We start from the raw sequence: 57,671 nt of genomic DNA, 5'->3' as shown, positions 1-57,671 counted from the left end.
AGATTGCCTTTAAAACTTACAGGAAACCTCAAGATGCTTTCTGCATTCATCCAGACGATTGTCCCATCAGGCAACGATACGCTTAGTTTCTGCCCTTTAAGTGTCTTTACTTCTTTATAAGCCAGCGTACGATTAGGATTCTCGCTTTTAAGTTTTGTATTTAGGTAAAAAAGAGTTACCAGTACCAGCATAAGGCAAGCTGCAAGCTGCAAGATTATCCGGTAATTGAATTTAAAGCCCCTTCTTTGTTCCTGTACTTCAGGAATGTGGTAACGACTTGAAATTTTCTTCCAGCCTTTATCTTCTATAGCGTTTAAATCTATATTTTCTGGAAAGCTCATTTCCACCTCATCCGACTCCAGCCATTGTTGAACAATATCTTGTTCATCCGGACTGCATTGCCCCTGGTGGTAACGTTCAATAAGTTCCTTTGTAATCTGCATACATCCCAGGCACCACTGATGTGCCCATATACCTTAAGCCGGATAAATCGGCATTTCTCCTAGGCGGATTTGTAAAAAAAAATATTTGCGCTTTACATTATTTGACAACTACCTGAATTCCTTCAGATTATTTCTTAAAAAACTCATTGCCTTATAAAGGTGATATTCCACTGTTTTCTCTGAGATCAACAAGGCAGTAGCAATTGATTTATTGTTCATCCCCTGCTCCTGGCTTAAGCGATACACTTCCCGGCAACGGCATGGCAGCTCATCCACCAATACGTCCAGACTTCCTTTCAGTGCGTTGAAAAACACCTGTTCTTCTGTACAATTTCTGCTGCCACATAGATTTTGTAGCGCACAATTGATGTGCAGCCTGTGACTGTTACTGGTACGCAGATATTCAAAAGCTTCTAGTTTGGCTGCCCGATTTAAATACTGCTCAATGCTTGTTTTAATGATGAGCTTCTCCCGGCGCTCCCAGAGTGAGGCAAATAGATCCTGACTGATTTCTTCAGCAATTTCTTCATCATGTGTATAATGAAAAATTATGCCAAATACACTTTTCCAACAATTCCGGTAGATATGCGCAAAGCCTTGCTCGTCCATTTGGTGAACAGCAAACCGAGGGTGTCGGTCTTGATTTGAAGGAGATCCAGGCACAATGATTAAATTTGCCCAAAGCTAAGTATTTAATTGGAATGAATCTAAATAATGGAGTGGTTTTATTTACTCCGAGTATTCATCTCCGTTAGGAGTTATTTTTTAACTTCGGGGCATAAACAAAATTGCAAATTAAGCTCCATTAAATGAACGCCAATCAATTACATATCAGAAGAGCTGAGCTGGAAGATGCCAACAAAATTTTTGACCTCTACAAAACCGTAAGTAAGATACTTGGAGGCCTTGCCCGGACTGAGACAGAGATCACAAAGGGCTATCAACTAGAACCTGCGGTTTTTAGACATGTTTTAAGCGAACTTACAATTGCAGTAGACCCCGACTATCAAGGTAAAGGTCTGGGGAAAAAGCTTTTTCAGACGTTGCTAGCTGATGTTCAATCCAATAGGAGTGAAATTTTAAGGGTTGAACTGATTGCCAGAGAAACAAATTCAAGAGCTATTCAATTATATGAAAAACTTGGTTTTAAAATTGAAGGGAGATTTGAAAAAAGGATTAGCAATAACAGTATATCATTTGAGGCAGATATTCCAATGGCTTGGTTCCCAAATGCAATTTAGCATTAAATAGAACTAGGCGCAGAGATGTTCATCCATATCTCTTTCGTCATTTCAAATTTAATCTCTTTCTGCCCGTTGTTTCCATTTTCTACCCAACCAGATTTCCGGTAAAATTCCGCAGCCCTTGTTTTAGGACTGGTTCCTAACCAAACATTGTCTTTCTCATTAGAAAAATACCAGTTCAGCATTAAATCCTGCAATTGTCTTCCAATACCCTTTCCTTCAAACTCCGGCAATAGAAACAACGCCCAGATATTTTCTTCCTTTAAATCAGCGATAGAGAATCCAACGATTTGTCCATCAATTTCGCACACCCAGCCCTTCCCTCTTACAGTTAAAAATTCTACATAATCATTGTACATAATCAAATCAGGATTTGACAATGCATTTTCAGTTACAGCATTTCTAACCAAATGAATTGGCGCTATATCTTCAACTGTAGCTTCTCTAAAGTTCATAGTTTAATAAAATTGGGACAAAATAAATATCCATTTTCTCGATTGCAGCAAACTAGCAAAATAAAAATTAATTGAAAAAGGCTCCCGAAGGGAGCCTTTAGCTTTATATGCAATCAAAAAACTTATTTGTTATGATTAATGCTTTCCTTTTCCATTACCCTTTCCGCCTCCATGCCCTTTCGCCTTGCCTCCATCATTCTTTCTTGAATCTATTTTTTTCGCTTGTCCGGGAGGAATCCCATGAGGATGACCTTTAACTACATAATAGCGTGGGTCGTCACTATATTTGATCACCTTTTGCCCTTTTACTTTTTTATATTTTGCATAGCGAACCCTATCATTATCAAAATTATGATAAGCGTCTCTCGAATTGATCACGACCTTATAACCATTATATAAATCATATCCGCTATATCTGGTAGGCAGTGAAGCTGAAAAGTTCCATCTACCATTATCCAAATAGATAAACTGTTTTTTAGGTACATAATAATAACTCTCAACATCTGGGAGATAGTAGTAATCTGCATGATCGTAACCGACAGGTCCCCATAAGGGCTGTGATCCGATATTTACGTTTATACTCACTTGCGCAGAAGCCCGGAACGAAACAAAGCCAATTGCAATAAGAAGAGTTAGAAATATTTTTTTCATAGTTGACTATTTTAGTAAGCAGTTGATGAAGTTACGCAATTTATTGCTTAAGTGTAATCGTGCCTAAGCTGGTGTTTTGACCAAGAGCCACATTAACATTTGTAATGGTACTGTCTCTATAGCCAACAACGGGAACAAATTTTACGGAATAACTACCTGCCCCAAGTCCACCAACGGTGAATTTACCAGTCAAAGGATCAGCAATTGTACCTACGGTATCAGTTCCTGCAATTACTAACACTTCTGGGTGGCTCAACAATGGCAATACAGTTCCTGATATTAAACCAGATGTCGCTGCTGTGATCCCTCTAACTACAGGTTTAAGCAAGTACTTACCATTTCCGGTACTAACGATCGATTTCGCTGCATCAAAATCAAGCAATAATGAATACGTTACCCCAGGAACCAATGATGGGTTTGCTTTAAGTTTAACTTTCCAGCCAGATGATTGTCCGCTTGGAGTAGTGAGTGCCTGTGAAACACCACCAACCACAATAGTATTTCCTGAATCGTTCAATACCAATCTTACTTCAGTGATTTCGCCACTTGGCATTTCTCCTGAAGCAACCAGAATATCAGGATTACTGCTCCCGATTCTAAAATCCAGGATATTAAAAATACTCGCTGTGGAAGCGAATTTATAAGGCTTGCCCTCTGAAAACAGTACGATTTCCTTAACACTCAAGTTGATCTTATCAAAGTTTCCAGGTGCATCAGTCATTCGGATCTCGACTTTGGTTGTTCCATCCGCAGAACTGTTATTGTCTTTTTTACATCCAATAAAGATAGTAAGTCCGGCAAGAAAACAGGTTAATCCGGTATACATGATTCTCTTTTTCATAGTTTTAGATTTTAGTGAATATTAACATTTTCGTTACTCAAAATTGCGGTACGAACATGAATTCAACATGAAATTCTGAGTTTATTTGACCCCAAAATTTCATCTTAAATTCATGTTCAGTGATGACATTTGTTAGGGAAATAAAATCTTTATATTTACATAATGGACAGACCATTCATTTTCAAGGCATTATTAGCTTGTGTTTTTATTTTGGCCACTCCTTTTTTACTTTGGGCGACCGTACCAATGAAAGAAGGAAAAAAGGACCAACTACAGGATGAAAGCAAGCAAAAACCAGAGAATAAAGAAAAACCTACTAACAACCCGAGCCCCGATAAAGCCGACATCAGAGAAGTGCCTAAAGCCCGTAAGCAAGCAAGACCGCCCGTGGTTAAGCCAAATATTAAAGTAAAGCCTATTAAGGTTATCCGTCCAAAAATCAAAAGACCATAGTGCATACCCTATGAGATTTATATTTCTACTCGTCTTGATTTCTATGGCTTCCTTTAAGGTACAGGCGCAGGAAGACAGTGTTGAAAAAACGACAGTCACTTTAGCCTCGTTATACAGCAGTAACGTGAGTTATTATGGACAAGCCACCAATGAAAAACTTCCTTATATACTAATTAATGCAACAGTTAGGTTTCCTGTTGGCCTGTATCTTTCTGCAGGTTCTTATAAGCTTTTAAATTACGGAAGAGGTTTATCAGAAACAGATCTGGGCGCTGGTTTTGATTATGACTTTAATGAGAAGTTTAGCACAGGGATAGCTTATACACGCTCTTTTTTCCCTTCAAACTCACCATTATTGCAGGCCGCGAATGAAAACAATGTGAATTTCACGGCTAATTATAGTTGGTCTTGGCTCAAAAGTTCATTTAGTACCGACTATGCTTTTGGGAAACAGAATGATATTTTTCTAAGCCTAACCCATTCCAAAGAAATCAATATTGGTAGCTTATTTAATGAGAAAAATGCACTTTCATTAGCGCCTGCCATAGAATTGGTAGCGGGTACCCGGCATTTTTATGAAACCTATACCACAAAAAAGAACAATCGCGACAACGCTAATGGAAAGGGCAAAAGCCCTGTTTCACCTGGAAATTCCAGTTCAACGATCACGACTACTGTGCCTGCTGATAGCTTTAATTTATTATCTTACAATTTTAAATTACCGCTTAGTTTAAGTCGGGCAAATTATTTAGCAGAGATTAGTTATCAGTTATCTATTCTTGGCCCTAAAGCCGAGGCTGAGCTAAAATCCCAGCAATCGTTTTTTGGTCTGGCTTTTTACTATCAGTTTTAATCCAAAATTCCTATGAAAGTATTAATCGTTGAGGATGAAAAAACACTCGCTCATGAAATAGATTCTTTTCTAAAAAAAAGTTTTTATCTATGTGATATTGCGCATACCTTCAAAACCGGGCTGGAGCAACTGGAACAGAATAAATACGACTTCATATTAATAGATTTAAGTTTACCGGATGGCGATGGACTGGAGATTTTAAAAAGAGCTAAAAAGAACAATCCTGACGCGGCTTATATCATTATTACCGCAAGAACTCAGCTAAAAGACAGAATTAGTGGACTGGATCTTGGTGCAGATGATTATTTGGCCAAACCATTTTACCTTTTAGAGCTGCAATCCAGACTGCAGGCCATTGCACGACGGAAATTCAGCATCACCGAAGAATTGTTATCTATTGGCGAATTCCATATAGATCTTCCCAAAAGAGTGGTCATGTTTGGGCAGGAAAAGGTCGAACTTTCTCGCAAAGAATTTGACCTACTGAGTTATCTTTTACTCCATAAAAATCGGGTATTGACACGTGCTCAGCTAAGCGAACACATTTGGGGCACTTTTGTCAATGATGATTATGACTCAAATTATATCGATGCTCATATTAAGAACATTCGTAAGAAATTAAATGTATGGGCTGACACCGAATGGCTGGAAACTGTACGTGGTGTAGGCTACCGAATTAAGAAGTAACATGAAATTATCTACTAAACTTACCCTCTTCATTACCGGATCAAAACTGGTGATTGTATTGTTGTTTGTGCTCGCACTACCCTTCCTTGTGAAACAGATTGCTTCTGAATACACCAATTATACTTTAAAGCAGCAGCGAAAGAAAGTACTCGATATCGTAAAAAAGAATGGCACGGATTATTACTTTCAGGGTGAAGATAATTATGGTAGTTATACCATGCTTAAGGAAGAATTCATTGCATTACTACCGGTAGAATCCAGTCTAAGCATGGATACCATTAAAAATTCTCAACGCCTTATAGAAAGGGATACGCTCAACTACAGAGTTCTGAGTTATACCTTTAAAGACAAGAACAAAAATTATCTGCTGGAGATCGGTAAGACAACCGCAAGTATCAACCAGTATAACAAACCCTTACAACGATTTGCCTTATATGTATTGATCATCCTGATTGGCCTGACCATACTAATTGACCTTACTTTTATCCGTGTATTGATCCGTCCGCTGGCAAAAATTATAAAGACAAAATTAATAAACAGAAAATTCCCCTTTAAAGATGGGCAGAAACGGGTTCAAACCAGTACAACTGATTTTAAATACCTGGATGAATCGCTAATCCTTTTAATGAGCCAGATCAATGAAGCTTTTTATAAAGAAAGGGAATTTACTTCCAATGCTTCCCATGAACTGATGACCCCTATTAGCATTCTTCAGAATAAAATGGAAAATCTGCTTACGGACGAAACCCTTGATGAGCCATCTTCTATGGCTATTATAGAAATGATGAAAACAGTAGATAGATTAAAAAACATCACCAAATCTCTGTTGTTGATTTCCCGAATTGAAAATGAGCAATACATTAGAAAGGAGCAGGTTAAACCGCTGCTACTGTTTAACGAGATTGTAGAGGAGATCAGTCATCGGCTCGAAGAAAAACATATCCAGATCTTTATAAATGTCTCAGCAGAGGCGATATTGGAAGGCGTTAACAAGGACTTGCTGTTTCAGTTATTTTTTAATCTGATTCATAATGCCATTAAGTTTAATCGGAACAATGGAGAGATTTTCATAACGGACAATTATTTAAACAACGGCACTTACGAGATTATGATTACTGATACCGGCATCGGAATTCCTAAAGCGGATTTACCATTTGTTTTTGACCGCTTCATGAAAACGAATCTGGAAGGGGATGTTGGATATGGATTAGGACTAGCAATTGTAAAAAGCATTGCGATGTACCATCAAATACAAATCAGTGTTCAATCTGAAATTGGAGAAGGGACCACTTTTAAAATCGTGTTCCCAACCATGTAAGCATGAAAGGCAAAATCGTAGTGTCTTTCATGCTGGTATATTCAATTACTTACTCGTCTTAACTTCAGGATACAAGACAAAAGTGATGTAATTTTCTAGGTTAAGGTAGCGCTTTGCTACATTCTGAATGTCTATAGGTTTCAAATCTATAAGCAATTTATCATAATTAAAAAGCGTTGCGGGATCCTTATGTTCCCGATAAACATCTACCAGGTAGCTATTCCAAAAAGCATTAGTTTTTAGTTGCGTTTCCATAGCTAATTTTTGTTCTGCTTTAAATTTCGCCAGTTCGTCCATAGTAATACCTTCTTTTACTAGTATTTTGATCTCCTCTTCAACCGCTGCAATTAATGAATTAACCTTTTCAGGTGCACAGCCAAATGAGATGCCAACCCTAAATTCTGGAATAGGATACTTAGCATAGCTTACGGAAATATCAGGTGTGTAAACACCACTTTCTTTTTTCCTCAACCGCTCTAACAACCTGAAATCTAATACTTCCTGTAAAGCGTCCATTGCAATATTCTGCTGTACTCCATAATTATAATCACCGCTTAAGACCAATTGAACAGTAGCTTTATCTTCCGTGCCTTTATAAACATCCTTTCTGATGATTCCTTTTGGCGTTCTGACACCAACATCTTTCCAGCTTTCTTTTCGTTTTATGGAAGGTAAAGAAGCAATGTAGCGCTTCAGTAAAGGACGTATGGTACTATCCGTAAAATTACCCGTAAAAATGAAGGTAAAATCAGATGCATCAGCAAACCTTTCCTTATAGATCTCGTAAGCCTTTTTAAAAGAAATTTGATTGGCTTTTGCTAAACTTGGTCCGGTTCTACGTGGATGGTAACTCCCCAACACCGCATTTGCAGTATCCGAAAATACCAGTCCCGGAATATTTTCACGATTGAGTAAACTACTTTTATAATTAGCTACTAAACCATTAAATATAGCTTCATCGGCCTTAGGCGCAGTAAAATAAAGGTAGAGTAATTGCATAGTAGTTTCAAAGTCTTTTGGAGCAGTGCTCCCTTTAAAACCTTCATAACGCTCGGAAAGGTATGGGGAGATATTCAGCAATTTACCCGACAGCATTTTTGGCAATTGTTTAGCATCAAATGGCCCCAGTCCGCTGCTTGCAACCAATGTAGTTGCATTAACTGCAGACTGATAATCATGATCTGGATAAAGGGAATTACCCCCAGGACTAAAAGCATAAAAAAGTACCTGGTCATTTTTAAAATTGGTAGGCTTTAAAACCACTTTGATTCCGTTGCCCAATACCAATTCAGTTATATCAAGCCCCTTAATTTTAGTTTCTTTAACAATCTTTCCTTCTTTTGGCACTTCTTGTAGAAGTGGTAAATCGACCAAATTATCAGAATAAGCTGAAACTTCAGTATTTTTAACTTCCGCTATCCATTTCAAAATGGTAGATTCTTCTGGGAGGGAGGCTTTTTCACTTTCAGGACCTAATACCATAATATCCCGATTGGCATCAACATAGTACTTAGCAACCAATGCATTGATATCCTCAAGAGAAATCTTCATTATTTCATCTCTATAAAAATGATATAAATATTCTTTCCCCGGACTAATTTCTCCGTTTAAAAAATGCTGCAAGTACTCCTTAACATACTGAACAGATGGCGTTTTATCTCTTTCTTTATAGACTGATTCCTGATAATTCAGCGTTTCATTTTTCACCCGATCGAGCTCAGATTGTATAAAACCATGACGTTTAACCCGTTCCAATTCTGTATAAACCGCCTTAAATCCACGTTCTAATTCATTTGGTTTTGCTGCAACGACTGTCGAGGCAACGTCTACTCCTTTGAAAAAATTGCCAATGCTGGTTCCCCCTTGCAAATAAGGAGGATTTGCTTGTTTACGCAGCTCACTAAATCGTGAGGAGATCAGTTCATTGTAGATCCCAGCAATCAGATTATCTCTCAGATCATTCCTTGTTCTCGTCACATCAGATCGGTGTTTGCTCATGATTTGGATTACTCTTGAGGTATATTCCGGGTCTGTTACTTTTATAAACTGGTTTTTCCCATCAAGGTTAACACCATATTGAATTCTCTTTTCAACTTGGTCTGGCGCTTTAAAGTCAGAAAACTTCTCGATGATCATTTTTTCCATTACCGCAGGATCAAAATCTCCGACAACAATCAATGCTTCCAGATCCGGACGATACCAGCGCTGGTAAAAGTTTTTAATTGTGCTAAGACTTGCATTTTTAATCACTTGTTCTGTGCCAATTGGCAGGCGATCTACATATCTGGAATGGTTTAGTAAGACTGGCCAATAGATTTCACGCATACGCTCCTCCGCACTCTTACGGAGTCTTTTCTCTTCCAGGATAACTCCCCTTTCCGGCTCCATTTCCTGGGCTTCTATCAACGCCGCACCTGCCCAGTCACGCATAATTTGAATCCCTTGTTTGACCACCTCTGGGTTGTCTGTTGGAATCGGCAACTGATAAACGGTCTCATCAAAACTGGTATAGGCATTTAAGTCTGCCCCAAAACGAACACCTACACTTTGCAGGTAATCGATCATTTTATTTTTAGGAAAATGTGTCGTTCCTTTAAAACTCAAATGTTCTGTAAAATGAGCCAACCCACGTTCTTCCTCTGTTTCCACAATAGAACCAATCTTATTGGCCAGGTAAAATATGGCCCTATTTTTCGGCTCAATGTTCTTTCTGATGTAATAGGTAAATCCGTTAGGCAGTTTACCCACTTTTACACCAACATCCAGCATCAGTTGATCCTTAGCTCCTGCAGGGACCGTCTGTGCGCCTGCGCTATAAATGCAAAAAGCAGAAAGTAATACAATAGGTAATATTCTTAATAATCTCATTTTCGTTTTCTTCTAAATAAAATGGCTCCACCCAAAGCACCAATCAATAGTGGTATCAGCCCTAAAAACAATGCTTTTTGAATATTTATCTTGCTTCTGTTCACCAAAATAGTCGTATCTATGGCTTTTGGTCTTGGATTAGAAATAGGATACTTACCATCACTAAACCATTTCATTGTTTTAATTACAAAACTTGCGTTAACGCCGTGGGTAAGACTTCTTGAGACTTCAATATTAGCCATGAAGTCGGCATCTCCCATCACCATAATCCGCTGCTCCTTCCCGGCAACTTTTCTGGTTACGGCCAGTGCAACGGGATAACTCTCCTTTTGCTCGCTTGAAGCGTCAAAAACGATCTTATCTTTAAGATCGAAAGCACCTGACTTTCTCCAGCTTATCTGTCCGTTGCTAACGAGTATCGGTTGTTTTTTATAAGAACCCTCATTATGATAAACCAATCCTGCAACACCAGGCACACTGACTATCGCATCTTCATAAAATGACATCTTATAGGCTTCAGCTGCTGGCGTAAAAAATGACTGAACAAAATCAAGTTCATTATTCTCACTTTCCTCCAGCAGTGTACCATCCAATATATTAACCCCGAGTGTTGCCAGCAAAGGATTTAAAATCTGTTGACGGCCGGGCTCACCAGCAATCATCATATTACCACCAGCATCTAAAAACTGATTGATTTTTTGCAACTGCGCAGCAGTAAATGGAATAGTTGGGTCGGCAACAATCAATACAGCCAAACTATCAGGGATCTGATCGGTCTGATTCACATCAATGTCAACTACATTAAATCCCTGATTAATCAATGACGCTCTAACATTTAGCCCCTTTGTAATGGCCTGATATCCCCTGTCGCTGCTGTTATTCGCACTACGTTCATCATTTCCAATCAACATTCCAGCTGTTGCAGGTCCATCCAGCAATCTCTTAAGTGCTGCATTGATCTCCGACTCCCCTGGGTAAACAAACATGTCATGAAACATCCTCAATGGAGTCTGTTTGCCGTCATATTCTATAAAACGGACAAAGCTATTCTCTTCCGGAATTAAATTAATCCGTTTTTTAATCTGCGCTGGCGTTAGCAACTCTGAAAAATTAAACCCTAATGCAGTAGCAGCCTGCTTCGTCTTTGCTATTAATGTTTTAGTGGTATCATTATAACGAACCAAAGAATCATAATAGGCTACATACTCCATCTTCATGTCAGGCTTAAAACGTTCGTACATTTCAAACCTCCCCATGTCTCCAATCCTATTATCTGGAGCACCAAACTGAGTGTTGGATTCGATAACATTACTATAAGAGACTATTTTCAGTGGTTTTGGAAAACGTTTAACGAGTTCCTGACTTTTTTCAGTAAGCGTGCGGTCTTTAAACCTTGTTGTATCAAAATAAGCCGTTAATGATGGCAGGGAACTGATGTACCCTAAACCAATAAAGACCAGCAATACCACTGCATAGCGCATAATTTTAAATCCGGCACTTCTAATCTGTCGACCCGAATTTAGCTTGATGATGGTTAGTAAAAGGAACAATGCGATGACTAGTATAAAATAAATCGTGTCCTTAGTCGTGATCATTCCGTTGATCATGTTTTCCGTCCTGCCGGCTATAGAAAGCCAATGCGTAAGGTCCCTAAGAAAATCGGTCCCCTTTCCTATTTCACCGATGAAATTTAAACATGCCAGTACAGCCAGTGTACTGATTGCTGCAACTACCTGATAAGCTGTTAAACCAGACATAAAGAGTCCGATGGCAGTATAGGCACAAATGAGCAGATAAATACCAAAAATACCTCCTATTACAAATGATACATCCAGTGCCTCAATAGAAGCATATCCGGCTAATGCAAAGCCCAGTAAAATAAATATCAGGATAAGGCCATAAGCCATCATGGCTAGAAATTTCCCTAAAACAATTTCAGTAACTGTAACTGGTGATGATAACAAGAGTTTAATGGAGCCACTACTGGTTTCTCTACTCAGCAATCCCATGGTCAACAATGGAATGTATAAATACAGATTTTCCAGTACGATCGTCAGCATTCCTTTTTCTCCGGCGAACAATACTTTCGACATTGGACCAAGGGCACGTTCCAGTTGCTGGTAAGTTTCCTGGCTATACAAGATGTCTGTAAAAGTGATGCCACTTTGTATAGTAAAAATGATGAGTACCAACCAGGCTATAGGAGAATAAAACAATATACTTAGCTCAAGTCGGGCTATCCTTATAATTTTTTGCATTTCCTGTTTTAATTAAATTTTAGCCGTTTTCTTAGATAACTGGGCAAAAATGCCATCCAATGAACTTTTTTCAAGATATATTTCTGCCAAAGCCCAATTTTTATCCTGACAAGTACGAATGATGGTCTTGGTTATTGTGGGACCGGTATTAAAATGCAACCTAAATTGATTGCTGTGCAGCAACTCGGCCTTAGTTATACCTGGTATTGCTTCCAATTCTGCTATTTCAGGTATAAAGTCTAATATCAGTATTAATGAATTCGGCTCTATATAGTTGTTAAAGGCATGCATAGAATCTGCAAATACAATATTTCCATGTTCTATCATGATGATGTTATCACATGTTGCCTGAACTTCTGATAAAATGTGAGTTGACAGGATCACTGATCGGTCTTGAGCAATCTCTTTGATCAATTTTCTTACTTCAAGAATCTGGTTAGGATCTAGTCCATTGGTAGGCTCATCCAGTACCACCAACTTCGGATTGTGGATAATGGCTTGTGCAATACCAACCCGTTGCTGATAGCCTCCAGATAGGTTGCTCAATACCCTTTTGCTAAAATGAGAAATACCACATTTAGCCTTAGCAACATCAAGGCTGTTTTTTATTTCATGAGCAGGAATAGAGCGCATGTATGCGCAATGTGTAAGGTATTCATCAACAGTTAACTCCATATGCAAGGGTGCTTTTTGTGGCAGGAATCCGATCAGCTTTTTAGCCTCAACAGGATTATTACGTACATTAATACCATCAATAAAGACGTCGCCCTCAGTTTGGTTAATTACCCCGCATAGGATGTTCATTGTAGTTGATTTACCTGCACCATTGGATCCAAGTAAACCTAAAATTCCCTTTTCAGTAACTTCGAAACTGATGTCTTTAATGGCCCAATCTCTACTGTAACGATGTGAAAGGTTTGCTATTTTAGCGATGCTTTGCTTCATATTCTATATTTTATATGTAGGTTGTATCAGTGATATATAATTGGTGCGAGATGCTGATACCGGCCTGCACCGGCATGACGAATCACCAATGCCCGAATTAATGATACAGCCTGATTTGTTATTTTCTTTTACGGTTAATTAAAATGTAGGCTGCTGATAATGCAAGTAATGCTGGTAAAATTCCCAAGAGGCCAATTTTAAGCCAGGAGATTTGCTCACGTGAAATCAGGATATGGTTGTCTGTTGATTTTGGACGGACAGTCGCAATTGGAAACTCGCCATTGCTAAACCATTTAAACAGATTTGTGGTAAATCCGGCGTTTACAATCACTTCATCCGATTTTGAAATGGTTGCATTGCTCATGAAGTCCGCATCGCCAGAAACGATAATTTTTTGTTCTTTTCCAGGCAATTTCCTCATCAGCGCCAATACCGTAGGCACGCTAGCTTTATGATCGACTGCAGGGTTAAAAGCTATTTTAACGCCAGTTGCATCAAAATCACCTAATTTATTCCATACCAACTGCGCATCAGTGGCAAGTAATGGCAGGTAAGTATATCCTTGAACGGGTTGATATTGAATCCCGACTACACCAGGCATGTTAACCACACTTTTTTTAGCATAATTAAACTTTAATGCATCCGATTCAGGCGTTAATTTAGCCTGCACCATGTTGACATCCAATTCTTTGCTTTCCTGCAATAAGGCACCTTGCATCAGCTCCACACCTAAGGGTCTCAATAATCCATTTAAGGCTGTTTGTCTGCCTGGCTCAGCGGCAATTAATACATTGCCACCATTCTGAATATAGGCCGCTATCTTTTCAAGATTTGCTGCCGTATAAGGGGTTTTAGGATCTGCAATAATCAGTACCGCAAGATCAGCAGGAATAGGCTCGGCTGCAGACAGATCTATACGTTTCATATCAAAGCCCTGGTTGATCAGCGACATCCTGCTTGACATGGTGTTCAATATGTTCTTGTAGGCCTTATCTCCTGTTTTGTCGATACTACGTTCATCATTCTGATTCAGCACTCCCACCACTGGCGGTTTTACCAGGAACCTCTTCAGGGCAGCAGAGATTTCTGCTTCTTCTGGATAAGCGATCATATCAAAATACATCCGTAGAAAAGTCCGTTTGCCATCATAATTTACAGTGCGGACAAAGGAGTTGTCTTCCGGTGTAAGGTCGATTACCTTTTTAATTTCTACAGGGCTCAACAACTTGTCAAAGTCGTAACCCTGTGCCGTAGCAGCACGAAGGGCTTGCTCTTCAAGGGGCTTTGTTTTATTGCGTATATAAAGTGTAGTGTCATAATAAGGCACATAATTAAACTTTAAACCAGGTAAAAAACGCCTGTATTTTTCAAATGCTCTTAATTCGAAATTTCTCATTTTTGGTGCCCCGATGTTTACAAAAGCGCCAAGTACGTTTGGATAAGTAGTAATACTTAAGGGTTTATCCAGCTGTTTGATAATCGCCAAACTTTCATCAGTTAAGGTATTGGTTTTTAATCGTGTGGTGTCATAATACCCAATAAATACAGGTAAGGATGTTACATAACCAATCATCAGTATAGCTGCGATCACCAGGGTATATCTGGTAGCGGTAGCAGCCTGACTTCTAATTTCCCTGCCAGCATTTAACCGCATAATACTCAAGGTAAGAAAGGCTATAATCACCAAAAGGAAGTAAACGATATCATTACTGCCTATCATTCCATTAATGAAGTTGTCGGCTCTTCCAGATATAGAGATCCAATAAGTAATGTCTCTAACAAAATCATAAGCCTGACCAACGCTTCCTACAAAATTCAGTGCAGCCAGAATAGCCAGTGTGCTGATCGCGGCAACAACTTGATAAGCGGTTAGAGATGACATAAAGATACCAATTGCAGCGTATGCGCAAATGAGTAGGTATAAACCTAAAATTCCGCCCAGCACATGCATGATATCGAGGTGCTCAATCGCAAAAATGCTTGACACTGTTATTCCCAACAGTACCAGCATTAGCAAAGCACCATAACCCATCATGGCGACAAATTTCCCTAAGATAATCTGCATATTGGTTAATGGCGATGAGAGCAATAGTTTAATAGAGCCGCTACTGATTTCACGGCTCATGAGACCCATTGTTAATAATGGAATATATAAATACAATTTCTTCTGCACGGCGGCAAAGAAACCGTTTAGACCGCCAAAAATATCCGCAGTTAAAAATTCGAGATTATTTCCAAGCTGTTGTTTTGTTTCAACCTCATTGAGCATGGAAGTAAATGTGACGCCGCTTTGAATGATGAAGATAATCAGAATCAGCCATGCAATCGGGGAGTAAAACAGTATACTAAGCTCTAAACGGGCTATCTTTAGTACTTTCTTCATTTGTGTGTGTTCGTTGTTTGTATCAGGTTAAAAGGGATGGGCTTTCGTTAAAATGAAAGCCCATCCATGGATACTCATTTATTTTTGAGTAGTGATGGCCGTTATTTTACCAAAGCCGGTAAAAGTTTTAACGTTTGGAAGGTCAAGCGTTCCGGAACCAACGCTTTTTATAGGCATAATATGGACTTTACCTTCGGTTCCAGTATAAGTAGACACAATCAATTGTTTGTTATTCGTTGCAATGTAATCCCCACTAAAGAAAGGGTAATCGCATTGCTGAAACATTTGCAGCGTAGTGATCTGCTCTCCTACAGGTGCAGTATATCGTTCTTCAAAAATTGGCGTGCCCCCACCAAACAACATCACATAAATTTTTGATGTGGTTGCATAGTACATCACTCGCTGTTCATCATATAGCACAAATTTAATGGCCTCATTGATCCCAGGAGCAGCACTTAAATCATAAACAGCCTTAGGTGACGGGATAACTAAAATATCAGAATTATCGTAAAATGATTTGTTCAATACATAAAGTGCAAGCTTACCACTCGTCTTGTCCTTTAAGAGATGGAGCAGTTCTCTATCCTGGCCAAGTCCGGCAGCTACATTTGCTTTATTGGGCAGATTTCCAGGATCAAAAGCTTTTCCAGAAACAGAAGGATAAGCATGCATGGCCCTGTCACCAAAACTTTGTACAGATGACAGATAAACAAACTGGCCCTTAATCTCATCATAAAAATTCATTACAGTTACCAGGTCATTAACATTACCATCCAAAGCTACCTGAGCCGGCACATTAAATTTACTGTCAAATGCGACACCCCATTTTTTTGCTACCTCAAGATAATTAGAATAAAATTTACCGTTTTCTATGTAGACAAAACTCTGATTAACAGCAGCTATTGACTGGGGAGCAAAAGCACCAACATGGTTAAAAAACAATTCCTCATTTTTGCCTGCTAGTTTATAGTCCACTGTATTTACCTTAAATACTTCAGCATTGGTTATCCCAAATAAGCCAGTTATGAGTGGATTAAAATGCATCTGCTTAACAATACCGCTAATTTTACCTCCATTTATTGACGAATAAATATTATGTCTTACACGCTCTCCTGTAAAATCTCTGGTCACAAGCGGGTGCATAATATGACTCAAATCAGCATTTATACCATCACTAGTTTCTGCAATTACCAATCCTTCACCTATACCGTTCCTAATCGTCAGCTGCCAGCTCATGATATACTTTAGGCCATTACGTTTATCCGTAATTCTATAGGCTAGCTGATGATAAGAACCAGATTTGGTGGGCGGAAGACTAACTTCGGCATCAAGATTCTTGGCTGTACTGAGCACTGTGGTCGTCGTATCATTTGGAAGTAGATTAATCCGCCATTCATAAGTCAAATCTTCGTCACTAAGATTAGTTGTCAATTTAGGGGTTAAAACCAGGTTTTCAAATTGAAAAACGCTTAAGATGCCATTTCCTGTGGTATCTATTTTTGCGCCATCAATAGGATTCAAATCAAGGGTACTCAAATCCTTTTTGCAGGCAATTATTGAAGTTATCCCTACAATAAATAAGAATAATCGTGTTAAATTTCTATAGTTCATGATTAGTCATATTTAGATTTAGTGTAATACAACGGAACAATATCTTGTCCTATTAGGGTTCCCGTGTCATGTTTTAAATGGTCATTTGGATGATCCAAATTCCATTGTTTCACATAATCACCGAATTTAGTGGCCTCTGCTTCTACAGCTATTTGTCCCATTGCTCTGAATTGGGCTGCTGTTAAAGTTTTTAATCCTGATAGCTGTACAATAATTTGGTATACTTTATTGCTGGATGCTACAGAGAAGAAAATTCTATAGTAAGTCCAGGATGGCAATACAATCTGATTAGTCCAACCTACAACGAACTCACTGGACTCTATATTTCCTGCTTTAAAATCTTCTGAGTCCGCTAGTTTCAATTTAAGGTTAACGATGGAAGTATTCAGTTCCGCAGAGTTAATCAATGCTACTGATAACTTTCCGGTGAATTCTCCGGCTTTCACTACCCCGCCTATAATGCGGTATTGCGTTGGTTTTGCTGTAGTAGCAGCATCATTAACCACAATGGCATTGAATGTTCTGTCATGATCCGCGGTATTGCCAATAATCCTGACTTCTATTTCCTGGATATATTCTGCTGAGGGGTTTCCTAAAAATGAATAGTCCAATGCCTTTGTTGTAAAGTTAACAGCAGGACTAGCTGTAAAAGATGAGATTTCATCTTTTTTGCATGAGGCTTGCAGCATCAATATTCCTGCAATGGCCATAAAAAGTATATACTTTGCCTTTTTCATCGTGTATAATTTAATTATTGTACCCTGTTACCAAACTCTATTTCTGTTGCCGGATATGGCAACAAATAAACCTTATCATTAGCCACTATTGTTGATGCCAAGCCGGGATAAGTAGTTTTTCCCAATCTCTTATAATAGAAAAACAATTGACCATCCATTATAAATTCCTTTTGATACTCCTTATCCAGTTCAGTTTTGATCTGTTCGACATTTGTGTTCGTCGGGATAGGCTGAACAATACCTCTATTTTCCCTGATTTTATCCAGGTATTCAATTGCTTTACCTGGGTTTGTAGCAATGTAATATTCAGCTGCTATGTAATACATCTCAGGAAGCTTCATTAGTGGCATAATGTTTCTGCCAACATCTGAGGACGCTAAGCTTTGAAAATATTTAATGGGTACCATACCAAGAGTTTGCGCAGATAATAAGGTATTGTATCTAAAATCAGACAAACCAATATTAGCGTTAGCTGTTTCAAAAGTCGATTGGGCCTGGGTGTTAGTTAGGTACAAAGTATTCGTAAGACTGGCATCATTCGCTTTTAGGTAAGTGTTAATGATGTTTAGAAAGCCTGTTACATTCAGATTAAATAAGTGCTCAGTATAAAGCGAAGGATTAGTAGCAACAGAAGCCGAATTGGTCAATTTAGCCGGGCTGTCTTTGATCACTTCTTCTGCGGCCAAGGCGGCATTTGCTACATTGGTGCTTCCTCCCTGCCATAGCAATATCCTCGCCTGTAAGGCCTTTACTGCATAGTAATTTAAACGTTGCTCTCTTTTGTTGTAAAAACCATCACGATTTACATTCACATAATAAGATGTCGGTTTTTTAGGATTGTTATAAATAGGATCTTCTTTTAATAAAGCCACTGCCTCATTAATATCTTTATAGAGCAAATCAAATGTTTGTGAATAAGATAACTGGGGCGTAATTTCCTTCTTAAAATCAGTAACATATGGAATGGCTAATTTACCAGCCAATTCTGGACGGTTAGCAATGTTACCATATCCATACACACGCATCAAATCAAAATGCAAAAATGCGCGTAAGCCCAATAACTCCCCTTTTATGATTGCATAATTTATGGGGTCAAGCTTTGCTTTATTTTTGTCAATGTTTAGTAAGGCATTATTGATGTTGGCGATTGTATTGTAGGATTTATTCCATACTGCATCTATTCGGGCAGTTGCCTTAAGGGTTTTATAACTATAGTTATAGATATCTACATATTGTTCATTACCAGTCAATGGTCTGTATTGATGCGACAGTATATCTACCAAGCCCCAGGTCATGTCTTTCGAATAAAGGGCCGGGTCGGTCATGCCAATATAAACGCCCATTAAGGCATCTTTAAAACCACTTTCTGATGAAAACTGAGTATCAGAATTAATCTCAGTTCCTGAGTTTACATCAAGCCATCCTTTTTTACAGGAACTGATACTCAACAACATAAACAATGCGAAAGTTATATTTTTCAATTTTGAAGTCATGATAATTGAATTAAAATGTTGCAGATAAATTGAATGACATGGTTCTTGCGAACGGATACGATGTCCCTCGCTCAATCACTATAGAGGAAAAAGTAGTCAGCTCATTCATATTAAAGCCAACTTTTAGACGTCGTATACCCAGTTTGTCCGTTATCTTTTTGTTAAACAAGTAGTAAATGTTTAGCGCTGATAAAGTGACTTCATTTCTATTCTGAATAAAACGAGTGGTTGCTCTTGTCTTTTCATCGAGAGATTCACCAGATGCGCCGCCCTCCTCGTTCTGAACAGAATAAGTACCCAAACGTTTAAACAATGCATTTTGTCCGGGGGTTGTCCATCGTCCGGTGATCACCCTTTCATCAACGTTATAGGCCATATCAACATTTTCCACACGATCTACTAAGGTCTGGTTATACATTTGTCCACCTCCCAGAAATCTTGCTGTCAGGCTGGCACCTATTCCTTTATATTCCCCGGAGAATCCTAATGTTCCCTGATAGTCGGGTGTAGAATTTCCTCTGGCAACCATATCATTTGCATTCCATATAAAAGTTGTATGTCCATTTCGGTCTACATAGATCTCATTTCCCGTTGACGGATCTATACCTAAAGAAGGAACCGCCCAAATGGCGTTCATAGACATTCCATCTTCATATTTTTTAACTGGTTTACTATTTCCCTGATCAGCGGCAAGTTTATCCATATTGGCATTAAAAGCTTTCATGGCGTTAGACAACTCTATGATCTTATTTTTGTTCGTTTCGATACTCGCATTTAAGGTGAAAAAGTTCCCTTTGTCCGCGTACAGTATATATGATCCATAAATCTCAAATCCAGTATTTTGAACTTTCCCCAGGTTATCTTTAACCGTGTTGAAACCTGTAGAGTTTGGCAAACTCACATTGGTAATCAGGTTCTCTGTAAAGCTTTTGTAATAATCAAACTTTAACGACAGGCCTCCGATGTTTGCATCCAACCCTGCATTGTAATCAAATTTAGACTCCCATTGTAGATTTGAATTTGCTAAATTCACCAGGTATGACCCGGGAAAGCCCTGATATAGTGCATCCTGATAGTAGGAATATGTAGCAATTGCCTGGTTATTCAGGAAGTTAGAGTTGCCAGTAGAACCAAGAGATCCTCTTAATTTTAATTGTTTCAGTGCAGTAAAGTTTTTCAGGAAACGCTCATTATGTACGTTCCATCCCAAACCGAAACTCCAGAAAGGAGCCCAACGCTTGTCGGCACCAAATTGAGAAGAAGCACTTGTTCTAACTGTCAGATCTGAAAGAAAACGATTGTCATACATATAAGAGAAAGCACCCAAAAACCCAAGTTCCCGGTTAATAGCAGAGCTACCAGAAGGTTTAGAATCTAATGTATACCCTCTTGCGAATAGGATATTGTCTACCCTGTCACTCGGAAATCCTTCTGCTTTATGAACAACTTCATTGTAGTTAAATTCACTGACATTAAAACCAACATTCGCAAACAGGACGTGTTTATTGATCGTTTTCCCATAATTTAGGTTTAAGTCGCCAGATAAAGTCTGACCTTTTCCATTGTTAACCTGGTAAGATCCTTTTCTTTGCAGTTCCACATCTGATGTAAAATCAACAAACTTAGTATGACTTGAAGGATAGAACTCATCCGCATCACTGTTTTTGATATCAACGCCTAAACGTGTGGTCGCTTTTAAACCAGGAATTAGCGTCCACTCCAAATAGAAATTATTGGTAAAATTAAGGTAACTTGTAGTATTTTTTGACTTTACAGTTGAATTATAAAGTGGGTTTGTAAATTTCTCATCAGGATTTTCTCCAAGGTATTCTGCATAAAAAGGAATACTGCCATCAATATTTTCAGCTCTCCAATAGGGATTCATCTGTGCATACTCACTAAATGTACCATAAGGAGATTCGACCGTATTATTTTTATTTACGCTCATTATATTTCTGAATAAGAAGTTATTCAGGCGATAAGAAGTCATGACACTACCGGAAATATTTTTCCTGCCTGATCCGATCATCGCACCTTTTACATCCCTATAAGAGACATCGGCCATAACATTTAATCCGGAGCCCCCCAATTCAACAGAAAGCGCATGCTTTTGTCCTACACCATTCTGAAGTGGTTTAGCCAACCAATAGGTATCAAGGCCTTCTAAAGCCAATTTTTTTCTCGAGTTATATAATTGCTGCAGCGCAATCAACTCATCAGCAGTTTTAGATCCATGAGTCAAATAAAAACCATCGATCCTTTCCGCTTCCAGTTTTTGTAAGGAATTAGTTAAATTATAACTCCTTAAATCAGGAAGTTCAAGGTCGACACTTGAGTTATAGGTGACCAGTGGTTTAGTTGAGGCTACCTTTTTAGTTTCGATTACTACCACACCATTGGCGGCTTTTGAACCGTAAATGGCTTTTGATGCTGCATCTTTAAGAATGGTAATGCTTTCGACTCTGTTCATATCCAAATCGAATATCCGTTCTAAACTAGCCTCAAAACCATCTAATATAAACAAAGGTTGGTTTGGACTGCGCTCGTAGTTTCCTTTCAGACCTGCGGCAGAGTTGTCTCCTGCCGGAAAAGTAGAAGTACCTCTCAACTGAATATCAGGCAATGCATTAGGACTAGAGCCCATTGCAAAATTATCCAGTACCATAGATGGAGAGATATTTTTTAAAGCCTGGAAGATATTTGCATTACCTACTTTTTTCAAATCTTCACCTTTAATAACCAAAGTAGAGCCGGTAAAACTATTGGCCTTACGGGTATAGATACCGGTATTAATCGTCACTTCATTTAGACCTCGAACCTCCTCTTTCATGACAATATTGATAGTTTTTCTACCAGCCACAGATACATTTTGCGTAATATAACCAAGCGAAGAAAAACTAATCATGTCCTGATCATCAACGGCAGAGAGTGTATATTTCCCGTCTCTATTGGTAATGGTTACATGTTCTCTGGTCTCCAAAACCGGATTATCAGCTGGTTCTGTTGTATTGGCTTTTTTCATCTTAAAACTAATCGAATTGGAGACCAGTCTAACAGTTACACCTGGTATGGGTTTTCCAAGAGAATCTCTTACCGTTCCTTGGACATCAATAAGACTCATATTACGAACAGCGCCCATCGCAATAACAATATCGTGTGTAGGCTTTAAGGTGATGTTTTTACCAATAATCTGGTATGCAATACCCATTGGCTTGAAGTATTTGTTCAATACTTCCGTAATTGTTGCATTATTGGTGGTGATACTGAGATTATTGACAGGAAAACTGCTCTCATTATATAAAAACACATATCCTGATTGTTTTTCAATAGCTTCCAGCACCTTGGTCAGAGGTGCATTTTTTTCGTTGAGCGTAATTTGACTATATCCCTTGGCACTGACCTGCACCAAGGAAATGAATAAAATTATCGTTGTTAACTTCATAACCTGGAAGAGTTGTTTTAGCGGCAAATCGACGCATAGCGGGATGCCCTTAGTATTGGAACTAAAATTCATTACATTTGTAAATGTTGGGTTAAAAACAAGGAAATAATCGCAAATTATTTATCTGTTAGGCTCTCGCCAATACAGAAGGGTTAACCCAATAAAATGATACGGAGGTGTTAGAAGCGCCTCCGTTTTTTTTATGGCTAACCAAATGAATTTTAATTCTGCTGTCGTAGATTTTTGATCATAGTTGGTTGTTTAGGTTCTAGTTAATGGATTTATATATTATTGTTTTTCAGGTTCTATGATTACTTTATTATTTTCGATACGGTACTTAATGCCGATGTATCCGATGCTTTTCAGGGCTTCCTGCAGGTTTACATTTCTGTAGATTTTTCCTGTAAATGAGATTTCAGGAACCTCTCCTTCATAAGTAACGTCTACATTGTACCAACGGGAAATTTGCCGCATTACAGTTTCTAAATCAGCTCTTTTAAAACTAAACAAACCGTTTTTCCATGCTACAACCTGTTCTGTATTTACAGAAACGACTTCTATTTTATCCCCCGAACCAATTATCGACTGTTCTCCAGGCCTAATAATTTTGCTACTACCTTTGCTAGATACTTTTATGCTACCTTCAACCAACGTGGTTTTTACAAATGGTTCATCGGTATAATTGTTCACATTAAAATGCGTGCCCAATACTTCTATAAGCTGATGATCTGATAGGACACGAAAAGGTTTAACAGGGTTTTTAGCAACCTCGAAATAGGCCTCACCTTTTATCTCAACCTTACGCTCATTTCCTGCAAATCTTGTCGGGAACTTTAATTTGGATGCCGCATTGAGCCAAACAGAAGAACCGTCTGGAAGAATCACCTGATAAGTACCAGAACGTGGGGTTTCTATCGTATTGTAAGTAATTTCAGATCCTTTGGTAGCAGCAGTGCCGGAAAGATCATAAATCAATTGTCCGTCTTTAGATTTTTTGATTAAAACATTACCTTCTTTAGCCAATGCACCAGACTTGGCATCCTCTAGGTCTATCTTGCTCCCATCTGCTAAAATTAATACAGCTCTATTTCCTCCAGGGCTAACATCCGTGATATGAGATAGCTTCTGCTCTGCTTTTGGTTGAAGATAGAAAAAATAAAAAGCAACGCTTAAAAAGAATAAAACTGAAGCAGCAATAGCAATCTTGGGCCATAACTTCAGGGTATCCCTTTTTGTTAAGCCTAAAGCCTCGCTCATTTCTATTTCCACAGCTTTCAGTTCCAGTTCAGATAATTCTGGTTCGTTCTCTGCATTCCAGTTCATATACCAACTTTCAAGCCAGGCTATTTCTTCTGGCGTACATTGATTGGCTTTAAATTTCGCTAATAACGCGCTGGCACTTTTCTTTTGTATTCTTTTAGACATTACTTATCCATTGTTACCTACTAGACGAGATGTGAGAGGTCAAGGGGGATAATTATTTCATTTTTTTTCAAAAATTAGAATAAAACTGGCAAAAAGAGGCTAAAACTTGTAATTGAGCAAGAATATTAAGTATATCACCAAGCCAAGTTTAGTTCTAAGAATTTTCAGAGCCTTTTTAATTTGATCTGTAACAGTTTGCTGTGAAATCCCCAATTCCTCTGCAATTTCTTTATGACTCATGTATTTTTTTCTGCTTAACTCAAAAACCAGGCGCATCCGTGGTGGCAGTGCGGCAATCTCCTTTTCAATTATAGCGACGATCTGTTTTTCACGGATCACATGATCTGTTACAGCAGTTCCATTATCCAGAAAATTTTGTAATGAGCCTAGATATTTTGATTCAACGGTTTGATGCGAAATAAAATCAAAAATCTTATTTCGAACAGCCGTATATAAATAACCTGTCAAATTAGATTTAAAATCAATTTCATGCCTTTTAGTCCACAATAAAGCAAACACATCTTGAATTACATCCTTAGCTTCCTCTCGATTCCTAAGCTTTTTATATGCGTGACTATACAAAAGACCATTATACCGTATAAAAATCTGACTAAATGCACTTTCGTCACCCGAAAGAAGCAAACTAGCCAGTTCCCCGTCAGTAAAGGAATCATATGAAGCCATTTTTTATTATATTATGTATTATTCAGCCAATTAACTTGCTAAAACTACAAGATTAATTCCATTTTTTAGCTAGCAACTACTAAAGTCATCGAAACTTTTAGCCCAATACGGGAGTATTGAGCTAAAAGTTTATTCTCTTATCTGATCATATTACTAGCGACAGGATAACTCGGGTCTTCATAAATATTCACATCAATTACTTCATCTGCATTTTTCAATAGCAAACGGCAATCATCACTCAAATGTTTTAAATGGAGTTTTTTGCCGGCTTTCTTATAGCGCTCTGTTAATTTGTTCAAAGCCTCGATTGCGGACATATCAGCAACTTTACTATCCTTAAAATCGACGACGACTTCTTCTGGATCATTTAGTACATCGAATTTTTCGTTAAAAGTTGCGACCGAGCCAAAGAATAAGGGGCCATACATTTCATAGTGTTTTACCCCATTTTCATCAATGTACTTCCTTGCTCTAACTCTTTTTGCGCTTTCCCAGGCAAATACCAACGCAGAAATAATAACACCAATTAAAACGGCTAAAGCAAGGTTATGAAGCCATACCGTAATAACGGCCACTAAGATTCCAACAAAAACGTCTTGCTTAGGCATCTTATTGAAAATTTTAAAGCTGATCCATTCAAAAGTACCTATTGCAACCATGATCATCACGCCTGTTAATGCTGCCATTGGTACCTGACCGATGATCGGTGCTCCAAATAGTATAATCAAAAGAATAGTTAAGGAAGCGATGATTCCCGATAGCCTTGCTCTTGCACCAGCAGATAGGTTTACTAAAGTCTGTGCAATCATAGGGCAGCCACCCATCCCAAAGAAAAAGCCATTTAAAATATTAGCGCTTCCCTGAGCAATACATTCTTTATTGCCATTGCCTCTTGTTCCGGTCATTTCATCTACCAGATTTAAGGTCAAAAGGCCTTCTGTTAAACCAACACCTGCCATAATCAAAGCGTAGGGAAAGATGATTTGTAAAGTATCAAGGTTAAGCGGGATATTCGGAATATGGAAAGGAGGAAAACCACCACTTACTGAGGCAATATCACTCACAGTTTTGGTGTGTATATCAAAGCCCAAGACAATAAGAAAAACTACAATAATAGCCACTAATGACGGTGGCACTGCTTTAGTAATTTTTGGGAATAAAATCACAATTGCAATGGTTAAAGCGACTAAACCGGCCATAATCAACAACGGTTCGCCCGATAACCAACTTGCCTTCCCATTTACAACAGTTTTAAACTGTTCCAATTGCGCCATAAATATGACAACTGCCAATCCGTTTACAAACCCATACATTACAGGTTGTGGAACTAACCTGATGAACTTTCCTAACTTGAAAAGGCCGACTACAATTTGAATAACACCTGCCAGTGCTACCGCAGCAAATACATATTCAATACCATTGGATTTCATCAGCGCAATCAGAACGATCACCGTGGCACCTGCACCACCTGAAATCAGGCCCGGTCTACCCCCAAAAATAGAAGTAACCAATCCCATGATAAAAGCGGCGTATAAACCAACTAAAGGAGGAAAACCTGCTAAAATGGCAAAAGATAAAGATTCGGGCATCATGGTCATCGCCACAGTTATTCCCGCTAAAATTTCGGTTCTATAGTTTACTTTTTGCGAAAAGTCGAAAAAACGTGTAGCTGAAGGCATGCTTAAATTTAATAAGCATCAAAAGTATAAAGATTATATCTTCTTCTCTGTTAAACGTTCTAGAAAAGTTACTGATCGTTCCAGTGCAAGTTTACCTGCTGCCTCATCCAGATTAAACTGATATTCATGAGGCAAGGCTGGTTTATAGTCTGGTTTAAAAAACAATGAATCCAGGGGAACCTTCAATGCGGTTAATTTCTCTGCTAAAGCTTCAGAATGGGTCAGTAGCGGATCGTCATTTCCAACGGATATAAAACAGGGCGGATAATCCGCGGTGATGTAATTGATCACTGAAGCCGTTTTAAACAAAGGGGCATTCACAAAATCTTTTTCACCACTATAGGACCACAATACCGTCTTCAGGAAAACACCAAAACCACTATTCAGATCTATTCGTTCTGCATCATATGCGCCACAATATAATAGAAGTCCAGATAATTGATTACGGTTAATACCGGCTTTAACCCCAATCAATTTGGCATAGCTGGCACTACTGATCAGATTAGCTGTTTGCGCTGCAATGTGTGCTCCTCCAGAATCTCCGGCAAGAATAAAATGGGTAGTATCTGCATGAAATCGTATGGCATTTTTGCTGATGTACTCCAGTGCGCGGTTAGTTTGATTAAGCGGTATTGGATAATGCTTTTCTGGTGCTAACGAATAATCGATCGCAACCACTGCATAACCTTTCGAGGCCAGGATCTTGCAATAGTTGGCGACTTGAGCTTTACTCCATGAAATCCATCCGCCTCCATGAATCCAAACCACCAGAGGAAGCCGCTGACTGGTATTGGCTATTGCTTCGGGATAATAAACATCTAGTTTTGCATCTTTATCGCCGTCAATGTAGGACTGGTCTAATATTGCTGAAATACCATTAGGCACATGTTTTAATAGCGCCTGGTTAACCTTTCCTCCCTCTTTATTGAAATAAGACCTGATCAACATTGCAGTCGGCCAGGGGCTTAATTTATAGGCTATAAAGCTTGATAGGGCAAGAACGACAAGCGCAGTGCCGCTGATGACTAAAATTCTTCTTATCATAAGATTCGTTAAAGAAACTATAACAAGAATATGTAATTATTTTGGAAATATCCCTAACAAAAAAGAGCCTGTATCATAGATCCAGTCGTCATCCATACCAAAATGGCATCTGACAATCATCTTTCTTATCTTACATCAATGCCGGGCAAACTGGTCTTACCTATATTTGTTTCACACAATAAGAAAGGAAATTTATGGCACAGTTTGTTTTACATAAAGGCAGCACCAGAGGACATGCCAATCATGGCTGGCTGAACGCGCATCATACGTTTAGTTTTGCAAATTATTACGATCCGGAAAGAATGCACTTTGGTGTATTGCGGGTTTTAAATGATGATAGTATTGATGGGGGAATGGGATTTGGTACGCATCCACATGACAATATGGAAATCATTACCATCCCTCTAGAAGGTGCACTGGCACATAAAGATAGTTTAGGGACGTCCTCAGTCATACAACATGGAGACATACAAGTGATGAGTGCAGGCACAGGTGTACAACATAGTGAGTTTAACGCTAATGCCGACCAGGTAGTAAAACTACTCCAGATATGGCTGTTCCCCAACAAAAAAAATGTGACTCCCCGTTATGGACAGATTACGCTGGACATTGCCAAAAGACACAATAACTTCCAGCAGATTTTATCTCCGGAGCCGGATGATGCGGGAGTCTGGATACATCAGGATGCCTGGTTCTCTTTAGGCACTTTTGATGAGAATTTTGAAACCGACTACCAGATCAAAAAACAAGGAAATGGAGTTTATGCTTTCGTTATTAAAGGCAGTGTAACCATTGATGGACATGAATTGACTTCCCGTGATGGACTGGGTATATGGGATACGGATAAAATTAGCTTAAAGTTCAATACGCCAGATACAGAAGTCCTGTTAATGGATATACCAATGGAACTATAAATCCGCTATGAAAACCCTGACCATTTTATACATCGGCCGTAACCAGGAGATTACTGATACAATGAACCGCCTTTTAAATGCAAGAGAGGAGTGGAAAGGAATTACAACCTGCCTGGAAGAAGAAGCACTGGTAATGGTTAAGGATATCCCCATAGATCTGGTATTACTGGGTAACGGGATCTCTGCTGCTGCAGAGGAAAAATTAAGGGCTGACCTGATACGCATCAGGCCAGTCCTTAAAATTATACAGCATTACGGAGGCGGCGGCGGATTGCTTTATAGCGAAATTATGGCGGCGCTTAATGGTTAACTTTTTAATTTATAAACATTCCGTCCCTACTCCTGGCCTTACCAGCATTACTTCCTGCTGACCATGATTGGGGGCTCCATGAAAATTGAAGTAAAAAATAACGACTATTGGTATTCGAACGGCTATCCACAAAACCATTGGTTGTTAAATTCCTTGAAACCAAATTATTCTGTTTCAATGCATCCATCAACAACAAGCTTAACATGCCATTCTTTTGCTTAAACATTCGCTTTTCAATGTTCATATTAACGATAAAGGGGTTTTGGGCACCACTCGCAGTCAGTCCACGCACCAAACTTTTCCCAGCATCAAACCCAAACACCCACAACTTGCTAAAGTACAGCTTGCCATTGGTGTTAAATTCTGTCACGGTGGAATTGATTTCAGAGAATCCAGGTAATGTAAATGCTGTTCTGTTTAGCCTAAATTTCAGTCCCGGATTGATCTCCAGCCAATGAACAGGCGTTGCATTTAAGTTGATATCTTGAATAGCTATAAAGGTTTTACCTACATTTTGCAATCCGTTGTTCATGGAGATTGCATTTACATAATTAACCGAGCCATCGAGACTAACTGAATAACGGGCATTTGTAAAAGGCTTAACTATATTGTAAAAGCTTGTCAGGTTGTAGTCGCCATCCGAATTAATAAAATGTGTTTCTCTTCGAATCCCCAATTTAGGATCATTGATCAAAATCTGACTATTAATCACTTTATCATTAGTAAAACCTGCTGCAAAAGCTATTTGCAAATTTAGCCCGGATGCTGCTGAGTACACGTTATAAGTTATAGAAGGCCTGTGTGTAAAAGAGCTTTTTAAATCCGTGTTACCGAACCGTGTATTTAAAGGGTCAATTACATCAGGTATAGGTAAGATTTGTTCAAATGAAGGTTGTTGAACACTGGCATTATAACTTATCCGAAGCTCCGCCTTTCTGCTGCTTCTCAGGAATAAAGTGAAATTCGGCATCACATTTAAAGCGTCTCTCTGAATTACATTTTTCAAAGTCTTGAACGAGCCACGCATGTAATTTCCCATGGTCTTAAGTCCTACGCTCACTTCGTACCATGTATTCTTATTATAATTAAAACTGATAATCAGTGGCGTCTCTATGGTTTGATAATTAAACACACGACTTAGTGAATCCACTTTATTGATTTGGCCATTCTGATCAATACTGTTAACCAATTGCTTATTGCTAAAGTCAAGGTAAGTCACAGAACCTGTCAAGCCCATTTTTAAATACTTTCCAAATGGATGGCTATAAACAGCTTGAAAGGAATTATTACTATTTAAACGAGAAATAGTTCTCAAATTGTGTAGTTCATAATCCCGATCTGCATTATCTCCGGCAGTGTTATTATAAAATGTATTGAGGTCATCACGCTCTTCTTCTTCCTTTTTAGAAGTAGAATTTACTGTCATAGAGATATTTGACCCCGCTTTTTTAAAATAATGAGTATATAACACTGCAGCCCTATAATTAGGCGTCTTAGTTATTCCGCTATTATCCGTTTGTTGTATCAGATTGATCGCTCCAGTTTGTAAAAACTGACTCCCGGACAAGCTTTTATTTTCATTATAACCAAGGTCGGCATTGATTTTTAGTTTATCAAATTTACTCGGACTATAGTCAAGCACTCCATTAAATCGGTGAGATTGCACTTGATTATCATTACTAGAAGAACGGCTGCCATTTACCTGACCATCGTTATAATATTCTTCTGAAAGACTACTTCTGGAAGTATTGGTTTTTGACTTTTTAAAAGTATAGTTACTTTCAAAAGTAAGCTTATCGTTAATTCTCTTGCTATAAGTTAAGCCCCCATTTAGATCACTAAGCTTCCCCCCATCTGCACTTGAAGATGATTGTAAATAATTACGCCTGGCTCCGCTGATGGTTCCAACGGCCGCGTTCATATTAATACCTGCGGGAATCTGATCAATAGAAATATTAACACCTTTTTGATCATATCCATCAATATGTCTGGCAGAACCACCCACATAATTTCGATTATCAAAGTTTGATTCAGCTGTTATACTATACATGGTTCCTACTGATTTGTCAGCTTTTGAAACCACATTTAAAACCTTAGTTGATTCCCCTGTTTTCACCCCGGTAGCCCTAGCCTGATCTCCATAATCATCTATGATCTGTATGCGTTCGACAATATTAGCAGGTAATTCTTTAATAGCACTCTTAATATCACCTCCGAAATAATTGATTCCATTAAACTTTGCGCGTTTTACTTCCTGCCCCTGATGCATTACAGTTCCATCTTTATCAACAGATATGCCCTCCATTTTCCTCAAAAGGTCTTCCAGTTTGGCATAATCACGGATGATATAATCATCAGCCCAAAATTCAACGGTGTCTGTTAAATATTTTGGTCCTACTTTCCCTTTTATGGTAACTTCTTTTAGTAATTCGCTTTCCGTTCTTAAGATAATTGGCTTGAGTATCAATCGCGCTTTGGTATCATTGTATAAATATTTCTGCGATTTCCTCAAAAAGCCAATGCGACCAGCAGTAATGATAAACTCGGCAGATTTAACTTCTTTAAATATAAAAACACCAAATTCATTGGTTTGAGTTAGCAAGGTATCTTTACTAGAAGCCAAACGAACTATAGCGCCTTCAACTCCTCCAGCAACTGAATCCCTAACGATTCCACTAACCTCTCTTACTGCCAAAGGAACAGTTACAACAGGTTTATTTTGAGCATAAAGCGTGTAGCCGAGCAATAGGTATAGAAATGCACATATAATTTTCTTCATATGCGCAATCCTTAAGGCTTTGAAGCCAATTTATAACTAGCCCAAAACTCAGACCAGTTACCAGAATCGATCATGCGAGCTATATCTTCTTTTCTAACATGCGGATTTAGATTAGGGTCAAAAGAAGCAAACATCGCTGCTTGTGCTGGGGTCAACTGCTTTTTGGCATTCCCACGAAGCAACATATTATAAAAAATCATTTGTCCAGGATTGATCCCGAGCAATTTCAGCGGAACCGCAAGCTCGTAAAAATACATTGTACCTTTATCCGTTTCTTCCAGCTTATAACCCGCTTGTATACCCATTGCATTATAAATAGAAATCAGTGTATCCGTTACACTCTTAATATTACGCAAGTCTATCTCATTCCATTCATCTTTTGGAACAGCTTTACCATTAACAAACGGCACAGGAAAGGTAATGGCAGGCAATTCGTTAGTCGATTTTACCTCTTTTAAACTGATGAATAACTTGATCCCGCCAGCGGCATAGGCTTTTGTTGGGAATTTATCCTTTTTAACCGCGAGGTATAAAAATTTATCATCATTGGCTAGGCTATACCATAGGTTATTTTCTTTGTTATAAGCAGGTAATTCCTTGCTCCAATCATCTAGCTTGCCATCTATTTTTATCTTTCCTGCCCAAATACTTTGGCTTTGAGTATTGGGTACTTTTTGTGCGTACAGACTTGTAGCGAATAAAATGGAGAATAATATAAAGAAGTTTAATTTCATCTAAGAGTTTAATTTAAAGGGCGGTATCTAATTTAAAAAGGATTCAAAATAGCTTTATTTTAGATTTTCTATACTCCAACTCAGTGTAAGTTCACAAAGCATTTAATTCAATATATTTTCAAAATGTTTGGTCGGCTTATTAAGGAGCTTAGCCTTTTTTATTCCCCAGCCCGCATATAGTTTCGCCCTTTCAGGATCATTCTGCTGTTTCATCATAGTAGCTGCAGTAGCCAAAACCCCGTAAGTAGAATTTTCTGAAACGACCTTTGTCATCCATTCAGCAAAGAGGGCTTTTTCTTCCTCATCCACATCTGCCGAATACAGATACATCGCCATATAACGAATTTTATTATCGTCATCATTGAAGTGCTTTGCCGCGTATTTAAAAAAGACTTTGCGATCTTTCAACTGCCTGTAGTAATAAGCTTCAGCCATATCCACACGAGCATATTGCCAGTCCGCATCAGAGAATAAAGGCTTTACTTTATCGAGGAACATTTCAAAATGCAAGTCATTACGTTTCGGGATCAGGTTCTTAATTCTCGCAGCCATGATTTCATTCCGCCGTGCATAAATCAGGTCTTTGCCGTATAAGGATTCAAGCTGACTATAGTTTTTGAGCAGCACATCAGAAAGTTCCTCATTCAGCCCGCGGCACATTAAAAAGGATACAGCGTTTATTTCCTGCAATACATCCTTTCCTTTCAGGTAAACAACCAGTTTCTCCTGGTCCACAGGCTTGCGCTCTGTAAACATCGCTGTATAAAAATCTGCATGATTAACATCCAGCGCTGTGCTATAACCTTTTAAGGCAAAACCATTTTTCGATTTCTCTACCGCATCGTTCAACAGTCCCTGAAACTCATCTGCTTCTTTGTAACCAGAGAATTTGGCAACCAGTTGTCCGTCGTTATTCAGCAGCAAAAAGGTTGGAAAGCCTGTTACCATATATTTTACCTGTAGCTGCTTGCCTATTTCTTCTGTCAGAAAATCAATTTTAACACTTACAAACTGATCTTTCATTTGTTTCATGACAACAGTTAAAGGAAATACCTCATCATCCATTTGCTTACAGGGATGACAACCGACAAAGTAAGCGTCAACAAAAACCATTTTGTTTTCCTTTTTTGCCTGGGCAAGTAATTCCTTCCAGTCTTTTACACTGGTAAATTGATTTTCCTGTGCGCTTGCAAACATGACAAATACACAGAGGAATAAACTAAAACATAATTTAATCATCTTCATTTTTTATAGTTTTGGTTAGGAATAATATAGATTTCTTTCTTTTGCATATTGATACAGAAGTTATACCTGCTAATCAGTCCTACACCGATAGAACCATCAAAGCCAGGATTCCAGCTTTCGCTTTGACCACCTCCGGCCATTAATGTCACTGACATATTTTTAAGTGGCGGAACATTTGAAAAAGAAAATGTGGCAGCTTTTCCGGCGAAGGTAGGGGTGGTCATTCCCATGCTTACTGTACTCCCGTGACTTTCGGATTTGAAGCCACTTACCAGCAGCTTATGCTGCTTTACAAATGGACGGAAACAAATCAGGTTATAAGCTGCGCCGGTATCAAAAACAAAATTACCGGTATGGGGCTGATCTGCTGTAATGCTTAACGTTCCAGGGATGATAAACAATCCTGCAGGAATGGTAAAAGGAATGGCGGTGCCTCCCTTTTCTTCAAATTCACCAAAATTGTACAAGAGTAATTCTTTACGGTCGTAATCCACTTTTACAATGTAATGCCGGGCCAGTGTGTTACCAATGATGCCATCTGTACCTTCCTTATGCATCTCTTTAAATATCGCGATACTCTGGTTTTTGAAGTCGAAATCTCCCATATGAACCGTGTTACCACTGGATACAGCAATGTTAACGGAACCACCCACCACGGACGCCTTTTGTATCCGCGTTACTTTTAAGCCTATGGAATCGGCAAGTCCCTGACCAACCGCCATACCATCAGCCCCTGTATCAAACAGCAGTTTTAACGGACGGGGAAAATCGTTGAGTTTTACGGTAAGGATAATAGTGCCGTTACGGCTTTCAAAGGAGATACGTGCAACCTCCTTAGCCTTTAATACAAATGCACTCAGCTGCATCAAAACCAACAGGGTAATCGAAAACTTATAGTTATGTTTAATTTTCATTATAGTAATTGCTTAGATCTTTTTAAAATCCATAGATTTTCTCGAGCGCCTTGTCAATAGCGTCAGATGCACTACTCGTTGTACGGGTGATGATTCTGCCATCAGCCCCTACCAGAATTTTTGTTGGGAAGGCATTAACATTGAAGGTTTTTACGATGTTCTGTTTTTCAATTCCGTCCTGGTTCAGGATATGTATCCAGTTAATTCCATCTTCCTGAATGGCCTTTGACCAGCTGGTCCTGGATTCTTCCAGGGTTTTACCACGCTCCTGTGCAATAGCGACAATCTCAAACCCCTTTGACTTATATTTCTTGTACAACTCTTTAAGGTGTGGATGGCTCGCCCTGCAGGGACCACACCAGCTGCCCCAGAAATCGAGAATATATGTACGACCCTTCAAAGCCTCCGTACTAATTTTATGGCCATCCTTATCGACACGCTCAAAAGCAAAAACCTTGGTCCCGAATTTTGTTATGCTCAGCTTTTCAACAATCTTACCTACGGCAAGTCCAGCTGTCGTACCTTTATAAGTCGCTCTCAGTGCATCCCAGGCAGAAATATACTCGTCTGCGCCATAACTATTTGACAAACGGGAAAGCAAGAATACGGAAGCAAAGGCATCAGGATTTGCCGAAATAAAGGCTTTCTCTGTCTTTGTCTTTTCGTGGATTGTTGCCCTAATTTCCTGATGTAACTCAACAGAGTCCGCTGGAGATTTTTTTATAGCTGTGTCCGTTAACTGAGTAAGCAACTGCGTATACCTTCGTTCTGCTTTAGCCGTTTGCTGTAGCAGGTCATTATAGTGTTCGTTTTGTAAATCGCCTTTAACTTTGGTTTCGGATAGAACAGTTGCATCTCCATTTAGGGTGATGTCTTTATCTAACAGGAAAAAATTAAACGGAGGCACCGGCATCTGGCTTCCGCTTCTTGACTCCTGCGATCCAGAAATATACAACCTCGCAGGAATAGGAGTATGTTGTAAAGGAACACGGGCTGAGAAATGATCACCTTTGCCTTGGATACTTACAAATCTGTTTTTTGCATCATTGCCTATCCAGGAAATACTAATTTTGTTGCTATTCAGCCCCCTTAACGTGCCGCTGATTGTAATGCTGTCCGTCTGTGCACTCGATACCAGACCAAAACACAATAGACCGAGAATGGATAACAGGATTTTCATCATATATTTGGTTTTAAACTAGAAAAGGCCGGACAAGCCGGCCTTCCTTTTTATTTTGCCGACAGTGTTTTTTCCAACAGTTTTTTAAGTTCAGGATTTGACGGCCTTGGCGAATCAACACTTACAATTTTTCCGGCTTTATCAAATACCAGGAAACGTGGGATAGTGTTCACTTTATAATATTTAGAGAAATCATTTCCCGGACCACCTGCAAATAGCTGTGTACCGCCCAGGTTTTCATCTTTAATCATTTTAAGCCATTTCTCTTTGTCTTTAGGATCATCGGTTGAAAGACTGATAATCTCTACGTCCGTCCCCTTCATCTCTTCTTCCAGTTTTTTCAAATGCGGAATTTCTGCTTTACAGGGGCCGCACCATGTTGCCCAAACGTCAACTAATACAACTTTCCCCTTCAGGCTAGCCATAGTTACTGCTTTGCCATCTTTATCCGGATAAGAAAAAGCCATGGCCTCATCGCCGGCTTTTAGCAAGGCTAGCGGACTGGCAACATCAATATTTCGTTTTTTCTGACTCGCAGTCATGATGTATTTACCGTAAGCATCCATCAGGGTCTTATAATCTTCAAAATTTTTGTACCTGGCTGCTGCATCAAGTACAACATCACCTTTTAAAGTATCATTTGGCAAATAATTCAGGTCGTTTTTAAGATTATCAAGTCCGCCGGTAAATTTGAGATTATGTTGTCTTTTGTTTACCCCGATTAGACCGCTTAATGTACGGCTTCCCCAAGGCTGACTGTATACTCCAGCTGTGTTTTTTGCGAAATCCTGCGCCTTAAGCGTGGCATAAAATGGACTGTATTCTTCAACTGAAGGATGTGCGGAACGAGGCGTATTTAAGAAATTGGAGGCATAATTTGCCATATCCCATTCCATATTCCTCTTCATAAATTTATCAAACTTCGGATTTCCCGTAACTTTGCCCGCTAAAAAACCATTGGTTTTGGCCGAGATTTCTTCAAGCTTCGGGAAGAAATCAACAAATGTACTTTGCACCCTCATGAAGTTAATGGCTTTTTGCTCCAGCGGATTTACATAGTCGTGCCATTGGGTCATTACCACATTTTCTTTCGAGTTCAGCTTTCCGTTTAGTACATAACTTGAATCCAAAATAGAGACAGACAATTTATCTCCATCTTTAAAATAGAATTTATAATTGTCATTTGGACTCATAGCGTTTCCTGTACCGATAACATATAGCCCCTCATATTCCGGATAAAACAGGAAGCCAAACTTACCTCCCTTTTCATCTGGTATTGTATTGGCAATCTCAACCGCTTTACCTTCTACTACTTTAAATAACTTTACTGGGCTAACCCGTTTCTTTTTAACTACTCCTGTTACCTCCACAGGGAGCTGTGCAAATGCGGAGAAAGTTGTTAATAACAACAATGCTATACCGCATACTTTTTTTAAGTTCATACTTTATTATTATGGTTGTGTATCTATTAATGTATTACCGCTGTCTGTAGTTAACGCTTACAATTTTGCCAAATCCGGTATATTTATCTGCCGGCACCAGATCTCCATTAAGAGAAGGGACATCAAACGTTTCCATTTTTCCATTTTTGTCTGCAGACAGAGCCGGATCGTAGCTGGCAACAATAAGCTGGGTCTTTTTCTTTGCGTACTCTGGTCTACTGGCAGTACTACTCATTTTGGGGAATTGCAGCAGGCTTATTTTTTCAGCACCTTTATCCAACATCAGCTTACTCGTTTTTAAAGATGTGTCGTACTCATATACCTTACCTCCGGCACTATAAAACAAATAGCCGTAGACAGGGCTCACTGCGAAATATTGTGCAGCTGCAATATCAGTTCCCACAATTTCTTCAAAATAGATTTGCACACCGGTAAAAGCATTAAAACGCGCCAGATAAATTTTCCCTGCAGGGTTCTTCAGTATCGCAAATACATCGCCACCGTTGTATTCCGAATATTCCATGTATACCAGATCCATCCCTACATTGTTAAAATCAAATAAGGTACTTGCAGAAAATGTAAAGGAATTGGATTCATTGTTCCCATGGTTTAAAAACCGTTTTTTATCGACATCAAACATTACAGCCCGCGCGTTAAAGGATTTCGTATCAAAACCTACGGCTAAAAATGGAGCAGGCTTGAATGGAGCAGTTTCGCCTTTAACCAAATTAATGGGTGTACTATAATTGATCTGAAATACATTATAGTAATAGTATACATTACCACCTGCGTACAAATAGGAATTCGCTCCCATTTCTTTAATGGCTGCAAAAAAATCAGCGTGAAAATTCTGGGGAACATTTGACACCATCTCATAGCTCAGGTTAAAAGTATTCTTCCATTTAAAAGTTTCAGGATCTATGCGATTTGTAGCCTGATCTGTTGAGACATAAATTCCATAATCGGAAGCTTTGTATGGATAACAATACACATCTACAGGTTTCCCTTTTAGTACAAGTTCAGAGCCCGTACTTGCCAAAACATCAACGATTGGAGTAAACACATTATTGATCTTTGACACCATATCCAGTCTGGCAGTCCCATTGATATCATTCAGGACCATCCATCCTTCAAAAATACTGGTCTCTACCTTCAATGTAAATATAGTACGATACTTTACTCCCGTTTGCTTGTCTTGCACATTATAATAAACTCTATAAGTACCCGGAGGGATTTGCAAGGTAATATCCAGGTTTCGTGTATTGCCCAGGATTTTCTGTCTATCCCCAGGCAGTACATTCGCCGTATTCAAGGCAACCCACTCAAAAGTATACTTGCTATCATCCTTTCCATCATCTTTGCTAAACTTCAGTGCCGGAGTAATTTGAAATTTTTGACCCAGCAAAGTATTGTAAGATTTCTCAATACCTCCAAACTCTACTGAGTTGATTTCCTGGTAATCATAATTACCGATATCCTTTTGGCAGGAAAAGACCAGCAGTAACACAAAAAAATATGCTACCTTTTTTAAATATTTAATTTTTAACATTTCTGTAAATTTTAATCGGTAAATTATTGAACAGATGGACCCATAATCATTTCAGTAACACCATCTTCCTCGTAAATGGTTTTTCCCATAGCCCTCATTTCATTCAGATAGCGCTGCATAAATGTGCCGTAGTAGATCGTTTTGGGAATGGTGGTAATGGAGGTGTTGTCAAGATCAGCAATATCATTTATCTCGGCAAGATCAGCCAAAAGGAATAGTTTTTTTCTGCTAAATGGCCCCATATAAGTATCTAACCAACTTCTTGGCTTTTTCAAGATATCATTTATCCATAAAGTATGCTGGATATAACTTTTCTTTTTACCAGTAGTGGTATTAATCACTACATCTTGCATCAATGTTTTAAAGTTGGTGTTCTCTTCCAGTTTCAAGACAAGGAGGAAGTTCTTATCCAACATATCCGGCGTCCTTTTCAGACTAATACCAATAACACCGGTGATTTGATTTGCAGGAATGATGAAAGTTTTACTTAACATTTCGTAATGTGTTCCCTCTACTGCTGTTGACGCAGGGGTTATACTTAGTTTAAATTCACGATCTATATCGGCTACCTTGCCGTCAATCTTTACCGGCAAAAAAATTGTAGAGTCCTTCGCAGTAGTTTTTGCATAGGCAAAGGAAATCAACGTACTATCTACCCCAATCTGAAGACCATTAGAAAATCTGTATGAACTTGGAAAATAAATCCCCCCTTCACCCTCATAAGTCTTCAGGTCTTTTTTGCAGCCAATTATTCCCCCGAAAAAAAACAGGATTACCGCAATTACATATATATTTCTTTTCATAATTGTTAATATTAATTATCTAGGGTTTAGTTCGGACAATGGTAAGGGAACAACATATTTGGCCGCATTCATTGTAATATTTCCGCTGGCTGCCAAGGGATTTGGAATTGCCGTTACATTACGTCGTTTATAATAGAACCAAAGCTGCCCTTCACCAAAAAATTCTTTTTGATATTCTTTTTGCAATTCGGTGTTCAAATTGGCGGTCACCGGCAAATCGAGCAAGCCCCTATTGTTACGTACCGTATTTAAATAAGCCACATTCTGTTCACTCTCCGCAGCAATATAATAAACCTCGCTCAGTCGTAGCAGAGAGACGATTAAACGGTAGTCCTTCTTAATATCAGCTACATCTGCATACTTGAAAAAAGTTTTGTAAGATTTACCACCAATCCCTGTAAACAACCAATTCGGATTATAACGGTAGTCGTTTTCGTTGTTCTCGAATGTTGCTTTTAAGCGGGAATCTGACGGTGCCAGAATGGTTCTGTCTACCAGATCCGGAGCAAAGAAATCCCTATAGTTGCTATAAAGATCCAAACTTAGCAATCCAAAAAGGATTTCAGTACTAAATACCCTGTTGGGATTTACTTTATCAGATAAGATCTGTCCTGCCGTAACCCAAGGAAATTTAGCGGCATTGTTGATTACTTCTTTAGCAGACGCAAGCGCAGAAACCTTGTCTCCACGATACAAATATACCCTTGCCTGTAACCCCTTAACAGCATAATAATTTATCCTGTAATTGCGGTAAGTCAGGTAATTGTTCTCATTGGCTTTAATCACGCCCAGCGTTCTGATGGGATCTCCAGCCAGCAGACTTTCAGATTTTTTAAGATCGATGATCACTTTTTGTATAACCTTATTGGCTGGCAAAATGTCACCTACATCAGTACCCGCTTCTGTATAATAAGGTACTGCAGTTTTTGTAGAATCCGCAGTACTGTAAATCGGACCAAACATTCTCAGCATATCAAACTGCAGCATCGCCCTTAAGGCATACGCCTCACCTCTAAATAAAGAATCTGTTTTAGCATCCAGTACCCCTTTATAAGTATCCAGGTTACCGATGAATTTATTAGCATTTACCACATTGATATAGGCACTGGTCCAAATCAAATCCATCTCCTCTTTAACATTTTTTTCACCGTACTTATACTGTTGAAAATTTTCCAGCGCATGCAGGCTCATTACATTGTAGCGCTGCGCAAAAATATCAAGTGTGGTGCTACTCAGATTGGCACCATATAATTTGGTTTTTGCCATGTCTAGATAAATGCTATTCAAAGCTTCAGATATTCCGTTTACACTAGAAAAAACCTGTTTTTCAGTAAACTTATCTTCAGGCTGTACATCCAGCCATTTATTACAGGACATGCATGTCATCAATATACACAGACCTGTAATTGCAAATATATTTTTAAATGAATTTTTCATAATCTTAATTAAAAGCTTGCATTTAAACTGAATGAAACTGATCTGGCAAAAGGATATTCAATGCCGCGCTCCGTGCGAACGGAGGAAACACGAAAAATATCATTCATATACCCATTTAAGCGCAAGGAAGAGAGTCCAATACGACTTAACCATTTGTTTTCCTGAAAGTTGTATCCAAAATTAATGGATTCCCCACTTAACATATTTTCTGTTTGCACAAAGCGTGAAGACATTGGCGTTTCGGAGGTTAAACTTATAGCTTTAAACTGTGCCATGTCTCCTGGTTGCTTCCATCGTTCATAAAGTGCTCGTTTATCCTGATTGTTAGCAAGACCCTGTACATCAATATTTTCGACTTTACTATATAATGCGGTATTGAATATATCTCGGCCTAGTATATATCTGAGATTTACCCCAAGGTTGAACCCCTTGTAGACTACACTATTACTGATGACCCCTTCCAATTTTGGTTGTTCATTACCTACCCGAACAATGTCATCAGGACTATACACGAAGGTATACTGCCCATCTTTTCTAAGAAAAATTTCCTGACCTGAGGCCGGATCAATCCCCATAGACGGCACTGCCCAGATATCCTGAGGACTATAACCATCTTTGTAGCGGGTCACACTCTTGGCCGTTTGTTGTTTGGTATTTAGGGATGCCAACTGATTGTTGAAGCCTTTGTAAGTACTTTTATAGGCTGTTCCATTCACACCAAGCGTCCAGATTATTCTTTGTTCTGGCTTGTAAATTGGTGAATATTTAACCGTAGCTTCTAAACCTTTTGTATCTAACAATCCTGCATTTATAGGATAAGATGTGATCCCTGTAGAAGATGGCAAATCTACCGCAACCACTAAGGGGTCTGTTGTTTTTTGATAGGCATTAAAATTAAGCGTTAGCCTATTGTTAAACACAGTAAGATCCGTTCCCAGATTGGTCTGAACCGAGTTTTGCCATTTCAAATTGGGATTACCCAATGAGTTTAAACTAACCCCCTGTCCATAAAGATTGATATAAGAATCGTAACCATAGGTAGAAATGGAAGAAATTGTTGAAAAATTTTGGTTACCAGTTGTACCCATATTTGCAATAATCCTGAAGACATTGATCCAGCTGGCTGATTTAAGAAATTCTTCATTGTGAATGTTCCATCCAACACCTCCACTTAGGTAAGGGGAGTATTTTTTGTTGGAACCAAATGCGGTAGATCCATCATACCTGAAAGAAAAATCGGCCAAATAACGGCCCTTATATGCATAGTTAGAGGATGCCAGCACAGAATTTGTTCTGCTTTTGCTGAATGCCGTACTTGGTCGCGAATCTGGCTTATAGTTAAATGCAAAACTCGGATTACCATTACTTAAAGCCGGAAACCCGACTGCAGAAAAAGTAACACTTTGGTTGTCATTATCTCTGATATCTGTACGAAGGTTGGCTGTTATTGAATGTGCCTCATTAAATACTTTCCCATAAGTCAGCATTAAATTCGCATTGTAGCTGAAATTATCAGTTCTTTTATTATTATAAGATCCCTTTTCGAAAATACTACTCTCATCAAATTCGGTATTCAAAGGCGACAGGAAATCTAGTTTTGTAGTTACTCCTTTTTGAATTTGCAGAGCTCCCTGTACCCTCAGTCCAGGGGCCAGTTCTACGATCATTTGCAGGTTATTCTGCAGGGCTATATTTTTATCATTATTGATACTATTTAAAGACGCGTTGTACAAGGGATTATTAACTCTATAAGCACGGCCAACATTGTCACGATTTACCTCTAAATAACGCGCACTGGCATCGTTTTTTCTGTAATAAGGATTTGCATTAACAAAATTGGCGAAAGAGCCATAAGGAGATTCGTCCGCGCTATAACCGCTTATATAAAGCTTATTGGAAATATTGAATTTACCTTTCCGGTAAGATAAGTCTATGTTTCCGCCCCAGTCTTCCCTTCCTGATCCTTTCATGGCACCTGCAGTTTTTTTATAACTCACACCAACCCCATAACGTAAGGCATCATCCCCTCCATCTGCATAAAGAGAGTGTCTTTGAGAGAACCCGGTACGAACTGGTTCATTTAACCAATACGTATCCACACCTCTTTTTACTTCCGCCAAACGGTTATTGTATAGGGAATCAAGGAACAACTGTTCTCCAGGATTAGGTGAAGTTCCATTAAAATAAAGATATCTGCCGGAAAGTCTTTCGAACTCTAATTTTTCTGCAGCATTCATCATGTTATAACCGGTCAAATCCGGCATTTCTACATTAAAATCACTACTGAAGTTTAGTCGCATTTCCCCCGATCTGGGTTTAACCGTTTCAATTACAACCACGCCGTTTGATGCTTTAGAACCATACATGGCCGTAGATGCAGCATCTTTAAGAATGGTAACTGAAGCTATCCGGTTCATGTTTAAATCAACAATTGTTCTGAGAGAAGTCTCAAATCCATCTAAGATGAAAAGCGGTTGATTCGGATCTGAAGCAAACTGGTCCTGAAGTGATGACGAGATACTTGTCTTTCCACGTATTTCTATATTTGGCAGCACATTAGGATTTGAACCAAATCTATTATTCTCTAACTGGATAAAAGATGGATCCAAAGCTCTTAATCCCTGAATAATATTCTGATTCCCCACTTCACGCAACTGTTCTCCGGTATAGGAAGCCGTAGCTCCTGTAAAGCTATTCTTATTACGTGTAATACCGGTACCGGTAATTACCACATTTTCCATATTATTCTCTTCAACCTTCAATTTAATAGTCAACGGCGATTTAGCATCCTTTACCTTAACTTCCTGGCTAACATACCCGATATAGGAAATGACCAACACATCATTTTCGGATGTTGGTATAATCAAAAATCGTCCTTCTTTGCTACTTACAGTCCCTCTGGTTGAAATTCCTTTTATTTTAATGGAAGCTCCCGGGATAGGATTATTCTTTTCATCGAGCACTACACCGCTTACACGTAGTTGCTGCACCAGTATAAACTCAGGTGCTTTATTTTTGATAATAATGGATTTGTCTTTGATCTCAAATGTCAGATTCTGTCCATACAGGCAGCTCAGCAGAGCATCTCTTAAGCTTGTATTCTTAAATTCCACGTCTATCGGACGTGCTGAGTTCATGATCTCTGCGTCATACATAAAATCATAGCCGGTCTGGTTTCTGATTTCTCTAAACACTTTTTTAAGTGAAATATTCTTTTCAGAAAGGGTCACATGCTGGCCAAAAGAAGCGGCGTTGACCTGTAATAAACACATGGTCATAATAATTATGATCATTTTCATAATTAACAATAGTTTGGGCGGCAGCCAAAAATTTGGCATGCCTAGGTTAAAAGCATTTGATTTCATACTTTTGAAATGGTTTGAGTTGATATTGATTGGTTGGACTAATTATTCTTCTCCCCCCTTATAAAAAAGGAAGAGAAAGGTTACCTCAAACTTTTGCCGGATTGTGCTTCCAACACTTTCCGGTTTTTTTATTTAAAGCCACCTGGTTTTCAACTCTAGCTTGGTTCTTGTAGCTGTTTTTTCATTCTGGTTGGTTTCTAATTAGTTAGGATTTAGTTAATTTTTATTTAGTTACTATAATTTTTCTTCTTTCTATGGTAAAGTGAACTTTACCTGTTGATTCGATAAGAGATAAGACTTCTGAAATGCTCTTAGAACGGGAAACCAATCCTTCCAACGATACGTTTTGAGGCACATCATCGCGATAAACAACCTGTACATCGTACCAACGGGCTATTTTACGCATTATGCTTTCCAGCCGCTCTTCCTTAAATACAAAGTCTCCATTTTTCCAATCTATTTCATCCTCTACCTCTACCGCGATAACCTTTAAGCCACTAGCTTTCAATTCGGTCTGGAAGCCAGGTTTCAGTATGACTTCAGAAATACCGCCTGATTTGGGTGTAACTTGTACGCTACCTTCCAGCAGAGTTGTTTTCGTACTGTTGTCATCAGCATAACTCTTGACATTAAAGTGTGTGCCGAGAACTTCAACCTCCTGCTTATCCGTTCCCACAATAAAAGGTTTGCGATTAACTTTTGCCACCTCAAAATAAGCTTCTCCCTTTAACTCAACCCTTCTTTCTTTCATGGCAGTAAGGTTGGCAGGGTACCTTAAAGATGAGGCCGCATTTAACCACACTTTAGATCCATCAGGTAAAAGTATTTGATACTGTCCGCCTTTTGGAGTTTCGATGGTATTGTATAAAGATGACCCGGCATTATTTTGCGAATCTTCGATGGTATAAATCAATTGTCCATCAGCGGTTTTCGTAATTAGTATTCCGGCTTGCTCACCCAAATCACCAGTTTTGGCTTCGGTTAAGTTGATGACTTTACCGTTCGCCAATGTTAAGGTTGCTTTATTGCCCCCAGGAGCAATGTCATGTTTTGCCAATTTAGGTACTGAATCTTTATCCTTGTTCGTATAAAAAAACATTCCGGCAGATAAAGCAAGGAATAAGATAGCTGCCGCTGCAATACGTGACCATAGATATATTTTGCCTGGCCTTTGATCCTTTTTAAGGTTCGTTAATACAAGATCAAGATCCTTAGCACGTTCTTCCAATCCAAACTGATAAGGTTCAGGCTCCTGATATTTTAAATACCAACGCTCAAGCAATGCTTTTTCTGCTTCGCTTGCGGTCCCGTTTTTATAATTGTCCAGTAAGGCTTTAATTTCTTTTTCTTGCATAAACATATGAAGCCCCAATGTGGCTTATATTGAGTAAGACAAGATGATCGGCAGGAAGAGGTATTGGATTTAAAAAAAATAATAAAAATAAATTAGCGTGCCCAATTTCTTCCTCAGCACCTTCAAAGTATTGGTCATTTGCTTTTTAACGGTTTGTTCGGTAGTGCCCAAAAGTTCAGCAATCTCTTTATGACTTAGGTTTTCTCTACGGCTTAACAGGAATACTTCTTTCATTCGTGGTGGCAAAGCATCAATTTCTTTTTCAATCAGTGCTTTTAATTGATTTTCTCTGACCAGGTGATCTGCAATAACCGACTCCTGATCTACAAATGATTGAATAGAAGCAATGTATTTGTTTTGCACCTCTTTATGAACAATCTGGTTCAGAATATAGTTTCGCAAACTGGTATACAGATACCCAGATAGGTTGGTATTTACATCGAGTGTTTCGCGCTTAGCCCAGAGCATGGTAAATATCTCCTGAATAATATCCTGACTTTCTTCTCGATTACGGGTTTTGTTCCAGGCATGGTTATGCAGGACAAACTTATAGCGATGGTAAATTTGTTCGTACGCTGCCCTATCCCCTACCTTAAGCAGTAGCAGCAACTCCTGATCTGAAATATTTTTTAAATCTACGTCTTGCATTTATCCCCGGGAGATCGAAATGCGCACATTCCCAGTGCAATAATAGGAATTTATATGCTTAAGCGTATAAGATTTTATAGCCCTCCAAGTACTTCGTCAAGATTAGTTAAAAAAGATGCTGCATTTTCGATATTAAATACCATTGGCGGTTTAATTTTTAAAACATTATGAAATGGCCCATCTGTACTAATCAAGAAACCACGATCTCTCATTTGTTCTACAACGACATCAATCTCTGGCACTGCGGGCTCCAACGTTTCCCTGTTCCGTACCAGTTCGGCACCAACAAATAACCCTTTGCCTCTTACATCACCAATGATCACATGTTTCTCCATTAGCTTTTTAAGCCCCTCAATAAGATAATTGCCCGTTTCCAGTGCTCTTTGCTGCAACTCCTCCTCAGAGATCACATTCATCACTGCAATGCCTGTTTCCATAGATACCGGATTACCGCCATAGGTATTAAAGTACTCTAATCCATTATTAAATGCAGCAGCAATTTCTTCAGTCAATACGACCGCAGCAAGCGGATGGCCATTTCCAATCGGCTTCCCAAGCACCACAATATCAGGCTCTACGCCCTGTAACTCAAAACCCCAGAACTTTTCTCCCACTCGTCCAAAACCAACTTGCACTTCATCGGCAATACATAAACCACCGGCAGCCCTTACATGACTATACACAGCTTTCAGATAACCATCTGGTAATGGTATTTGTCCACCAACACCAAGTAACGTTTCACAAATAAATGCAGCGATACCAGTTCCTTTGTCTGACAATTGCTTAATGATATCGGCGATATCTTCAGCATACTTTTCTCCAGCATGCTCATCTCCATATCGATAATGCCCACGATACAAGTCCGGATTCATCCCTTTATGGATATAAGGCTGCTGCCCGGATCCGCCCTTGCTATCAAATTTATAAGGACTCAACTCCATAGCCACTGTGGATGTACCATGATAGGCATGATCTAACACGATAACATCTTTTTGTTTTGTAAAATGCCTGCTAATGCGAATGGCAAGATCATTGGCCTCGCTTCCCGAATTGCAGAAATAACAAACGTTTAGCTTAGGTGGCAAGGTGGCGGTCAGCATTTTAGCATAAGTAACCAGGCTATCGTGCAAATACCGGGTATTGGTATTCAATTTGACCAGTTGTTTTTGCATCGTTTTAACCACCACAGGATGGCAATGACCTACATGGCTCACATTATTGACACAATCGATATAAGTATCTCCTTTATCATCATAAAGATACTGCAGGGCCCCTCTGGTAATTTTTAAATTCTTTTGGTAACTGATACTCAAATTTGTCCCTACCACCTGCTTTCTTTCCGTTTTTAAAGCCAAATCACGCTCCTCATGCCCCAATACAGTAGCATAACCGCAACATAGGTTAAACTGGTTTTGCGCGTACAATGGATTTATTTTTATCCATTGATACAACAGTGTCCAGGCATCCTTTTCTGATATAAAATGATGTACATTTTCGCTCTTACTTCTTTGCAAAGCAGAGGTAGTAACACTTTTACAAAGACGTGCAGCGATCAGGTAATACAAGACCGAAAGTTCTGTTTCTGTTAAAGGATAAATCCTATGGTAACTTTTTAACAGGGTTTGCGCAGCACTTAGTGGATCCTGTTTTTTAAACATCACATAGGTACATGCAATGGCTATGTTGTTAATCAACTGACTCTCCACCATATCGCCAAAGTCAATTATCCCACTTACTTGCCCGTCTTTAACTAATACATTATAATCATTCGCATCGTTATGAATCACGGCTTTTCTAAGCTGGTGCTGTAAAGGCATAACTTCCATTTCATATTGCAATAGAAAGTAATCCACCATTGTCCTTTTTTCGTGATCCTTAATCTTCTGCAAATAATCACGACAGGTCATTACCTGCGCAAGGTCCCATTCCGTAAAACGGTAAGCAGCTGGATGGCTAAAATCTTTGAGATAAAGATCCATATTGGCCAAGGTGGTACCCAGACTGTCAATCACCTCTGATGGGCAATCCTTTAAATCCCCCATAAAAGTTCCATCCAGATAAGACAATACTCTTAGGTATAAAATATTTCCATCAACCTCTAATACAGTATAAGCCCCACCATCTGAATTGGCCAGCACATTTTGTATCCTGATGTTTTTATCCTTCTTCCTTAAATGAGCCATCGCCTTAAGCTGTGCTTCTAAAAAGTAAGGATCAAGGAGGTCTGTCGTTACTTTAGCGATTAGCTTTTTCCCCTCAGCATCCTGAATCAGGAAATTCTGATCCTCATAACCAAGTATCTTTTCTATGGAAGAAAGCTTCTCCATGTTATAATGTTTGTGGAGTAATTCTTTTAAATATTGTTCGGAAACTATCATAACCTATTTTCTTTTAACATCATTAACAAGTGCGCAGCAGACCAGCTAAAATTTTTCGCATTTAAACCTTTTCCGCTGAGCGGATGATAATTTTCACGAATCGGCCCCTGTCCAGATAGGCCTTCTGCATTCTCCAGCAGCTTATCTAGAAAATAACGAGCTTCTTTATGGTATCCGTATTGATGTAGGCCATTTACTCCAAAATATACCTGATCCAGCCAAACCGGACCTCTCCAATAGCCTTTGGTTGGATCAAACTTTGGATGATCAGCCGCCAGTGTAGGTAAAGGTACTGCTGTGTTAAACTTACCTTTCTTTTCTATCATTTGCAATACTGCCTCAGCCTGCTTAGGGCTCGATAAACCGGCCCACAATGGGATCCAGCCTTCTGACCCTTCCGCGGTTATCCATTGTCCATCCATTAACCTATCGAAATAGTATGACCTTGTCTTATCATAAAAAGCAAGGTCAATTTGTTTTTTCAATGGGGCAAGTTGCTTCCGCCACTCAATAGCTTGCTGCTTTAAACCCAAAACAACTGCAATCTTAGCCAGGTACTCTTTTTCGGTATACAGGTAGGCGTTCAAATCTACAGACTCCTGATTTAGCGACCATGCCTTTTCATTATTCTTAAAAAGCACGGCATTATCAAAACGTACGGCATTATCCATTCCACTTTCCCAGGCCGCAGCAATCCTTGTTCCATCAGTTGAACCATATTCACATAGTCCATTTTTATTATGATCACGATTTTTATACCACCAATTGTGATATTTAACCAACTTAGGATAAATACCTTTTAGGAAGCTTTTATCTGGTGATTGTTCATAAACTTTCCAAACGCCCCAGGCTGCAAGTGGGGGTTTGGTATCGCGCCAATTGTTTTCTTGCTTATCGGCATAAACGCAATCTGCAACCATTCCATATTCATCCTGATAATCGAACATGGAAAGGATATTATTTCTTGCCAACTGCGGATTAAAATAACTCAAACCTACTGCTTGCTTCCAACTATCCCAACTCCAAAAACCGTAAAAGCCTTGGTAATTCAAGGATGGAAATACCCCATCATGCAACAAATCTTTTGCTTTACTTCTCCAATTGGTCGTTAAAGTTACAATAGACTTTACTGCGATCCGTCTTTGTATAGCATCCTTTAATACAGCGCCTGGCGCATTAAAATAACTATCCAGGTAATTGTCCCAGCGTAGCCTGTTAACCTTTAACAGGCTGTTGAAATCGCCTTTGTTTTGGGCAATTTTAGGGGATTCAAGATCATACCGTTCTATTCGAGTTGTGGTATAGGTCTTGCCAGGCAGCACCGTAAATTCGGCTTGCGTTGCTTTATATCCCTTGTCATACAGCTCAAAAGCAAGTCGGTTCTTCTCTGAAAAAACGATTTGAAAGCGATGGTTACCATTAAAATCTACAGCAATACCATTCCCTTGCTGCTTCAGGTTGGCTTCCTTTAACAACACCAAGCCCGACCAATTTAGCCGCAGTTTCTTTTTCACTGAAGAAAGGTTACTGATACTAGTGTTGATCATGGCTTCGCGGTTAGAAACAAAGATCAGTTGTAGTTCAATTTTTAATCCATCCACCCACAATTGCTGTACTAACAGGCCTGGGTAGTAATGAATTTCGGCCTGGGCCTTGCTTAAATCAACTAATTTCCCTGATTCGGTTACAGTCAGTTGAGCCATTGCATTAGCCAACCAAATCCCGCTCATGTCCATCACCATTGGGCCGATAAAAGTACCATAATCCGCAGCATTCTGCGGTAGTGTATAAGCATGCCATGCTCCCATATCCGAAAATACATTGGTTTCTATTTGAGTGGGATTGTCTACATGATAACCTAATTTTAAAACATCTGCGAATTGCTTTCCTGAACTTTGTCCGAAAGCTGTACTCAGCACCAAACTGAGTAGACTTACTAAATAATACTTCATCTTAATCTTTTGCTCTTTCTGTTAGAATTTCTTTGCTAAATACTGGTCGTAGTGTAAACGAGTAGTTATAATCTTTGTATGGAAGCCTGTATTGCGGATGCGTTTGTGCACCCCAGCTATTGTCGCCGCCAACCCCCATTTGCTGAAAGTCTATATTCCACCAAACCTTACCTTCATCAACCATTGAACCGCCATGAATATTCTCTTTGGCATCCCGATCATAGTCGAGGTTTTTCATGTCAAAATGTAGTATCCCTATGCTTAATGTGGTTTTGCCAATTGCCATTAATCCTGTTCCGGCAGGGTTCTGCAATGCAGCCCAAGTCACATCCGTACGATAACCGCTTTCCTGAGCCCTCGGATAAGGATAAAAAAGCGCATTTGCTTTCATTTTATATAAGTCAACAGCTGACGCATAGTTTCTATCTATATAGTTATCATACGGCCCTCGTCCCAACCAGCTTACCTGATCATAACTTGGGTTTAAAATTACCCGCATCCCAATTCTTTGTGGTTCAGGGTATTTCCCATTTCTTGTTTTCAGCTGATAATCGACCATTATATCGCCATCCCCCTTCACCTCGTAATTAATATTAACATTTGCATCTACTGCGGGCAGATAATAAGCCGTTTTCACCTGGTAAGTCGAGGGAGATATTTTAGTATACTCAAGGCTTTTCAGTTGCGCCGTTTTAAAAGCATTTTGCCAAACCTTACTTCTAATCTGTAGGCTATTGCCAATATCATTATCCGTTGCAGCGCGCCAAAAATGAGGCTCCAGGGCTTGTTGTATCAACTCCTTACCCGCAACTTGATAGCTTTCCAACAATCCCGTTTTTTGGTTAAAGCCGACAGTAAAACCCTTCCCCGAGAAGAGCAACTTAGCATTATCGTTTTTCAGTCCCAAGGCTGGTATCTCCTCCTGTATCGCTGCTCCATTTACTTGTATAGGTAAAATAAACTGCTCCCTTGCAATTACAAAACCTACGGGTAGTAATTCTGCTGCTTTCCTAGTTCGAAATTCAAGATTAATAAAATACTTGACCCCGCGCTTAGGTATAAAAGAGGGTACATTGAATTGTACATCTTTCTCTCCTCGTGGCAAAAGGGATAATTCATCAACATCACCTTGGGCGACAATTTTTCCATCCCCTTTAATTCTCCAACTGAGCTTATAATTGGCCAAATCAGTAAAATCAAACCTGTTTGTAATTGTAAAAATATACTTATCCAGATCTTTGGCTTCAAACCCCACATTCTGATAAACCTTTTGTAACTCGTAAGCCTGGGGATGAAAGGTACGATCTGCTGCCAACAGCCCATCTGCGCAAAAACTGGTATCGCTGGTTAGTCCAACCGTTCCCATATCACGACCAAAGCCCCATATTTTATTCCCTTTTTTATCTTTTATCGCAAAAGTCTGATCACAAAAATCCCAGATAAAGCCCCCTTGCAACTGTGGGTACCTATAAATCAGATCCCAATCGTCTTTCAGGTTTCCACCGCTGTTGCCCATCATGTGTGCATATTCGCATTGAATCAAAGGACGGTTGCGCCAGGTTTTTACATAATTCTCCATTACGGTGATGGATTTATACATCGGACAGAAGATATCAGAATAGCGTTCGTCCTTCGCCGCTTCGTATTGAACAGGTCGACTATCATCATTGACCTTTAACCAGGTATAACAAGCCATTAGGTTTTCACCGAAACCACTTTCATTTCCAAGTGACCAGGTGACAATGCAGGTAAAGTTCTTATCTCGTTCCCACATTCGTTGCACCCTATCCAGGTAAGCATTTTTCCATATTGGCTTGTCGGACAAGGTTATCAATGGCGTAAAACTCATTCCATCACATTCTATATTCGCCTCATCCACAACATACAAACCATATTTATCACATAAAGAATACCAGCGCTCTGCATTGGGATAATGACTGGTTCGTACCGCATTGATATTCATTTCTTTCATCCTGCGAATATCGAGGAGCATATCTGCCTCAGTAATCACCTTAGCAGTAATCATATTGAACTCATGTCGATTTACACCTTTAATTTTAATGGGAACTCCGTTGACAAGAAACAAACCATTTTTCACCTCTACCGTTCTGAATCCAAGGGGATGAACAATACTTTCAACCTTTAGCCCTTTCTGATTTAGATGTGTGATTTTTAGCTGATACAGATTGGGATGTTCTGCGTTCCATGATTTTACATTGGGAATTTTTGTATGGAAGTTAAACGTTTTATCTGTCTTAATTGGCTGTTCTGACTGGTAAACAAGTTTGCCTGAGGCATTAAAAAGTTCTACTTTCAGCTTCCCTTGTTCTTTTTGATCCGCGGTTTTATTGAACACCACTTTCAGTCCGAACAACCCATCTTTGTACAGTGTATCAAGTGTGCTGTTTACTTTAAAATCAAACAAGTGAAAAATTGGTCTGGCAATCAGGTATACGCTTCTTTCAATCCCACTTAGCTTCCACATATCCTGCCCTTCCAGGTAAGTCGCATCACTAAAACGGAATACCTGCAAAGAAACCGTGTTTTTTCCTGTTTTAAGAGCCTTAGTGATGTCAAATTCTGTAGGCGTTTTGCTGTCCTTACTGAAGCCAATATACTGTCCGTTGATCCATAAATAGAAGAACGAGTTGACCGCTCCCAAATGGACAAAGATCTGTCTCCCTGTCCAGGATGGATCGATGGTAAATTCTCGTTGATAGGAACCTACGGGGTTATAATCTTTAGGAACAAAGGGCGGATTTGGAGGAATTGGATACTCTACATCAGTAAAGACATACTTATCAAAGCCTTCTGTTTGCCAGTTTGCGGGTACTTTTATTTGCGCCCAATTTTTAGTCTGCTCCGGGCGTTTAAAAAAGTCGAGGGACCTCAATGAAGGATTCTGTGCCAATTTAAATCGCCACATTCCGTCTAATGGAAGTTTTGGCGCTTCTGCCGGAATAAAATGAGCATGTGCGGGAGAAGTATTAAAAGAAGGTTGCTCTGGATTTTCCCAGTCATTTTGCTGTGCAAGCAGCATTTGGGGTATCACAAGTAAACCATAAAACAGGAATCGGAAAGTTTTAAAGGGATTCATCGGCAATGATAATTGGTTCAAAAGCTACGTTTTAAGGCATGTCACGTCATCCTGAATTTTTCAGGTAGCATTTATTGATTCTTGTCTTCAAGAATGCTACGCAGTTTATTTCAGGATCTCGAAAGAGAAAGACAACCTTGCAAGTGCGGGATCCTGAAATAAATTCAGGATGACGAAACGACTAACAAAGTGCCTTTCACATGATGTTCGTACCTTTTCGAACACCTTTCGGATAAGTAATTCAATTAATGCGCCTGGGGATTGTTGTTCGTTTCTTTAAGCGGAGTTGGATAAAAGGCTTTATCAGCCGTGAATTTTCTTCCTGCTGCCTGCATATTTTGATCTAACAAACCCCAACGTCTAAGATCATAGAAACGACTACCCTCAAGCGTAAACTCCATCACCCGCTCGTGCATGATGATATTAAAGACGGCTTGTTTATTACCAGCTGGTGCATCAGGAAGGTTGGCTCTTTTTCTTACCTCGTTAACTGACTTTATAGCATCAGGGTTTCCTTGCTCATTTAGTACTTCGGCATACATTAACAATACATCTGCATATCGCATTAGCGGGAAGTTAATGGCGTTGGACCTTCCTAAGCGATCTTGATTTGCAGGAGTCCATTTTCTGAAAGCAATGGTTTGTTTACCTGCACCAAAAGCAGCATTATAGGTACTCCCGTACACTTGCGGACTAGCAGGGTTATTAAAATAAGGATCATTGAAGAAAATACTTGGATATACCCTTCCGTCGTAACTGCCATTGGTAGCTATTTTCCCTTCTTTGAGCATTTCGGTCAACAAACGTGGTGTCCCATAAATTTCCCCATATCCGCCAAGTTCGGATGCCGCAACCCAATCACTCAGATAAGAACGATAAACAGCACCACCTGTTGCATCGGCAGACTGCTGAAGTTCAAATACTGATTCTATGCTGTTTTTCGTAACTCCATTAAACATATTGCCGAAATTCGGGTCAAGGCTATACTCTTTGGGAGTAATCACAAGCTCCAGCCATTTCTTTGCCTCTACATAATAAGCTGTAGCATTTGTTTTATCATCACCCGCACGGTAAAGATATACTTTGCCAAGATAGGCATCCACAGCTCCTTTTGTTACCCTACCCAACTCAGTTGTCGGCCTTTCCGAACGACGTGGCAGATCAGGCTCGGCCCCTTTTAAATCTTTCAGAATAAACTCATAAACTTCAGCACGAGAAGAGAAGCCTTTAGCCAAATCGGCTTCAGAGGTAGGCACTTTATCTCTGATAATGACCTGACTAAAATTATTCAATAGTTTAAAGTGGTAATAGGCCCTCAAAAACTTCGCTTCTGCAAGAATTTGTTTTTTACTGGCATCATCGATAGCTTGACTGCTCATTTTGCCAACGTTTTCAATCACCTGGTTGGAGAAGTTTATGCCTTTATAATTCTCTCTCCAAAGTAGATCGATGGCATAGTTCCCTGAGGTAAAATTAAAATTATAATGTTCTACCCACCATGGATAATTAAAGGCATCAGATCCTGGTAGAATATAATCTTCGCGATAAAACTCACGCACAGACCGGGCTTCAACATAATTGTCCCAACCAACAAAACCCTCCAGCTGAGAATATGCAGCTGCCAGGCCAGATAAAGCCCGGTCTTTATTGGTCCAGAAATTATCTACAGTTAGCTGATCTGGAATCTGTTGATCCAGCTCACTTTTTTTACATCCCGATGCTGCCAGCAACGCGATACACAATCCTATATATAGTTTATTTGCTTTCATTTTTTGAAAATTGAATGGTTTAAAAAGTCAATTGAACACCGGCCAGCAGCCTCTTATTTTGTGGATACAACATACGATCGACTCCGGTATCCAGGGCGCTAAACGTTCCAACTTCCGGATCCAAGCCTGTGTATTTGGTAAAGGTTACCAGATTCTGACCACTTAAGTAAACTCTCAATCTCGAGAACTTCATTTTCTTTAATACCTCATTTGGCAAGGTATAGCCCAGTTGAACCAACTTTAATCTCAAATAGGCTCCATTTTCAAGAAACCTTGTCGACTCCCTCGTGTTCGTATTTGGATCACCAAGTACCGCCCGCGGCATCGAGGTATTGGTGTTTTGTGGTGTCCAGGCCGATAAAGTAGTGGCTAAGAAATTCCTTCCGGCATCCATTCCTTCTAGCTCAAAGCGATTTCCATTGTAAATTTTATTACCCCCTACACCCTGCCAGAAAAGAGACAGGTCGAAGTTTTTAAAGGTTACACCAATATTGAAACCATACTCGTATTTGGCAAAGCCTGAACCCTGATAAGTTTTATCCTTTTCATTTATTACTCCATCGTTGTTGGCATCTCTAAAACGAACATCCCCGGCAACTGCATCTGGCTGTAAAGGATCTCCGGCAGCATTCTTATAATTTGCGGCTTCTGCATCCGATTGAAACAATCCATTGGCTTCGTACAAGTAAAAAGCGCCAATCTCTCTGCCCACAGTAGTTTGAGTAGGGATATGATCTGTACCAAACCTTAAACCTGTACCAAACAATACCTGATCTGGATTGGCCAGGCTAATCACTTTATTTTTTAACAAACTAAAAGTACCGCCTAAATCAAAGCGCCAGTCATTTTTAGTAAACTGATAGTTCGCTTCCAGCTCAAGGCCTTTATTAGAAATCTTTCCTACATTCAGAATTGGATCCAGTAAACCCGCTGAAGGGGGAACTTCTTTTGTAATTAATAAACCATCGGTAACATTGTTATAATAGTTTATTGAGCCTTTTAATGAATTATTAAACAATCCAAAATCCAGTCCCAAATTTTTCGACTTAAGGGTTTCCCATTGCAAATCACGATTTAACAAGGTATAGCTTGCTGAGCCTGGCCATGGTGTAGAACCTGAGCCTTGTACATAGCCGCCAGACCAGTTATTGATTGTAGTGATCAATGCCTGATGGTCATAATATCCCAATGCACCTTCGTTACCCAACTCCCCATAACTTGCTCTTAATTTTAAGTTAGTCAACCAGCTTACATCCTTCAGGAAGGTTTCTTTGCTGATGTTCCATCCCGCAGATACTGAAGGGAAAACTCCATAGCGTCTATCTTCTCCAAATATTGAAGAACCATCACGGCGTACTGAAACCTGTAACAGGTATTTATCATCATAAGCGTAATTTAATCGGGCCAGGGTTGATAAACGCACGTACTTATTATTTGACCCCGCTGCATTAAATGTTCCGCCGATCCCTGCAGTAATGGTGTTAAAATCAGGATTACTGAATCCTGCGGGCACTTCTGTCTCTACAATATTGCCATTTACAACTGTCCGAACTATGGTCTTACCATCCACAGTTGCACTTAAAAATTTATTGGTTTTTTCCTGTGCGGTATAGCCGGCGACCAGCTTGAAACTGTGCTTATCAATATTCAGATCATAATTCAATAGATGCTCCATCAAACGTTCTTTATAATTGGAGGTACGATTGAATACTCTTGGAAAAGACACTGCGGGATCATTGGCATTAGCCCTGAATGAAGGACTATGCTCGTAATCATCCGTTTGTGCATTGATATAACTCAAATTGGCTGTATAGCTCAATCCTTTATAAAGCTTAAGATTTAACTTTATACTCCCAGCAAGGTATCTTGTTTTTGAATTTGCATCCAGAAAATGATCAATACCTATGGGATTTTGAAATTTAGGCAATCCATCTACGGTTAAGGCATAGCCATATTGCTCGTTGTTATCAAAGACAGGTAGCAAGGGCGATTGGAAATAGCTATCCTTTACATCGAATTTTGCTGCCTCCGAAACAGTTTCAGTATACACGATATTACTGCTTACATTCAGTATACCCTTAGTGAAATCATTTCTTGATTTTATTGATTTCTTGTTGAATTTAGAGCCAATAAAAGTTCCCTTATCATCCGTTAAATCACCACTTAATGCATAGGTCAGGTAATCACTTCCGCCACTCAATCCTATGTTATAATTCTGCGAAACACCTCTTCTATTGATCAAATCCTGCCAGTCGGTGTTTACACCCGTGTTTTTTGTTAAATAGGC

General features: G+C 39.2%; 41 protein-coding genes (2 of these 41 running past the window's edge). 7 read left to right on the top strand and 34 right to left on the bottom strand.

The genetic code is table 11. From position 1 onward, the window contains the following. On the bottom strand, nucleotides 1-443 hold the 5' end (the start) of the coding sequence (locus EZ444_RS07850) for a FecR family protein (protein ID WP_131608174.1). 526 nt of this gene lie to the left of the window's left edge; only the first 443 of its 969 coding nucleotides appear in the window; the start codon lies at nucleotides 441-443; its stop codon lies off the left edge, out of view. A 108-nt stretch (nucleotides 444-551) separates the two neighbouring features. Continuing rightward, the gene (locus tag EZ444_RS07845) at nucleotides 552-1,052 is read right to left on the bottom strand and encodes an RNA polymerase sigma-70 factor (RefSeq protein ID WP_131608173.1); all 501 of its coding nucleotides are present in this window, start codon (nucleotides 1,050-1,052) and stop codon (nucleotides 552-554) included. 200 nt (nucleotides 1,053-1,252) lie between these two features. Between EZ444_RS07845 and EZ444_RS07840 the strand changes: the two genes are divergently transcribed. Continuing rightward, a complete protein-coding gene (locus EZ444_RS07840) occupies nucleotides 1,253-1,684 on the top strand; it encodes a GNAT family N-acetyltransferase (protein ID WP_131608172.1) in 432 nt (143 codons plus the stop codon). Between the two features lie 2 nt (nucleotides 1,685-1,686). Here EZ444_RS07840 and EZ444_RS07835 read toward each other — a convergent pair whose 3' ends face one another. From EZ444_RS07835 to EZ444_RS07825, 3 genes are all read right to left on the bottom strand, one after another. Further along, nucleotides 1,687-2,142, bottom strand: a complete 456-nt coding sequence (locus EZ444_RS07835) for a GNAT family N-acetyltransferase (RefSeq protein ID WP_131608171.1) — start codon at nucleotides 2,140-2,142, stop codon at nucleotides 1,687-1,689. Between the two features lie 135 nt (nucleotides 2,143-2,277). Beyond that, nucleotides 2,278-2,793 carry a hypothetical protein gene (locus EZ444_RS07830; protein ID WP_131608170.1) on the bottom strand — a complete coding sequence of 172 codons (516 nt, stop codon included), beginning with the start codon at nucleotides 2,791-2,793 and terminating at the stop codon, nucleotides 2,278-2,280. Nucleotides 2,794-2,833: 40 nt separating this feature from the next. Next, nucleotides 2,834-3,634 (bottom strand): DUF4382 domain-containing protein, encoded by an 801-nt coding sequence (locus EZ444_RS07825; RefSeq protein WP_131608169.1) that lies wholly within the window; start codon nucleotides 3,632-3,634, stop codon nucleotides 2,834-2,836. Between the two features lie 162 nt (nucleotides 3,635-3,796). On the opposite strand from EZ444_RS07825, the gene EZ444_RS07820 reads away from it, so the two are divergent. The 4 genes from EZ444_RS07820 to EZ444_RS07805 are packed head-to-tail and all read left to right on the top strand — an operon-like array spanning nucleotide 3,797 to nucleotide 6,945. Then, nucleotides 3,797-4,087 carry a hypothetical protein gene (locus tag EZ444_RS07820; RefSeq protein ID WP_131608168.1) on the top strand — a complete coding sequence of 97 codons (291 nt, stop codon included), beginning with the start codon at nucleotides 3,797-3,799 and terminating at the stop codon, nucleotides 4,085-4,087. A 10-nt stretch (nucleotides 4,088-4,097) separates the two neighbouring features. After that, the gene (locus tag EZ444_RS07815) at nucleotides 4,098-4,940 is read left to right on the top strand and encodes a hypothetical protein (RefSeq protein ID WP_131608167.1); all 843 of its coding nucleotides are present in this window, start codon (nucleotides 4,098-4,100) and stop codon (nucleotides 4,938-4,940) included. 12 nt (nucleotides 4,941-4,952) lie between these two features. Continuing rightward, nucleotides 4,953-5,627 carry a response regulator transcription factor gene (locus EZ444_RS07810; protein ID WP_131608166.1) on the top strand — a complete coding sequence of 225 codons (675 nt, stop codon included), beginning with the start codon at nucleotides 4,953-4,955 and terminating at the stop codon, nucleotides 5,625-5,627. Nucleotide 5,628: 1 nt separating this feature from the next. After that, complete coding sequence (locus EZ444_RS07805) at nucleotides 5,629-6,945, top strand: sensor histidine kinase (protein ID WP_131608165.1); 1,317 nt, start codon at nucleotides 5,629-5,631, stop codon at nucleotides 6,943-6,945. 45 nt (nucleotides 6,946-6,990) lie between these two features. Here the strand turns inward: EZ444_RS07805 and EZ444_RS07800 are convergent, their stop codons facing one another. From EZ444_RS07800 to EZ444_RS07745, 12 genes are all read right to left on the bottom strand, one after another. Then, a complete protein-coding gene (locus EZ444_RS07800) occupies nucleotides 6,991-9,813 on the bottom strand; it encodes a M16 family metallopeptidase (RefSeq protein ID WP_131608164.1) in 2,823 nt (940 codons plus the stop codon). Further along, nucleotides 9,810-12,071: a DUF2194 domain-containing protein gene (locus tag EZ444_RS07795; protein WP_131608163.1), complete on the bottom strand. Its 2,262-nt coding sequence runs from the start codon at nucleotides 12,069-12,071 to the stop codon at nucleotides 9,810-9,812. Before EZ444_RS07795 ends, EZ444_RS07800 begins: the two co-directional genes overlap by 4 nt. Before the next feature lie 12 nt (nucleotides 12,072-12,083). After that, the gene (locus EZ444_RS07790; protein WP_131608162.1) at nucleotides 12,084-13,016 is read right to left on the bottom strand and encodes an ABC transporter ATP-binding protein; all 933 of its coding nucleotides are present in this window, start codon (nucleotides 13,014-13,016) and stop codon (nucleotides 12,084-12,086) included. A gap of 118 nt (nucleotides 13,017-13,134) precedes the next feature. Next, nucleotides 13,135-15,399, bottom strand: a complete 2,265-nt coding sequence (locus EZ444_RS07785; RefSeq protein ID WP_131608161.1) for a Gldg family protein — start codon at nucleotides 15,397-15,399, stop codon at nucleotides 13,135-13,137. Nucleotides 15,400-15,477: 78 nt separating this feature from the next. Next, complete coding sequence (locus EZ444_RS07780) at nucleotides 15,478-17,010, bottom strand: PKD-like family lipoprotein (protein WP_131608160.1); 1,533 nt, start codon at nucleotides 17,008-17,010, stop codon at nucleotides 15,478-15,480. A gap of 2 nt (nucleotides 17,011-17,012) precedes the next feature. Beyond that, a complete protein-coding gene (locus EZ444_RS07775) occupies nucleotides 17,013-17,747 on the bottom strand; it encodes a DUF4843 domain-containing protein (protein WP_131608159.1) in 735 nt (244 codons plus the stop codon). Nucleotides 17,748-17,761: 14 nt separating this feature from the next. After that, nucleotides 17,762-19,240: a RagB/SusD family nutrient uptake outer membrane protein gene (locus EZ444_RS07770; protein WP_131608158.1), complete on the bottom strand. Its 1,479-nt coding sequence runs from the start codon at nucleotides 19,238-19,240 to the stop codon at nucleotides 17,762-17,764. A gap of 10 nt (nucleotides 19,241-19,250) precedes the next feature. Continuing rightward, entirely contained in the window at nucleotides 19,251-22,682 is a 3,432-nt protein-coding gene (locus EZ444_RS07765; RefSeq protein WP_131608157.1) for a SusC/RagA family TonB-linked outer membrane protein, read from the bottom strand. A 288-nt stretch (nucleotides 22,683-22,970) separates the two neighbouring features. Continuing rightward, nucleotides 22,971-24,107, bottom strand: a complete 1,137-nt coding sequence (locus tag EZ444_RS07760; RefSeq protein ID WP_131608156.1) for a FecR family protein — start codon at nucleotides 24,105-24,107, stop codon at nucleotides 22,971-22,973. A gap of 99 nt (nucleotides 24,108-24,206) precedes the next feature. Next, complete coding sequence (locus tag EZ444_RS07755; protein ID WP_131608155.1) at nucleotides 24,207-24,791, bottom strand: RNA polymerase sigma-70 factor; 585 nt, start codon at nucleotides 24,789-24,791, stop codon at nucleotides 24,207-24,209. A gap of 137 nt (nucleotides 24,792-24,928) precedes the next feature. Next, a complete protein-coding gene (locus EZ444_RS07750; RefSeq protein WP_131608154.1) occupies nucleotides 24,929-26,470 on the bottom strand; it encodes a SulP family inorganic anion transporter in 1,542 nt (513 codons plus the stop codon). Nucleotides 26,471-26,503: 33 nt separating this feature from the next. Continuing rightward, complete coding sequence (locus EZ444_RS07745) at nucleotides 26,504-27,514, bottom strand: alpha/beta hydrolase (RefSeq protein ID WP_131608153.1); 1,011 nt, start codon at nucleotides 27,512-27,514, stop codon at nucleotides 26,504-26,506. 194 nt (nucleotides 27,515-27,708) lie between these two features. Here EZ444_RS07745 and EZ444_RS07740 point away from each other — a divergent pair, with 194 nt between their 5' ends. Further along, nucleotides 27,709-28,428: a pirin family protein gene (locus EZ444_RS07740; RefSeq protein ID WP_131608152.1), complete on the top strand. Its 720-nt coding sequence runs from the start codon at nucleotides 27,709-27,711 to the stop codon at nucleotides 28,426-28,428. A gap of 7 nt (nucleotides 28,429-28,435) precedes the next feature. Then, nucleotides 28,436-28,738, top strand: coding sequence for a hypothetical protein (locus tag EZ444_RS07735; RefSeq protein ID WP_131608151.1), 303 nt, complete (start codon nucleotides 28,436-28,438; stop codon nucleotides 28,736-28,738). Between the two features lie 4 nt (nucleotides 28,739-28,742). On the opposite strand, the gene EZ444_RS07730 is transcribed toward EZ444_RS07735, so the two are convergent. The 17 genes from EZ444_RS07730 to EZ444_RS07650 all read right to left on the bottom strand — a co-directional run. Next, entirely contained in the window at nucleotides 28,743-31,517 is a 2,775-nt protein-coding gene (locus EZ444_RS07730) for an outer membrane beta-barrel protein (protein ID WP_131608150.1), read from the bottom strand. An 11-nt stretch (nucleotides 31,518-31,528) separates the two neighbouring features. Continuing rightward, nucleotides 31,529-32,251, bottom strand: a complete 723-nt coding sequence (locus tag EZ444_RS07725) for a hypothetical protein (RefSeq protein ID WP_131608149.1) — start codon at nucleotides 32,249-32,251, stop codon at nucleotides 31,529-31,531. A gap of 102 nt (nucleotides 32,252-32,353) precedes the next feature. Further along, nucleotides 32,354-33,496, bottom strand: coding sequence for a thioredoxin family protein (locus EZ444_RS07720; protein ID WP_131608148.1), 1,143 nt, complete (start codon nucleotides 33,494-33,496; stop codon nucleotides 32,354-32,356). Further along, on the bottom strand, nucleotides 33,493-34,410 hold the full coding sequence (locus EZ444_RS07715; protein WP_131608147.1) for a retropepsin-like aspartic protease: 918 nt from the start codon (nucleotides 34,408-34,410) through the stop codon (nucleotides 33,493-33,495). The genes EZ444_RS07720 and EZ444_RS07715 overlap by 4 nt, the downstream gene beginning before the upstream one ends. Before the next feature lie 22 nt (nucleotides 34,411-34,432). Beyond that, nucleotides 34,433-35,593, bottom strand: a complete 1,161-nt coding sequence (locus EZ444_RS07710) for a TlpA family protein disulfide reductase (RefSeq protein WP_131608146.1) — start codon at nucleotides 35,591-35,593, stop codon at nucleotides 34,433-34,435. 47 nt (nucleotides 35,594-35,640) lie between these two features. Continuing rightward, nucleotides 35,641-37,032, bottom strand: a complete 1,392-nt coding sequence (locus EZ444_RS07705; RefSeq protein ID WP_131608145.1) for a TlpA family protein disulfide reductase — start codon at nucleotides 37,030-37,032, stop codon at nucleotides 35,641-35,643. Between the two features lie 34 nt (nucleotides 37,033-37,066). Further along, nucleotides 37,067-38,581 carry a PKD-like family lipoprotein gene (locus EZ444_RS07700; RefSeq protein ID WP_131608144.1) on the bottom strand — a complete coding sequence of 505 codons (1,515 nt, stop codon included), beginning with the start codon at nucleotides 38,579-38,581 and terminating at the stop codon, nucleotides 37,067-37,069. A gap of 23 nt (nucleotides 38,582-38,604) precedes the next feature. Beyond that, a complete protein-coding gene (locus EZ444_RS07695; protein ID WP_131608143.1) occupies nucleotides 38,605-39,384 on the bottom strand; it encodes a DUF4843 domain-containing protein in 780 nt (259 codons plus the stop codon). 15 nt (nucleotides 39,385-39,399) lie between these two features. After that, complete coding sequence (locus EZ444_RS07690) at nucleotides 39,400-40,761, bottom strand: RagB/SusD family nutrient uptake outer membrane protein (RefSeq protein ID WP_165503554.1); 1,362 nt, start codon at nucleotides 40,759-40,761, stop codon at nucleotides 39,400-39,402. A 68-nt stretch (nucleotides 40,762-40,829) separates the two neighbouring features. Next, nucleotides 40,830-44,120 carry a SusC/RagA family TonB-linked outer membrane protein gene (locus tag EZ444_RS07685; RefSeq protein WP_165503553.1) on the bottom strand — a complete coding sequence of 1,097 codons (3,291 nt, stop codon included), beginning with the start codon at nucleotides 44,118-44,120 and terminating at the stop codon, nucleotides 40,830-40,832. 289 nt (nucleotides 44,121-44,409) lie between these two features. Beyond that, a complete protein-coding gene (locus EZ444_RS07680; RefSeq protein WP_131608140.1) occupies nucleotides 44,410-45,540 on the bottom strand; it encodes a FecR family protein in 1,131 nt (376 codons plus the stop codon). A gap of 69 nt (nucleotides 45,541-45,609) precedes the next feature. Continuing rightward, nucleotides 45,610-46,188: an RNA polymerase sigma factor gene (locus EZ444_RS07675; RefSeq protein ID WP_131608139.1), complete on the bottom strand. Its 579-nt coding sequence runs from the start codon at nucleotides 46,186-46,188 to the stop codon at nucleotides 45,610-45,612. Between the two features lie 74 nt (nucleotides 46,189-46,262). Then, on the bottom strand, nucleotides 46,263-48,566 hold the full coding sequence (locus tag EZ444_RS07670; protein WP_131608138.1) for an aminotransferase class III-fold pyridoxal phosphate-dependent enzyme: 2,304 nt from the start codon (nucleotides 48,564-48,566) through the stop codon (nucleotides 46,263-46,265). Beyond that, nucleotides 48,563-50,518: an MGH1-like glycoside hydrolase domain-containing protein gene (locus tag EZ444_RS07665; RefSeq protein WP_131608137.1), complete on the bottom strand. Its 1,956-nt coding sequence runs from the start codon at nucleotides 50,516-50,518 to the stop codon at nucleotides 48,563-48,565. The genes EZ444_RS07670 and EZ444_RS07665 overlap by 4 nt, the downstream gene beginning before the upstream one ends. Nucleotide 50,519: 1 nt before the next feature. After that, nucleotides 50,520-53,636: a glycoside hydrolase family 2 TIM barrel-domain containing protein gene (locus tag EZ444_RS07660; RefSeq protein WP_225874665.1), complete on the bottom strand. Its 3,117-nt coding sequence runs from the start codon at nucleotides 53,634-53,636 to the stop codon at nucleotides 50,520-50,522. A 224-nt stretch (nucleotides 53,637-53,860) separates the two neighbouring features. Further along, nucleotides 53,861-55,384, bottom strand: a complete 1,524-nt coding sequence (locus tag EZ444_RS07655) for a RagB/SusD family nutrient uptake outer membrane protein (RefSeq protein WP_131608136.1) — start codon at nucleotides 55,382-55,384, stop codon at nucleotides 53,861-53,863. Nucleotides 55,385-55,403: 19 nt separating this feature from the next. Next, a protein-coding gene (locus EZ444_RS07650) for a SusC/RagA family TonB-linked outer membrane protein (RefSeq protein ID WP_131608135.1) crosses the window boundary here: on the bottom strand, nucleotides 55,404-57,671 show its 3' portion. 840 nt of this gene lie beyond the right edge of the window; 2,268 of the gene's 3,108 nt are visible here — the last part of the coding sequence; its start codon lies beyond the right edge, outside the window — the gene reads right to left on this strand; it ends in the stop codon at nucleotides 55,404-55,406.

The sequence above is a fragment of the Pedobacter hiemivivus genome (genome assembly GCF_004331685.1).
Classification (GTDB): domain Bacteria; phylum Bacteroidota; class Bacteroidia; order Sphingobacteriales; family Sphingobacteriaceae; genus Pedobacter; species Pedobacter hiemivivus.
This window is presented reverse-complemented; position numbering and strand designations above follow the sequence as displayed.

Bases quoted from the DNA above. Each gene is read 5' to 3' on its own strand.
- EZ444_RS07845 (WP_131608173.1), bottom strand. From the start codon at position 1,052: ATGGACGAGCAAGGCTTTGCGCATATCTACCGGAATTGTTGGAAAAGT.
- EZ444_RS07840 (WP_131608172.1), top strand. From the start codon at position 1,253: ATGAACGCCAATCAATTACATATCAGAAGAGCTGAGCTGGAAGATGCC.
- EZ444_RS07835 (WP_131608171.1), bottom strand. From the start codon at position 2,142: ATGAACTTTAGAGAAGCTACAGTTGAAGATATAGCGCCAATTCATTTG.
- EZ444_RS07830 (WP_131608170.1), bottom strand. From the start codon at position 2,793: ATGAAAAAAATATTTCTAACTCTTCTTATTGCAATTGGCTTTGTTTCG.
- EZ444_RS07825 (WP_131608169.1), bottom strand. From the start codon at position 3,634: ATGAAAAAGAGAATCATGTATACCGGATTAACCTGTTTTCTTGCCGGA.
- EZ444_RS07820 (WP_131608168.1), top strand. From the start codon at position 3,797: ATGGACAGACCATTCATTTTCAAGGCATTATTAGCTTGTGTTTTTATT.
- EZ444_RS07815 (WP_131608167.1), top strand. From the start codon at position 4,098: ATGAGATTTATATTTCTACTCGTCTTGATTTCTATGGCTTCCTTTAAG.
- EZ444_RS07810 (WP_131608166.1), top strand. From the start codon at position 4,953: ATGAAAGTATTAATCGTTGAGGATGAAAAAACACTCGCTCATGAAATA.
- EZ444_RS07805 (WP_131608165.1), top strand. From the start codon at position 5,629: ATGAAATTATCTACTAAACTTACCCTCTTCATTACCGGATCAAAACTG.
- EZ444_RS07800 (WP_131608164.1), bottom strand. From the start codon at position 9,813: ATGAGATTATTAAGAATATTACCTATTGTATTACTTTCTGCTTTTTGC.
- EZ444_RS07795 (WP_131608163.1), bottom strand. From the start codon at position 12,071: ATGCAAAAAATTATAAGGATAGCCCGACTTGAGCTAAGTATATTGTTT.
- EZ444_RS07790 (WP_131608162.1), bottom strand. From the start codon at position 13,016: ATGAAGCAAAGCATCGCTAAAATAGCAAACCTTTCACATCGTTACAGT.
- EZ444_RS07785 (WP_131608161.1), bottom strand. From the start codon at position 15,399: ATGAAGAAAGTACTAAAGATAGCCCGTTTAGAGCTTAGTATACTGTTT.
- EZ444_RS07780 (WP_131608160.1), bottom strand. From the start codon at position 17,010: ATGAACTATAGAAATTTAACACGATTATTCTTATTTATTGTAGGGATA.
- EZ444_RS07775 (WP_131608159.1), bottom strand. From the start codon at position 17,747: ATGAAAAAGGCAAAGTATATACTTTTTATGGCCATTGCAGGAATATTG.
- EZ444_RS07770 (WP_131608158.1), bottom strand. From the start codon at position 19,240: ATGACTTCAAAATTGAAAAATATAACTTTCGCATTGTTTATGTTGTTG.
- EZ444_RS07765 (WP_131608157.1), bottom strand. From the start codon at position 22,682: ATGAAGTTAACAACGATAATTTTATTCATTTCCTTGGTGCAGGTCAGT.
- EZ444_RS07760 (WP_131608156.1), bottom strand. From the start codon at position 24,107: ATGTCTAAAAGAATACAAAAGAAAAGTGCCAGCGCGTTATTAGCGAAA.
- EZ444_RS07755 (WP_131608155.1), bottom strand. From the start codon at position 24,791: ATGGCTTCATATGATTCCTTTACTGACGGGGAACTGGCTAGTTTGCTT.
- EZ444_RS07750 (WP_131608154.1), bottom strand. From the start codon at position 26,470: ATGCCTTCAGCTACACGTTTTTTCGACTTTTCGCAAAAAGTAAACTAT.
- EZ444_RS07745 (WP_131608153.1), bottom strand. From the start codon at position 27,514: ATGATAAGAAGAATTTTAGTCATCAGCGGCACTGCGCTTGTCGTTCTT.
- EZ444_RS07740 (WP_131608152.1), top strand. From the start codon at position 27,709: ATGGCACAGTTTGTTTTACATAAAGGCAGCACCAGAGGACATGCCAAT.
- EZ444_RS07735 (WP_131608151.1), top strand. From the start codon at position 28,436: ATGAAAACCCTGACCATTTTATACATCGGCCGTAACCAGGAGATTACT.
- EZ444_RS07730 (WP_131608150.1), bottom strand. From the start codon at position 31,517: ATGAAGAAAATTATATGTGCATTTCTATACCTATTGCTCGGCTACACG.
- EZ444_RS07725 (WP_131608149.1), bottom strand. From the start codon at position 32,251: ATGAAATTAAACTTCTTTATATTATTCTCCATTTTATTCGCTACAAGT.
- EZ444_RS07720 (WP_131608148.1), bottom strand. From the start codon at position 33,496: ATGAAGATGATTAAATTATGTTTTAGTTTATTCCTCTGTGTATTTGTC.
- EZ444_RS07715 (WP_131608147.1), bottom strand. From the start codon at position 34,410: ATGAAAATTAAACATAACTATAAGTTTTCGATTACCCTGTTGGTTTTG.
- EZ444_RS07710 (WP_131608146.1), bottom strand. From the start codon at position 35,593: ATGATGAAAATCCTGTTATCCATTCTCGGTCTATTGTGTTTTGGTCTG.
- EZ444_RS07705 (WP_131608145.1), bottom strand. From the start codon at position 37,032: ATGAACTTAAAAAAAGTATGCGGTATAGCATTGTTGTTATTAACAACT.
- EZ444_RS07700 (WP_131608144.1), bottom strand. From the start codon at position 38,581: ATGTTAAAAATTAAATATTTAAAAAAGGTAGCATATTTTTTTGTGTTA.
- EZ444_RS07695 (WP_131608143.1), bottom strand. From the start codon at position 39,384: ATGAAAAGAAATATATATGTAATTGCGGTAATCCTGTTTTTTTTCGGG.
- EZ444_RS07690 (WP_165503554.1), bottom strand. From the start codon at position 40,761: ATGTCCTGTAATAAATGGCTGGATGTACAGCCTGAAGATAAGTTTACT.
- EZ444_RS07685 (WP_165503553.1), bottom strand. From the start codon at position 44,120: ATGAAAATGATCATAATTATTATGACCATGTGTTTATTACAGGTCAAC.
- EZ444_RS07680 (WP_131608140.1), bottom strand. From the start codon at position 45,540: ATGCAAGAAAAAGAAATTAAAGCCTTACTGGACAATTATAAAAACGGG.
- EZ444_RS07675 (WP_131608139.1), bottom strand. From the start codon at position 46,188: ATGCAAGACGTAGATTTAAAAAATATTTCAGATCAGGAGTTGCTGCTA.
- EZ444_RS07670 (WP_131608138.1), bottom strand. From the start codon at position 48,566: ATGATAGTTTCCGAACAATATTTAAAAGAATTACTCCACAAACATTAT.
- EZ444_RS07665 (WP_131608137.1), bottom strand. From the start codon at position 50,518: ATGAAGTATTATTTAGTAAGTCTACTCAGTTTGGTGCTGAGTACAGCT.
- EZ444_RS07655 (WP_131608136.1), bottom strand. From the start codon at position 55,384: ATGAAAGCAAATAAACTATATATAGGATTGTGTATCGCGTTGCTGGCA.